This is a genomic window from Methanosarcina acetivorans C2A (assembly GCF_000007345.1).
Taxonomy (GTDB): domain Archaea; phylum Halobacteriota; class Methanosarcinia; order Methanosarcinales; family Methanosarcinaceae; genus Methanosarcina; species Methanosarcina acetivorans.
Genome location: NC_003552.1, coordinates 5420231 through 5477901, shown reverse-complemented (window position 1 = coordinate 5477901; position 57671 = coordinate 5420231). Strand labels below are relative to the sequence as shown.

Below are 57671 nucleotides of genomic sequence, written 5' to 3'. Positions count from 1 at the left end.
GAAAAGGAATACGTAGAACTCGCAAAGGAACGAGGGGGCGTGAAAAGATCCCGTTTTAATCTCAACCCATCGCATGTCCGGATGCTCGGGGAAACTCTGATCAAGTTTGCGGATGATAATGGGCTCTAATCGGACTTTTACTTTCTTTTTTTATTTTAGATCTTAGTTCGATATTTAAATCTAAGGTTATTTAATTTTCATGTCTAAGGTTATTTAGTTTTCACGTGCCGACAGTGTCTTATTCAATCCTCTGGACAAAGTCGAGAATTTTTTGGACGACTGCTTTTTCCACATCCTCAGGGGAACCGGAAGCGTCGACTATTACAAAACGTTCCGGCTCTTCTGCGGCAAGCCCGAGGAAAAGCTCTCGGACCCCCCGTAAGAATTCTATCTTTTCGAATTTAGTTTGTTCTCCCCGTTTCCCGCAGCGTTTAACTGCGATCTCAGGTTCGATGTCAAAGAGAAAAGTAAGGTCCGGAATCACGGTCCAGCCTCTGTGAAGGTCCCTTACCCATTCAAGTGGGTTATCGAGGCGGTTTTTAAGGGTTATTCCCTGATATGCATAGCGGCTGTCGGAATAACGGTCCGAAATTACGGTTTTCCCGTCTTCAAGGGCAGGCTTTACAAGCTTTGCCAAGTGTTCGGCATGGTCGGCTGTAAAAAGGAAGAGTTCGGCAAGCTGGTCAGTATCCGACTGAATGGCATTTTCGACAGCATTTCCGGTTAGGGTACCTCGTGTCGGCTCTCTGGTAAAGACCGGCTCAAAGACCCGAAGTTCAGAGTTTTCCTGAAGTTTTTTTGCAACCGTACTTTTGCCTGAACCGTCAATACCCTCAAGTGTGATCAATTTGCCTCGCATAAGGACCGCCTTTTTTATTTTTTTCTTTACAGTTTTTCATTCAAACGCATTATCTGTATTTATATTCTATAGAAAGCTCTGCTTGATAAGTCAGGGCAGATGTAGGGGTAGAGATCAAAATGAGCATCTATTTATGTAAACATTAAAAATAGCTTAAAGTAATGACCGTAATAGGAGTTATAACACGGGGCAAGTACGGGCACCGCCTTATTGATACTATAAAGGAACACAGCGATTTTTTAGTTGTAAGTGCCGACCTACCTGAGTTAGTGCCCGTCTTCATCGAGGAACCTGATGAGTTTCTGGATAGTATGAATTTCGACCTGAGTGTCTTTTCAGCCGAAATTGTGGTTACCTATTCCCTGCACCCTGACCTGACTTCGGCAATTGCAAAACTTGCCGCGGAAGCCGGAGTGCGCTCATTGATCATACCCGGGGGACCTTCAAGAGCCTCGGTTACCGAACTAAAAAAGATTTCCGAAGCTTCAGGAATGGACATAGAGGTGGATGAAATTTGCTGTACTCTCGAACCCAACTCTGCCAACCGTCCTTTTGCTGAGATTTTCGGGTCACCGGTTTTGAAAGTTAAGACCGAGAACGGGAAAATAGCTAAAGTTGATGTCATAAAAGGTGCCCCCTGCGGGAGTACGTGGTATATGGCAAAGGAGATTGTTGGAGTACCGGTAAAAGATGCCCCTCCGAAAGCCGGGTTGCTGATCCAGCACTACCCCTGCCGGGCTTCCAGGGGCGACATGGGAGGGATTCACGAGTCAGGAGAATTGCATAAGCAGGCGTTTATAAAAGCGCTTGAGAATGAGGAGTGATTATATATTCTTTGGAAAAATATATTCTAAATATGGCAGAAAAATGGGTTCAAATTTTTAATTTCTGATATTCCTGTTTTTTGCCTGTACCGGTTGCCAAGTACTTTTTGGGGGTGAAAACATTATTTCCCTATCTATATCAGAAGATTCAGGGCCTGAAGACCTTGAGCCAATAGCAGTTGCAGTACATTCGCTGACGGGACTCCCTACCACTATCAGAAGCCTCAAACGAAAGGGGCTTCGCCTGGAAAAGGGAAAAGTCCTTGACAGGGACTATACAGGCCCTGTACTCGAAGAGGTGTTAAAGACCAACGAAGTTGCCCATGAAGTTCCCGCAGAAGGCATGTACCGTGGAAAACATGTGGTAGTTGCTCCCATCCGTTCAAAGGACGGGAAAGTTATTGCGGCTCTGGGGATTGTGGACCTTCTGGCTACAATTGATCTTCCCTCCGTCTTTCAGGAATATACTTCCGTGCTGGAAGAAGTAGAACATGCAAAAAAGTGAATCTGAAGAAGATTACAAAAACATTCTATAAAGAAAAAGAAAAAGAAAAAAGAATTGCATTCTATAAAGAAAATGAAAAAAAGAATTGCTTTTTATTGGAGGATTTTGCCCCCCACATCTTTTTCAAGGTTTGAGAGGGACATTTTTCCATTTTCTCCAATCTTTGATAAAATCCAGGGCATTGATTTTAAAACCGGGAAGAGTTTTCCGGTATTTACTCTGGCTTTTCATATAATTTGACTTTTTTCAGCAGGGTTCCGTTCTTTGCATGGGGCTGTCTGAAGACTGTGTCGTTGGACTTTTCGATCTCCCTTGCTTGAGTTGCAAGTATTGCGGCAGCTCCCATTATCTCATGCCCGGCTGCGGCTGTGAGACAGACCTGTTCGACTTCCTTTAACATGAAGCAGGCAGGGAAGTTAACCTGTGCGACTTTCTCAGCCATGTGAAGGGCAGCAAGAGCTTTTGCCTTTGCATAAGGGTTTGCAAAACCTGCATGTTCAACGCATTTCTCTGGTTTTGCGAAGATGTGCGGAAGTTCAAGGTCTTCTCCTGACTTTCCGGATGCTACCTGTTCTGTTACTCTGTCGAGCTCTTCCTGGATAAGTCTTACAACACCGCAGGAGGAGAGCACTTTCATAGCATCGGAGTTAAAAGACGCCATCTCTACGGGGTCGAGGAATTCTCTCTTTGCTCCGATGAGGGGGTCTACCGGAAGGATGATGTATCCGAAACCTTCCTGCTCTAAAGCCTCACGAGCTTCCTTTTTGGTAGGACCGTCTGAAACTACGATGCAGGGTACGTCCTTCCAGATTTCACGGGCTGCGGTAGGACCTGGAGCTGCTGCGTTCGGACTGATCATTACCACGAAGTCAGCATTCCACTGCTTGAAGCTTTCAGTGTCCGCGGCATCGGCAGGACCCATTTTGGCCCCAGTGCCGAATACTCTTACGGTGATTCCCTCGCGCGCTGCAATTTCATCCTGGATCAGATTGATAACCTGGCTCATTCCCAGGTTGCCCATTTTTATAAAACCTATGTTGACCATTTTTCTCAAAACCTGTGTTGACCTTTTTCTTCAATACTGGAATTCCTAAAGGGTTTATAATCCTTTTGGCAATCTCTCTTTCATATCACCCTTATTTTATATATTTCTGCCCTATTTATAATCATTATTCGGTATCTTTTGCTGGTCCTCCGAAAAGCTTAAAAGGGATGTGATTTATTTCACTCAAAAACGTTGACATCAATGCTGTTGTTTTGTGGTTTTGTTTCGCGAAACCCGCATTATAATTTGAAGAACTTATCCGTTGGTGGGCTTTTAATGTTAGGGCGCATATATATCAGGCTGCGGAGGTACCGCTGAAAACGGTGCTTCGGGTGGCATGCCCTTTTTCGGGAAATTGTCCCGCTATGTCTATAGATATTCAGGTCCAGGTTTTGATTGCGTGAACTGTCCTATGCATAATTCTACTGAAAACAAACTTATTGTTTTTGATATGGATAGTACCCTTATAGACGCTGAGACCATCGATGAGCTCGCCAGGGCCGCAGGTGTTATTAGCAAGGTAGAGGAGATTACGAAGAGAGCGATGTATGGAGATCTCGATTTCGAGCAAGCGCTTGCAGAAAGGGCCCGACTTCTTAAGGGGCTTTCCCTTGAAACTGCCCTGGATGCCGTAGATCAGATCAATCTTATGCCGGGAGCAGCTGAACTTGTTCTGTACGTTAAACAACTAGGGTATAAGACTGCGATGATTTCCGGTGGATTTACCATTGCTGCCGAGAGGATAGGTAAAACGCTTGGTATTGATTTCGTTGTTTCTAACGAACTGCTTATGGAAGACGGCTGCCTCACGGGCGAAGTTGTCGGTCCTGTCACACAGAGTGACTCCAAAGCAAAGGTGTTCGAGGAATTGGCCTGGCTCTACAATATCAGGCCCGATCAGTGTGTGGTTGTCGGGGACGGCGCAAATGACGCCTGTATCTTTGAGATAGCAGGGTTTGCCATAGCTTTCAATCCAAAACCCATCCTTAGGGAATATGCGGATGTAGTCATAACAATAAAAGACCTTAGAGCAGTGATCCCTGTTCTTGAATCTCTTTCTTATCAATGTTGTAATCAGGCACAGCATGTCGACATCGAACACTACTAAAATGCCAGCTTTTTTGCTGGACCGGGAGGCACAATAAGAGATGCTAAAGGAATTGCAGAAAAAAAGATCAGATCTGAAGGACATTTCTGAAGAAGCCAAGGAAAAAAGGAACACTTTGAACGCTGAGGCCAGTGCTCTTGCCGCTAAGCGCAACGACCTTAACAAGAAGACGAAAGACCTTATCAACGAAGCCCAGGAACTGAAAGTTCTCAGGGACGAGATCAACGAGAAGGTTAGTGAATACAAGAACAAGCGCGATGAGACCAATGCCAGAGCAAATGAACTCTTTGCAAAGGCAGATTCCATCAGAAAGCAGAATAACCTTGGTGGCCCCTCAATCAAAGCCCTGAGGAAAGACATCGACCGTCTTGAATTCACCCAGCAGACCGAAGTCCTGAGCACCAGCAAGGAAAGAGAACTCGTTGGTAAGATCACCCAGCTTCAGAAACAGTACCATGTTAAAAAAGTCCAGCTTGAGAGTAACCTCGAACTGAAAAACATCTTGGACGAAGCCCAGAAGATCAGGGACGAAGCTTCGGAGTTCCACAACGAACTTGCCGAGTATGCCAGGCAGGCCCAGGAATACCACGAGAAGATGATTACCGCCTTCAAGGAAGCTGACAGAACCAGGGCAGAGTCGGACATCGCACACCGCGAATTTGTAAAAGCCCAGGAAGCAGCTGACGAACAGCACAAGATTTTCATTAACTCCCAGAAGGAAATCAGGGATCTCGATAAAGAAATTTTCAAGCTTAAGAAGAAAGACAAGGACGGAAAGTCTCGTGTCGTCAAGTCCGAACTCCAGAAGGATGCCAAGTCCATTTTCGAGAAGTTCAAGGGCGGAGCAAAGCTCACTACCGAAGACCTGATGACTCTTCAGCGTTCCGGTTTAGTCTAATCAGTCATAGAATAGATTTGTTCGCTGGATTTTTAATTTCCGAAGCAGGTTATCCAGCCTGCATCTCTTTTTTACCTTCCAATTAATAGATTTAGCCGGGAGTTTTTCTAACTTCAGTTCCTGTTTTTGCTTTCGATTTCATTTTCTCATTTCATTTTCTCATTTCATTTTCTCATTTTATTTTCTCATTTCATTTTCTCATTTCATTTTCTCATTTCATTTTCTAATCTCTTTTTCTATTACTGGCTTTTTTCTCGTACCCCACATTCCGCAGTATTTTTTCAAAAATCAATATTTTCCCTGATAGCATTTTTGAAACAAATCAAATTAATTTGGACTTTTAATGGAACTTGGTGAAAATTGAATGATATCGTTTTTTTGTCTCTATGATACACCATATAGCTGCTTTACCTCCTGCATAAAAGTCCAATAAATCACTTTTTATTGAAAATCGATAGCAGAAAAAAATGTGAATATGCGAAAATTTACTGCGGAAAGTGGGTCGTACTATTGGTCCTATTATTATATTATTTATCTTGTTTTCATGTCATTAATTCTATCTATAAACTTAAAATTCATATATAATTAGATTAACTTTATTTTTCTTGTGATGAATTAAAATAGCTAATTACTAATACCCTAACAATTGTTACTTATTTTTGATTATTTATGACTCAGGTCACACTAACTGTTACAGGTATCTTAATCGCAATTTTCATCTTTGGATTGAAAACAGGAGTTGGATGCGGCTTCTCCAATGTCGGGAAACGGGAAATTCTTGCAATAGCAGGTAGTTATCTCGTGCTCTCCTTATTTGTGGGGGGAGTTGTGGGAAACGTAAGCATGGAAAATTATGCAAAAATCTCAAACCTGGGGCTTGGGATCCATGTGTTGCTTTCCCTGTTCCTTGTGGGAGCCGGGATATATACCCAAAAAAAGTGGTCTAGTGGAAAGGATGTGTCAAAGCGGACCTTCCTTTTCATTTCTTTACCCTGCCCTGTCTGCCTTGCAGCCCTTGCATTCTGTTGCATGCTCCTTGCAGCAAGCCTTGACATCAGCGGAGTAAAGGTCGGACTGCTTGTAGGGACTGCCTTTTTTGCCTCGGTTCTGCTGTCTTCCTTCGGGTTCAAGAAGCTCGGGAAATCTCCTGATACCCTGGGGAGCGCAATGCTTCTCCTCGGGATCTACTATCTGCTTGCAGCGATGCTCATCCCGGCATACATTAAAACTAAACAGCTGAACCTTGTGCCCCTTTCGGGAGGAAACACGGGTTTCATTCCCCTTACGCTCTGCGCTATAGTTATCATGGGTGGGTTCCTGCTGGAACAGGTGAGGCATAAGCAATGAGCCTGGAAGGTCCGCTTTTCGGGATAATGTATACCTTTTCGGCTGCCCTGCTTTATCCCGTGGTAATAGTCCTCATGCTGTCGGTCCTGGCTTCCCTTATCCTTATAGGGGAGTTTTTGTCCGAGTATGCAAAAAGGCACAGGGACATACGGAAGCTGGAAGATGACTGCAAAGAACTTGGAAAAACCGTGAAGAACCTGGAGTTTCCTGAAGCTGCAAAAGCTCTCCGGGAAATCCGGCAGAACTTTATGGTCACTTCCTTTTCAAGGGATGCAGCCCCCTTCATTGAACAGAGGTATTTTTCTGCGATCGAAAAGCTTGCAGCTGAATATGAGATCGGAATGTCAAAGCAGCTTGAGAAAACAAAAATCCTGGCGACTATTTCTCCCATGCTCGGACTTATGGGCACTCTGATCCCGCTGGGTCCTGCTCTGATCGGGCTTTCCCAGGGAGATATTGCCACCCTTGCAAACAACCTGATGATCGCTTTTGCCACTACCGTTGTCGGGCTTTTCGCAGGAAGTGTAGGCTATGTCCTGACTCAGGTCCGGAGGCGCTGGTACTGGGAGGATCTGTCCGATATCGACTACATTCTGAATGTTCTGGAGGAGAATTTTAAGGTGGTTTCTGGAAACTCGACAGGAAACGGAAATTGGCAGATAAATGAACAGGTTCTGTTCAGGGTTGCAGATGAGAAAATGAAGGATGAAATGAAGGCGGAAATGATGGAGGAAACAAATGAGAAAAAGCAGACGTTACCGGCGGACCGGGCTCCGGGAGGACCCGGAAGATCTGAACCCGTTGACGGGAGTTGCTAACCTTTTCGATGTGGCAATGGTCTTTTCCGTGGCCCTGCTCGTGGCGCTCGTAATGTCCTACCATCTCCCCGAACTCCTGAGCTCGAATGAGGACATTACAATTGTAAAAAATCCCGGAGCTGAGGACATGAAGATAATCATCAAGGAAGAAGGGCAGCCCATAGAAGTCCTGAATATGACCGACAATATTGGAGGAGGCACCGGGGAAGCCCTCGGAACGGCCTACAGGTTGGCTGATGGCAGGGTGATTTATGTCCCGGAAGACTCCGAAGGGAATGAAACGGATACTTAATGGATTATATTTCAACTGATATGACAAATTTCAGCTCTAGATGTCTATATTTTATGATCATTGCGATTGATATTGAATTTTATTTCCGGGATTGGTGATTCCTTTTTTCTTCAATTTACCTGTAATTTCTAAATTTCAAGTTTAAGAATTCAGGTTGTTGAATCTTCAGTTTAAAAAATTCGTGTTTGAAAAGAGGAGATTTCGAATATGTTGTTCCAAAAGAAAAGTTTTGCATTTTTAACTCTATTAATAGTTCTTGCATTTTTTGTGGTGCCGGTTTCAGCTTCGGAAAACAAAAGTAATATGCTGTTTTTGCTTGGAGAAGACATGAACGAAGATGCTTTGCAAAACGTGAGCCTGGATGTCTCTATAGCATCCGAACTTAACCTGCAAATCCTTGGTTCCGGTGACAGTATACCTCCGGAAACCAATTTTTCAGACTACGAAGTCATTTTTATTGATTCCTGGAGTGAAATCCAGCTTAAAAATTTAGAAGATGAAATCAATGCCTCTGCGTCAAACGGAAGTACGGTAATCGGGTATAATCTCTCCCCTTCCTTTTCCCTTGCAAAACTTGACCTGAGGGATGAAGAGTTCAGAGATATCGAAAGATACTGGATTCAGGGAGGCAGTGATAATATGGAAAACCTCCTGATATTTATGGGGCAGAAGTTCTGCGGGAAATTCCGCGAATCCGAAATTGGGGATGTACAGGTAATAAAGCCAAAAGTCGACATTACTTTAATATTCAACAATGACCCTAATGTGTATTGCCTCAACAAAATCAAATCTGAAAGACCTGTTATTGCAGACTGTTTCAATATAACTGCGATGACAGGGAAAGATGCCGTAAATCTTCAGGACCCTGATTTTTCGGATCAGGAAGCCGTAATCCTCTATATTGTGAGTAATTACCAGCTCTCAGAGTTTGGACCGGAACTGCTCTCCGCACAGAATACGGGCACCCTCATAGGATTCATAGGCATGAGCTCGCAGGGTGGAATTACAAATGACATCAAAAATATCGATTTTATGGAGGAGTACCTCAAAAACGGCGGCATGGAAAACATGGAAAACCTGGTGAGGTATACAGGGAAAACCCTTTTCGACACCTATATTGATTATCAGGACCCAAATCCTCCCTCTATCCCGAAACAGGGAATCTACCACCCTGACGCTTTTCCATATATATTTGAAAACAGCGACGAGTACCTTGAATGGTATACAGGGCATGGATATGACCCGTCAGCCCCAACAATAGGCATCGTTTCTACAGGCGCGCTGAGAACTGATGAAATCGATTATCTGTGTGATGATGCAATAATAAGGGACCTGGAATCCAAAGGCTGCAATGTTATTGATACAACCTCTGAAGTCTGCAGCCAGGACGTGGACTATTTCACTAAAAACGGTACAGTGCTGGTCGACGTTATTATCAACTTAAAAATGTTCCGCCTCAATTATTATCAGCCTGAGATCGGGGTCGAATATCTTGAAAAATATAATGTGCCTGTTATCAAGGCAATAGCCGATTATTACAGTTCTCCTTCCGAATATAACAACAGTTCTTTTGGAATGAACCCCAACAGTGTACCTTCCCAGGTTAACATGCCGGAACTTGACGGCTGCATTGAGGGGATCTGGATTGGAGGAAGAGTTCAGGAACCTGAAACCGAGAGGTATTACTACGCGCCCCACCTCCTCCAGGTAGACTGGCTCGGGAACAGGGCAATAGAGTGGGCAGAACTTGGCAGAACCCGTAACCAGGACAAGAAGGTCGTTGTAATCTACTACAATCACGAAGGCGGGAAAAATAATATCGGCGCAAGCTACCTTGATATCGCGCCCAGTTTCACCCTCCTCCTTGAACAGATGAAAAGTGAGGGGTATGATCTTGGAAACGGTTCAATTCCGAATGGTAGTGAGTTCATAAAACTCTTCATAGATAGCAGAAACATTGGCAGCTGGACTCCCGGAGAACTTGAAAAGATGGTTAATTCCGTAAATGTTACTCTTGTCCCTGTTGAAGACTACCTCGTATGGTATAACACCCTGCCGGAAGAGGTGAGAAAAGACGTTGAAAACACATGGGGAGAGCCTCCCGGAGATATTATGGTGTACGAGGATTGTTTCGTTATTCCCGCAGTTAATTTCGGAAACATTGTATTCATGCCCCAACCAACAAGAGGCGGACTTTCTGATGAATCCAAAATCTATCACAATAAGACAATGCCTCCAACCCATCAGTACCTTGCAGCATACTTCTGGGTTAATAAGGTCTTTGATGCAGATGCCTTCATCCATTTCGGAACGCACAGCACCCAGGAGTGGCTGCCGGGAAAGCAAGTAGGGCTTTCAAGATATGACTATCCCTGCATCATGGTCGACGACACGCCTGTAATCTATCCCTATATAATGGATGACGTTGGGGAAGGCACCCAGGCAAAACGCAGGGGAAATGCTGTAATCATAGATCACCTCACGCCCCCAATCGTCACTTCCGGGCTTTATGACGAGCTTAGCACCCTTCATGAGAAGATCCATTCTTACATGGAAGCCGATAACCAGTCCTTAAAAGTCATGTACCGCAACACGACAATAGAACTTTACGGGTCCCTGGGGCTTGAGGATGACCTGAATATCACCTGCAGTCAGATGGAAAACATGACGGAAACCGAGTTCGAAAATTTTGTTGATACGGATGTTCACAATTACCTTCATGAACTCAAGTCAACCCTGATCCCCTACGGTCTGCATGTCTTTGGAGAAGCACCTGAAAACGAAGAACTTGTTTCCATGATCAAGTCCCTTCTCGGAAGCGAATTCATAGACCACATTGCAGATGTAATTTCATATGAAGTCCCGGACTCTGAAGCCCGGGAAGAAGTAGCAGATGCTTATGCAACAGACCTTTTAAATGCAGTTCTTCTGGAAGGCATGGACTATTCGGGGGCCCAGCTTCTGGTCCTGAATACTACAGACCCGAAGCTTACAGAGGACCTCGAAACTGCAGAAAATTACTCTGCCCTGCTGGCTCTTTCAACCAGAGAGATAGACCAGACCTTAAGGGCTCTTGATGCGGGATATATAGAAGCCGGACCTGGCAATGACCCTATCAGAAATCCCGAAGCTTTGCCTACGGGAAGGAACTTTTACAGTTTTGACCAGAGAATGATCCCCAGCGAAGAAACAGAGATTCTCGGGGGGATGCTTGCGGATCAGTTACTTAAAAATTATCAGGCATCTCATAACAACTTATACCCCAAAAAGGTAGGTTTCGTACTCTGGAGCACGGAAACCATGAGGCATGAAGGGCTTATGGAAGCTCAGATATATGCTTTGCTGGGGGTCAAACCGGTAAGAGATAGCAGTGGCAGAATCACTGATATTCAGGTCATTCCTGCAGAAAACCTGACCCATCCGAGGATTGACGTGCTTATCACCGCGTCCGGCCTTTACAGGGACACCTTTTCATACCAGATCGAAATGATCGACAGGGCAGTCCTGATGGTTTCGGAGCTTAACGAGACAAACCAGACAAATTATGTCCGACATAACTCCCTTGTGATGTATGACGCCCTGATAGATACCGGATATGATAACAGCAGCGCATTTGAACTTTCAAGGTCCAGGATATTCAGTGAAGCCCCCGGGGATTACGGGACAGGTCTGACTCTGGCCATACCTGCTAGCGGAACCTGGGATAATGAGTCGAAACTTGCAGAACTCTATATCTCAAGGCTCTCAAGTATATACGGCAGCGACGTCTGGGGTGAAAACAGTGAGGATACGTTCAGACTGAACCTGATGGATGTTGATGCTGCCCTGCACAGCGATAGTTCCAACCTTTACGGGCTCATGGACAATGATGACTTTTACCAGTACTTTGGTGGGCTTACTCTTGCGGTCCGCTCAGTGAAGGGAGAAAATCCTGAACTTTACGTGGCAAACCTTCAGGATACCGAAAATCCCGAAATTGCAAGCCTGAAAGAGGTTTTCAGAACCGAGCTGCGTTCAAGGTATCTGAATCCCATGTGGATAGAAGGCATGATGGATCATGAATACGGAGGAGCTCGAGAATTTGGAAAACTTACTGAGTATATGTGGGCCTGGGATGTGGTGACCCCGGATCTTGTTACGGATAGGGACTGGGAAAATCTGTACGATATATACATTAATGACAAATACGGAATCGGTGTGTCGGATTTCCTTAAAAACGAAAATGCCTATACATACCAGTCCATAACTGCCAGGATGCTTGAAAACGTGAGAAAGGGATACTGGGAAGCTTCGGATGAAATTACTCAACAGCTTGTAAAAGAATATGTGGAATCCGTTGTAGAAAATGGAGTCACCTGTTGTCATCATACCTGCGGAAACCCTCTACTTGACGACTACATTCGGGGAGTTATTTCTGCTCCGAATGCCAATGTAGTGGATACCGATGTTATGGAGGATTATGAACGGCTGATGGCCGAAGCCCGGGGCGAGACTTTGGACACCGACAGTCCCGAAGGCAGTAAACACAGCTCCAGCACCGGGGCAAAAGCCGAAGTAGTCTCCAAAGAGGAGTACTATTCGGAAAATGCAAACAGTACCCTTGAAACCGGTTCCGGGGTAGGGACAGACCTTACCCGGTCCCCAAAGGATAAAACGGATGCAAAGAACGAGTACATTGAAGGCTATGAGATGACAAAAGAAAAAATCAAAGACGATGTTGAGTCGGATAGCATGCCTTTTTCAGCTTCAGACCTGGTTGGAATGCTTCTCTTACTGCTCTTAATGGGAGCAGTCTTTGTTGGATATGGAAGAAAGAAGAATTAACATAGTTCAGGAGAAGGGAGAATTCTTCCCTGTCTTCATTTTTTCATTTTGGACTTTGGTTTCTTTCCGTTTTCTTAATTTTTTCAATCCTAAAGTTTCTTATTTCAATCCTAAAGTTTCAAGTATTTTTCTCTGAACTAGGGTTTTTCTCATAAGGCAACATTTTGCGTTATATGTAGGATCAAACTCTATTTTTTTCCATACTTCGGTTTCTACTTCTCCCTTCTGCTTCTCTCTTCAGTTTTAGCTTCTAACTCCGTTTTCTGCAATTGGCTTATTTCCGATATTCCTGTAGTTTTTCCTTTCTTTTATTGCTGTCCGCTTTTCCCCTACTTTTTTCTCATTTTCATTCTAAGAATATATTTATTTTTTTCAAACTCCGATTTTAATTGTATTAATCACTGTTTTCTTATGAATTAAGATACTTATCTATAAATATCATAATAATTGTTATTTATTTACGATTACTTGCGATCATTTCCATACTAACTGTTATCGTTATCTTAATCACAGTTCTCATCTTTGGTTTTAAAACCGGAGTCATATACGGCCTTTTCAGTGCTGGGAAACGGGAAATTCTTGCAATAACAGGGCAGTTATTCAGTTGTTCCTTTTCGTTTCTCTGCCCTGCCAGGTCTCCTGGCAGCCCTACTTTTGCTGCATGCTTATGGGCAGGTTCTTGCCGGGGATAGGTAAGGCATAAACAATTGAGTAGTGCAGGTTCGCAGCAGGTAGTACTGAGAAGAGATGTCGGACATTGACTACATTTTCATGCTGGAGAGGTTTTTTCTGCCCCCCATCGGTTGCAGGGAAGAGAAACAAAAAAGAACAGGCCCTGTTCCGAACCGTAGAGGAGGATAAAACTGAGAAAAAGTAGGTGTGACCGACGGAACGGACTCTGAAAGTATCCGTGAAACCAGAATCACAGTTTTTAAAATTTATGTAAATGTGAGGTCAAGGATCATGCCACCCGCTACCAGGCTGTGAGAAGGGATACTGCATATTACCGGAGAGACAAGGAGAGATAACATGGAGCATAAAAAAATCAGTTTCTTGATATTAAGTGCGCTGGTCATCATGCTTTGCACACCTACAGGATTGGCAGATGCGAATGAGAACGTCACCCTGAACGTCACAGCTATTTTTTCCGGAAGTACCCAGCAGCAGCTGTCAATGGAGGCTATCAAGGATTATCCCCACATCAAATATACTACATACCTGACGACTAAAATCCCAGACAGCCTTGACCTCAGTACACAGGATCTGATATTGCTGGATCTGTATCAGGACAGCCTGATCCCTTCTGTAGAACAGGCGGTTAACGATGCAAAGAACAGTAACAATGCAACTGTAGTGGTATTGTCACCACTGACAGAAGAGGGGCTGGTTCTTGGCAATGTCAACCATACCGAACATCCGTACATAATACAGTATTTCGACAACAGCGGACTTGAAAATCACAAGCGTCTCCTGACTTACCTGATGGTGAATTTCTTTGGTATGAATGGAACGGTCAGCGAGCCAATAGTGATCCCAAAGGTAGGTATATATCACCCTGACTCAAGCAAACCATTCGAAAACGTCACGGAATATCTGAAGTGGTACGGGGACACAGACGGTGATCATTATGTGTACGACCCCGATAGGCCCACTGTGGCAATTCTGTTCCATACCGACTTTTATGTGAAGAATACACCTGAGATAACGGATAGCCTTATAAGGGAATTTGAAGCCAGCGATATCAATTGTGTTGCGGAATACGGCCAGCTGGGCGATTCGCTTGCCCTGGTCATAAATACTTCCGACAATACTCCAAATCTATCCATAGATGCCATAATCAACACTAAGAGTTACAGGATAAAGTCCTACTCCACCGAACCAGTTGAAAAAGGGGTTGAATATCTGGAAGCCCTGGATGTGCCTCTCATAACAGCTGTCACAGGTTTATATCAGACCACTCCGGAACAATGGAAGGAAAGCAATGAAGGTATTCCCATTTCCCTCCTTGGAACCAGACTTGCACTGACGGAACTTGACGGGGCAATAGAACCGATTGTCGTGTCAGGTGAAGTAAAGGACCCTCTCACGGAAGTCTATCACAAGGCCCCCATCGATGAGCAGGTGGAATGGCTGGTAGACAGGACGCTCTCATGGATAAATCTGAGGCACGGGGGCAATACCAGCAAGAAGGTCGCATTGATCTACTACCACCATGCTTCAGGAAAGGATGAAGTTGGTGTGATGGACGAAGGCGGGCTTGACACACATGTGAGTCTGATTAATGTCCTGGAAGCCCTGAAGGAAGAAGGATATGACACCGGAGATCACCTGCCTGATGTTGAGGAATTAGTAAACCTGATGCAGTCCCAGGGCAAAAACATCGGAACATGGGCTCCAGGCGAACTTAATGCGATGGTAGAGAACGGGAACGTGACTCTTATTCCTGAAACTGTCTACCTGGAATGGTTCAATGAACTTCCCGAAGATAAAAGGAATGAAGTCATTGAAAGGTGGGGAAATCCTCCCGGAGAGATCATGGTCTATGAGAACGTGACTGGAAAGTACATCGTGATTCCTAACATAAGGTTTGGAAACATATTACTTGCCCCGCAGCCAATGAGAGGCAAGGGACAGAACGACTCCGTGATGTTCTATGACGAGGCGGTGGTGCCTCACCATCAATACATAGCCTTCTATCTCTGGCTTAACAAACAGTATGAAGCAGATGTCATCGTACACTTTGGAACCTATGGAAGCTTTGAATATCTCCCGGGAAAACAGACCGGGCTGGATGTAACGAGTTGCTGGCCGGCTATCCTTATCCAGGACATGCCTCACCTGTACCTTTACACTGTTGATGGGACTGCCGGTGCCACACAGGCAAAGAGAAGAAGCAATGCCGTAATCATTGACTATCTGACTCCTCCTCTGGTTGCTGCCGGCCTTTACGGGAACCTCTCTGTTCTGGACAATGAACTGCTGATGTACGACCTTGTCGGCGAGGAACTGGTGAAGCAGCAATATAGGGAGAGTATCATCAGACAATGTGAAGAACTTAACCTCGATTACGACCTGAACGCGAATCTGACTGGTGTAGCTGCCAATACCACGGAATTCGAGCTATTTAAAGACGAATTGAGTAACTACCTTTACACACTGAAGAATGAATACATGCCCTATGGCCTGCATACTCTGGGCGAGCCGCCGGAGGGGGATGGTCTGGTGTCCATGGTAATCTCAATGCTTGGAACTGATTTCAGGCAATATGCTGAAGACAGCGGCATCTCAGAAAACGATACGAGGCTTTTGATATCCGAAGTGATCATCAATGGGACTTCACCGGAAGATGCACAAAGCATGACCCTGGGTGTTATTTCGGACAACATGACAGAGTTCCTGAATATTTCCCTGGCATATTCGGATGATCTGAAGGCGTCCACTGTCGAGGTCCCAAGATTGCTTGCGGGACTTGAAGGCGAGTTCATTCCACCAGGGTTGGGCGGGGACCCTGTAAGGACACCTGATGTCATTCCTACAGGAAGGAACCTCTACTCATTTGATTCCAGGGAGATACCTACCAGAGCGGCATGGAGTGTCGGGGTCGAGATGGCGGACCAGCTGCTTGAGCAGTGCCTTGCGGAGAACGGAACTTACCCTCAGAAGGTAGCAGTGTTTCTCTGGGCTACTGAGACCATGAAACATCAGGGAGTTATGGAGTCAGAGATAATGTATCTCATGGGAGTAAAACCTGTGTGGGATGCATGGGGCAGGCCTACAAATGTTGAACTGATACCTGAAGCAGAACTCGGCAGGCCCAGGATAGACGTTGTTATCGTGCCGTCCGGAGTATACAGGGACACTTTCCCGGAGTAACTAACTCTCCTTGACAAAGCCGTCAAGCTGGCAGCTAAAGCGAATGATACAGGCCTCTATCCGAATTATGTCAACCAGAGTTCTATGGCAACCTATGAATGGCTGGTCAAGAACGGGTATAATGAATCGGCTGCATCGGAGTACTCACTGATAAGGATATTCTCCGCATCTGAGGGTTCGTATGGTCCATCGATATCAGTACCTATCGGTGCAAGCGGCAGCTGGGAAGATGACAGTGTGATCGGGAACTATTTCATCGACGGGTGGGGGTATGCCTATGGAGAAAATCTGTGGGGAGAACAGCTGCAGGATATCTTCAGGCAGAACCTCAACGGGGTTGAGGTAGTCACACACAGTATCAGCTCGAACAACTATGGTGTCCTGTATGGGGATGGCTACTTCTCAGATCTCGGCGGGCTGGCGCTGGCTGTCAGGACCGTATCCGGGCAAACGCCCGAGATATACCTGAGTAACCTTCGGGACCCGAATAACGCAGTCGTGGAAACCCTTAGCCAGTTCCTGGTCAGGGAGATACGTACCAGAAACCTGAATCCAGAATGGATAAAAGGCATGATGGAACACGAGTATTACGGGGCTTCCATCCTGAGTTCTGGACTTGAGAACCTGTGGGGGTGGGAAGTTACGACTCCGGACCTGATCACAGATGAAACGTGGACTGAAATGTATGATGTCTACATCCAGGATAAATATGACCTGGGGATGGAAGAGTTCTTCGACGCGAACAATCCCTGGGCAAGGCAGTCCATGGAAGCCCGTATGCTTGAAGCCATTCGCAAGGGTTACTGGGATGCAGACTAGGAGACCATCGACGCCCTGACGCGGGAATATGTGGAATCCGTGGTGGAAAGTGGGGTTACCTGTTGCCACCATACCTGCGGAAACCCCCTGCTTGACGACTACATAACGGGAGTTGTTTCTGCTCCGAATGCCAATGTAGTGGATACCGATGTTATGGAGGACTATGAACGGCTGATGGCCGAAGCCCGGGGTGAGACTTTGGACACTGACAGTCCCGAAGGCAGTAAACACAGCTCCAGCACCGGGGCAAAAGCCGAAGTAGTCTCCAAAGAGGAGTACTATTCGGAAAATGCAAACAGTACCCTTGAAATCGATTCCGGAGTGGGGACAGACCCTGCTCGATCCCCAACGGGTGAAGCGGATGTAAAGAACGAATATATTGAAGGCTATGAGCTGACAAAAGAAAAAATCAAAGACGATGTTGAGTCGGATAGCATGCCTTTTTCAGCTTCAGACCTGGTCGGAATGCTTTTTTTATTACTCTTTATGGGAGCGGTTTTTGTGGGATATAGAAGAAAGAAGAATTGAATATCAGAGCACTTGAAAATAAGAACTGAAAACTTTTGATTGTGAAGGAAGGAGAACGGCTTAAAAAAGTTGGAAGCGGGAGAAGGTTTTTTCTCATCTTCTTTTTCCCTCTTCTCTTCTTCTTCTTTTTTACTCCAGAAGCTTCAGGTATTTTTCTCTGAACTCAGGGTTTCTCATAAGGCAGCATTTTGCATTGTATGCGGGGTCTTCCCTTATCTTTTTCCAGACTTCCCTTATCCTGTCCCTGTGGACATTTCCGTAGGGAATAGGGACGCAGGCGCAGGGGAGAATATTTCCTTCGGGCGTGATGTGCAGCCACTTTCTGCCTGCCATACAGCCTGTAGTCCTCATAATCTGGGGAATCGGAAAAATTCTGGGTCCTTCTTTTTCCCTTGCGCCGGACACAAAATTGTCAAATTTCCTGAGATCTTTTGGGGTCATGATCTCGGAAGCATGGTCTATCCACCTGCCTGTCGGCACTATCTCATAGAAGGAGAGTTCGTGGACTCCAAGCTTCGTTGCAAGGGCGTAGAGTTCATCAAGCTCGTTGACATTATCCCTTGAAAGCACTACGTATATGTTTACTAGCAGCCCAGCCGTAAGTCCGTTTCTGACTGCTTCAACCGCGCTTTTGAAAACCCCTTTCCTGCCCCTCACATAATCGTGCTTTTCCTCATACGCGCTGTCAAAACTGACCGTAAGGGAATACAGTCCCGCGGCTTTCAGGCTCCTTGCGCGTTCTTCTGTCATCCCGACTCCTGAGGTGAACATCCCAGTGATGGCTTTATCAGGATCAACGTAGCTTATCAGGGCTTCCAGACCCGGATAGGTCAGGGGTTCCCCTCCATCAAAAATCACAAAGGTTGTACCCATCTCAAGAACCTGATCGATTACAGCTTTAACTGTTTCGGGTGCAAGCTTCGCTCTATTCTTTGTGTCGGGGAGGGCACAGTGGATGCAGTTGTTGGGGCAGTCCTCGGTAATCGAGATTGTTACCTGGTCAGGCATATTTTTCCCGAACATTGATGACATCTGGCTCCTTACAAGCCGGTCAAAGCCCTGACTCGGAATTGGAGGCATCCAGGTAGAATAGATAAGGCGGTCAGCTTCTACATTTGCAGGCTTTTCGCCGTCAAAAATCGAGATATTTGTAGTAAGGAATTTTTTCATGAGAGGTGAGGCTACTCCTCCGGTTTTCATCTTCAGGCATCCATCTTCGATTTCAGCATAAACCCTGAAAAGGGGATTTTTATAAAACTCGTACTGCATACTTTCCCTGCATCTGGTTTTCTGGCGGTATTTTTCCTTTCTGTAGTTTCTGATCTATTAGTTCGGATTTTGCCTTATTTCAGTTCTATTTTCCCTTTTTGTCATTTCCGCTTCGTTTCCCGCTTTATTTTTTTCCATTTTATTCCAGTTCTATCATTCCCAGCTTGCCCTGGTTTGGTTCCCGGTTTACTTATTCCTCAGAAACGTTCTGTAGTTCAGCATGGCTGTGGGCTTCTTCCTTAGCATGAATGTAAAAACCTGCAGAGCCTGTTCAAATGCACTGCCGTGGATGAAGGAGAGGTCTTCTTTTTCAAATACCTTTGTCATCTCATCGATTTCCCTGTCCGTCATCTTCCTCAGGGTCTCAAGCCCCATACGTCCGATGTAATGTTCGACCTTAAACTCTTTTTCCCAGGTTCTCTGATATTCCGAAAGGGCACTTTTTGAGATGTCTCCCTTTTTTACAGCATCTGCCGCCACATCCCCGCAGATCTGGCCTGCCCTCATCGCATAGCCTATCCCGGACTGGCCTGCCGCTCCTCCGACTACCATTATCCCGTCCGTTATGTATTCTCCCGGGATGGTTACGATAGGGTCTCCCCCTGAAAGTTTTCTTACAACCTCAAGTTCCTCGAGCCCTTTAAGCTTTTTGAAGCGCTCTACCCAGGCATTCAGGTATGGAGTTGCGTCCATCCCGCACCTGCGCACATATGCTCCGATTGCGGCATTATCGCCTCCTCTGGGTGCGTAGGTGGTCTTCCAGCCGGGGGCATGGTTTCCCACATAATACTCAAAAAACTCAGGCTTGCCCAGGCCGGGTGCCCTGATATCCAGTTCGGTTCCCCAGGCGATATCCTCGGGGTGCTTCATCGTCTTCAGACCCAGAAGAGAAGCCATTTTCGAATTTACGCCGTCGGATATGATTACAAGTTTCGATCTGAATCTCCCCGCCGAAGTGCTGACAGCAAATTCCCCTCCTTCTCTCCAGATATCCTTTGCCTCTACCCCTGTCCTGATGTCAACTCCGGTTTTCATTACTTTTTCAGCATAAAACCGGTCAAACTTTGCTTTGTCAATAGAATAGCCTGGAGTCTCTACTATTACCTCGCGTCCTACCGGAGAGATGATCTTCATTCCTTTGAGGTAGTGTACAACATAAGACGGGTCTGCCTTTTCTCCGCACCTGTCAAGCATCCCCTTAAAAAAAGAGTTTGCAGGGTGGGGAGGGTATCCTATCTCATCCTTTTTTTCCAGTAAAAGGACATCTGTACCCTTTTCACAGGCGTTTCTGGCAGCCATGAGCCCCGCAGGGGACGCCCCGATTACAATAATTTCCGCATCCATTTTTTTCCGATCCTTTTTTACCAGAGAATGGAGGTATAAGATCCAAGATATATGCAGAGCACCACGTCCAGGATCATTGACCCGAACATTATTGCCCTGTAGTTTGAGCCGTTAAGGAAAAGCGCGCCTCCTCTCTCAGGCGTCGGGTGTTTTATAAAGTCAAAGCACTGGGCAAGCATCCAGAGCCCCGAGGCAAGAGCCCCTGCAAAAAAGACCGGGCCGAGTCTGGCTGACCAGCCTATTATGACTGAAGCAATAACCCCAACAATCCACCAGAAGGTCACAAACTTTGCGGTAAAGGGAATTCCAAAAGTTACGGGCATTGTCGGTGCTCCTTTCAGCCGGTCTCCTTCAACATCTCTGGCAACGCCTCCAAGGGTAAAAGCCCAGTCCGTAACGCACATCATAAGTCCGAAACAGATTGCAGGAAGAGGAAGGATTACTCCGTCGCCGCCCTTCAAAATCCCGGCAGGATCAAAGGCGAGCCAGACGCCTACAGGAACAAGCCCGTAGGATATCCCCACGGGAAGAAAGCTCAGGAAGGTGCTGCGCTTTGCAAAGATTGAGTATATGGTAATGGTTGCAGCTGCGATAAAGAGGACTACAAGGGATTCCGGGTTCAGGTATGCGGCTGCGGCACCTGCGATAAGCAAAAGCAAGAACGCGTACATCATCGCCGAATTCTTCGAGACTCTCGAGGAGGGAAGTGGTCTGTCCGGGATATTGATTGTATCGATATCGACATCACAGCAGTCATTGAAAACATATGAACTGGTTATTGCCGCAAAACCTCCTATCACGGCAATCAGGAAGGGGACAAGTAAGGGCAGCCCTCCGGTTGCCAGGTAGGAAGCAAGGATAGCGCTTGCGGCAGGGAGGGTCAGGTCCATGTAGTAGAGTTCGGGTCTCAGCAGCCGGAGGTAAGGGCTGAGCTCCCCGATTCTTGCTGTAAGGGACAATAGTTTCACCTGTAATTTTTCTGGTTTGTATTGAGGGTTGGTTTATTGAGGGTTGGTTATATTTAGGGGATTGTCAGGTTTTTAGTGTTATCAGGGGTTTTACAGTTAGTCCTATAAACGTTAGCATCTCAAAAAAGTTTCCTTTTTCTCTTTTCAGAAGAATTCCTCATGGGAAGGTAACTGAGAAATTTATGAGGAACATGAGAACCCCTGGAATCATTAGAATCTGTAAAAAATCCAGGCTCGGAGGCTTCCTAAAGGGCTATGAGATGCTTATTCTTTTTTCCAGGCTGCCCTGTATACAAGCTTTGCTTTCTTCCCTATTTCTTCAATTAACGGGTGTTCAAACTCCTTTTCGCAGATAAAGGTAAATTCTGCTCCGGGATTCAGTTCCATCAATTTAAGGGTATTTGAGAGAGCTGTACTGAGGGTTTCATAGTCCGGGAACTTCGGGACCTCGGCATTGAAGGGGTATACCTCTTCCATTTCTGCAGGGAACGACCCGAAGGGAGCTTTGAATGTCAGAACCCGGTCATAATCCTTTTCTCCCTTAACAGGAGCTGTGCGGATAATTGCCGAACCTTCAAGGCTGAATCTGTCCAGCCGCTTTTCGAAACGCAGGACTTCCGGTCTAAAGGAGGATTCCGGCCCGCAGTAAAAGTATGTGCCCTTGGTTGCAGGATCAAACTGTTCCAGCCATGCAGAGTGAGTGTAGAGCCTTTTCAGTCCGTCAAGAAGTTTCGGATGGGCACGGCAGCGCTGTTCGACAAGCTCGAGCAGTTTTCCGTCCTTGATGGACTGCTTGATCAGCCGGATTTCGGCAAAAGTTGCATAAAGATTGTGCTTTCCGAGAAGCTCTTCTTTATTTTTGGCTTTTCTCAACTCGTCGGCAGTATATTTGGAACAGACAGGGCAGGAGCAGGGCAGATAATTCAGTTTTTCCAGGTGATACGTCCCGTTTGCAGTAATATAACGCCCGTCCTTTGCATATAGGGCATAAGCTGCCGAGTCAAAAAGGTCGCAGCCAAGAGAGACTGCAAGGGCAAACATCATGGGATGCCCTGCCCCGAAGAGGTGTACAGGTGAGGTTGGAGAAAGTCCTTTTTTGGATGCGGCAATTACATCCACAAGTTCTGCGTAGCGATAGGCCTCCATTAGCGGGACAACTGCTCCCAGGGGATAAACCTCAAAGTTCAGGTCTCTTAAGCGAGATGCCGCCTTTTCCCTGAGTTCGGGATAAGTCGAGCCCTGGACCGGGCCTGCCAGGAGCTGTTCACCCTGGATGAATTTGCGGGCAGCTTCAAGGCGTTCGGCAGTGACTGCAAGTTCTTCTTCCGCTCTCCTGAAGTGGACATCCGGAGGAGTCGGGATATCAAGGGGAACTATGATGTCGCTCCCGATTTTCTGCTGGAACCCGAGGATCTCTTCGTTCGTAACTTCCACTGACCCGTATACTGAAAGCTGGAAAGAGCCCGAGTCTGTCATTATCGGCCCGTCAAAGCCAAGGAGCCCGTGCAGTCCTTTTTCCAGGGCGACAGTTCGCAGTTCTTCTTTCCGGTAGATGATATAGGAATTGGTGATAAGAATTTCAGCCCCGAAGCTTTTCATTTCTTTCGGGGAGATAAGCTGGATGTTCGGATTGATAACAGGCATGACTGTGGGGGTCTCAACTATTCCGTGGGGGGTCCTGAGTTTCCCTATCCTGCCGCCTGCATCTTTGTCGAGAATTTCAAATATCGCTGACATGCCGGGGGTATAGATGCCTCTCAGATATATTTATCTTTGGGGGCTGGCAGGAGATTAGGGTAAGGTGGAAAGAAACACCTTTTCTGCACAAATTATAAACAGTGGTAAGCATAAAGTCATAGGTGATTGATGATATGTCGCCTGCTATGCCACAATTAAATCTCAAACAGCTTGAACAGGAGCTAAGGGAATTTTTCTCCGGAGTCGAGTATGTTACATTAGCCTATCTTTTCGGCTCAACCGTCCGGGGAGAAGCTAACAGCCTGAGCGACATAGATATTGCTGTTCTTTTTGATGATACTATTTTACAAAAGGACACTTTTGACCTTCAGCTGGAATTAATAAGTGAACTTACAGGTCTCCTTAAAACTAACAATGTAGACCTTGTGCTGCTCAATGATTCACCTCTTCTTTTGACTTATAACATCATACGTAACGGAATCATTTTAAAGGCTGATGAACCTTTAAGGGTAAAGTTTGAGACTAAAATCATGTCCAGGTACCTGGATGAGCGATACCACATTGAAAGGCATGCAAAAGAGAGCTTGAAAAGGATAGCAGAGAGTGGATTTCGATGATTGAAGAAATTAACTTCAAGCTGGAACAGTCGAGTTGCGTCTCGACGATGCGCTGTCCGTTTCACTCGTTACACTCGCTCAAGCGGACTAAGTTTGGGACAGGATAAGTGGATTTTGATGATTGAAGAGATTAACTTCAAGCTGGAACAGTCGAGTTGCGTCTCGACGATGCGCTGTCCGTTTCACTCGTTACACTCGCTCAAGCGGACTAAGTTTGGGACAGGATAAGTGGATTTTGATGATTGAAGAGATTAACTTCAAGCTGGAACAGTCGAGTTGCGTCTCGACGATGCGCTGTCCGTTTCACTCGTTACACTCGCTCAAGCGGACTAAGTTTGGGACAGGATAAGTGGATTTTGATGATTGAAGAGATTAACTTCAAGCTGGAACAACTTGGAGAGTATGTCAGCACTCTCAGAGAATACCAGCCATGTGATATTGAGGAATTATAAGGAATAACCGTACTTTGAGGGGAGCGGTTGAAAGGTATATGGAGATCTCCCTTGCCTGCATGATTGATATCTGCGAGATGATCATTTCTAGCGAGAAACTGAGGCGTCCGGATACTTACAGAGAAGTTATACTTATACTTGGGCAGCACGACATCCTCCCAAAGGAATTTGCCAAAAAACTATCACATGCGGCCGGTTTTCGAAATGTGCTTTTCCATATGTATGCAGATATTGACCTGGAAAAGCTTTACTCCCATCTTCAAAACGACATTGATGACCTGGAACTTTTTGCTGAATACGTTGCTAAGTACCTGGTTTCTAAATACGAATAATTATGGTAGTCTCAGAAGAGTTTCATGTCCCGAGTTATGCCATCTGAATAGAGCCTCGGGTCACATGAAATCGGAGATTTCATGGGAGTTGCGATATCACGCAACAGTATGCTGCCCTTTTCGCTTCGATCAAGAGGGTTGAGTTACAAATATTGTAAATCCTTTCCGTATTTTTAGTGGTTATAAAGTCTCGGGCGAATCCCATGTATATCTCCATTGTAATGTAGTCTCCTCTCTCCCCATTTTTTTCCTTTGATCTCTTTTTCTGGATCAGTCTTCTTTTGCCCGCGGCATTGCAATAATTTCCCTTACCTGCAGGGAGAAGAAGTCATTGCTATGAGCCGGCCTCAGCACGAGAGCTACGTCTGCACCCTGCCTCGTGCCTCCTATGGCTATGATTTCCGTGTTGTCCGAGACAGGGATATGGCCTGAGTCCGCCGCCATGATGGCAACTTCTATGGCTACCTTGAAGCCCTTGCCGAATAGGGAACGCAGGGTATCGGCTATTACTTCAAGCCTTGAATAGCCTCCGAACTTCTTTGTGATCGAGCGCTCGATTCCGGAAAACATGTGGGACTGGGTGGTGATTACTGCGCCAAGCTCTTCGAGCTTCTTTTTGTATTCTGCTTCGACTTCCCACTCGCCTTTTTCCTTCTGGCCGTACTGGTGGCTTACTCCGATTACTTTGATATTGCTGCCCTTTACTGCTTCTGCCATTTTGAGGGCGGTTTTTCCGCTGGTACTGGCAACTACGATATGGGCTATTCCAAGTTCTGCAGCTCTTTTTGCTGCAGCTTCGACAACTGCGTCTGTATTCTCTTCTCCTACGCTGTCCAGATAGAGAATTGATTTTTTCATGAATTAATTCCTCCTGTATTTGGTTTGTTACCTTTCTACGAACTGCTTTTGTAGACTGTTTTTCCGGTTTCTGTTCTGCCGTTCTTGCATTTCTTTTCTGTTATCTTCCTTTTTTTCTATGAAACTCTTTTCCTTCCCCTTTTCTTCCCCGGCATCAATGCAGTTTGCATTTAGAAGTTATTGAGCGGAGAAGGTATTTTTATTAGAATAAACGCTCCTGATCTGAATTATTTTTTCTCTGTCATGAGAAAAGATATATATTAAAAGGATTCTCTTTTAATAAAAAAGAGGGCTAGGGCTTTTGGAATCCCGGATTCGTCGATATTTTTTTATCGATGTCTGTGCTGATGACAACGCAGACCCGGGCTGGCGAGAAACTTGTTTATTTAGGATTAGGTCAGATATTATCATAGGGGTTTCATTTCATTGAGGTGGTTTTTCTGTCAACTACTACAGACTATGACAACAACGACGTGAAGATTATTACCAAACCTGTGCAGTCAAAAAACCCTATTTTGATTGAAGGTTTTCCCGGAATCGGGCTTGTGGGGAATATAGCAAGTCAGCACATGATAGAAGAGATGAATATGGAGTATATCGGCTCCATTGAGTCCAGGTATTTCCCTTCAATTGCAGTGCTTTATGAAGGGCTCATAAACATGCCTGTAAGGATCTACGAAAACGTGGAGCATAACATCATTATAGTTATCTCCGATATTCCGATCAGCCATTCGGTTTCCTATGATGTGAGCAATGCCCTTGTGGACTGGGCTGAGTCTATCAATGTCAGGGAGATTGCTTCTATTGCAGGAATTGCAATTATGGACGGGGGGCACAAGGTCTTTGGGGCAGCTACCACACCGGAAATGCTGGATAAAATCAAGGATAAGGTGGAAATTTTCCAGATGGGAACAATTTCCGGGATTTCAGGGAGCGTAATGGCCGAATGCCTGCTGCGCGGGATTCCTGCAATCAGTCTGCTTGGAGCTACAAAAACCCAGAACCCTGACCCAAGAGCCGCTTCCGCCGTTATTGGGGTCCTTAATGAACTGTACGGACTTTCGGTCAGCACCGACAGGCTTATTGAGCAGGCCGAGCGCATAGAAACCGAGCTCCAGAAGCTTGCTGAAGATGTTCAGGCTACCGAGCGGAAGGGAGAAGTCAAAAAGGAGTTCCCAATGTACGGGTGATCCTATGGAGTACATTGCGTTAACAGGGATTGCCGATTCCGTAATTGAGATCCTGAAAAAACACGAGCTGAGGACTCTTGAGATCCGAAATCCGCAGAACTTTTTCGGAGTACTGGGGCTCAATGCAGGAGATAGTGTTCTCCTGACTTCTACGAGCCTTCAGGATCTTACTGACGGAACTTCGGGACTCATAGCAAAGGTTATTCAAAAGGAAATTTCTGTTCACTCATTTGTCAGCTCAAATGATCTCTACATTGAAGAACGAGAGACTCTTTCAGCTCGCATTCAACTTGAGTGCCGGCATATGGCAAGGGTGAGAAGTGTTATTTCAAATGAAATCGGGAAACCGGTACGGGTAGATGCAAGGGATATCTCCTGCTACGAAGCCAGATAAAGATTTCATTAAATAGTTAAATTCCTGTGCCGGACTTCGATCTTAAATATATTTTCCGGAACCTGTAATTCACTTTAATAAGTATCCGGTTTTAATATGGCTTCCGCTTTCTAAAAAACGTTTTTTACTTTCCCTTTAATCGATTTCTCAAAAAAGTTTTCCAGAAACAAAAAAATCTATTCCAGGAATTATTCCTATTTCCGGAAGTTACTCTGAAAACAGATTCCTATTTCTCACCGTAAAAACACGTTTTTAAAAGAAATCTCCAAAAATAGGTTCCAAAAATAGGTTCCAAAAATAGATTTCTAAAAGAGGGAAGGTTCCGGAAAATTTGGGATTTTCCGGGAGCCCCCAGTTTAGTTTAGTATCTTCACATCATGTCTTCAGGCATTTCGCCGCCTGGCATTCCGCCTGGGCCAGCTCTTGCGCCGCCGGATGAAGCGATTACATCATCGATCCTGAGGATCATGATTGCGGCTTCGGTAGCTGCGTTGATTGCCTGGGTCTTGATCCTGAGGGGTTCGACAACATTGTTTTCGAACATGTCCTCGATCTTGCCTGTGTAGACGTTGAGTCCTGCCCTCTTGTTGCCTTTTTCATGCTGGGAGCGCATTTCCACGAGCATGTCGATCGGGTCAAGTCCTGCGTTTTCAGCGAGGGTCTGGGGGATTACTTCGAGGGACTCGGCGAACTTCATAACTGCAAGCTGTTCCCTGCCTTTGAGGGTTGCTGCATATTCCTTGAGCCTGAGAGCGAGTTCTACTTCAGGGGAGCCGCCACCAACTACGATTTTCTGGTCTTCGAGAGCAACGCCGACAACTCTGAGAGCATCTTCAAGGGCTCTCTCAAGGCCGTCCACTACGTGCTCCGTTCCGCCGCGGAGAAGAATAGAGGTTGTCTTGCTGTCCTTGCAGCCTGTGACAAAGGTCATTCTGGAACCGGTGACATCCTTTTCTTCCACAAGGCCTGCATAGCCGATGTCTGCCTCCTCGATTTCATCCAGGTTGGTAATAACCCTTGCACCTGTGGCTCTGGAGAGCTTGTCCATGTCGCTCTTCTTTACCCTCCGCATGGCGAAAATGCCTGCCTTTGTCAGGTAGTACTGGGCAAGGTCATCAATGCCCTTCTGGCAGAATACCACGTTTGCGCCTGTCCTGATCACTTTGTCCACAATTTCCTTGAGCATGGCTTCTTCCTGGTCGAGGAAAAGCTGCATCTGGTCAGGGGTGGTGATCTTTATTTCGGCTTTGGTTTCTGTCTTTTTGAGTTCGATTGGTACGCTTAAGAGGAGGACCTTTGCATCCTTCACAACTTCCGGCATGGCGGTGTGGACCCGTTCCTTGTCGACAATTACACCCTCGATAATCTCGGAATCTTTAATGCTGCCACCGGGTCTCTTTTCAGTCTTTACGTCCTCGATGTCTACAGTGATCTTTCCATCTTCGCTTTTCTCGACAACGGACTTAACCGCATGGACTGCGAGCCTTGAAAGGTGGGCTTTGTGCGCCTCTGCACCCTTTCCGGTGATGGCTGTACCTGCTATTTTCTCAAGAGTCTCGGTATCTTCGGGAGATGCACTGATGGTAACCGTGTCAAGAATCTTTGCAGCCTGGGTTGCTGCAAGCCTGTAACCGCTTGCGATCAAAGTGGGGTGTACGCCGCTTTCCAGCAGTTCTTCTGCCTTTGTCAGGAATTCTCCTGCAAGCACGGCTGCTGTGGTGGTTCCGTCCCCGACCTCGGCGTCCTGGGTCTTGGCGACTTCTACGATCATCTTTGCACCTGGGTGCTCGATGTCCATTTCTTTAAGGATGGTTGCTCCGTCATTGGTAATGACGACGTCTCCCATCGAGTCTACAAGCATCTTGTCCATACCCTTGGGCCCAAGAGTGGTTCTTACTGCCTCAGCCACTGCCTTTGCGGCCATGATGTTGTTGTGCTGAGCGTCGGAACCGTGAGTTCTCTTGCTTCCTTCCCGTAATATAAAGATCGGTTGTGCTGCCAAGCTTTAATCTCCTTTCAATGATGTGAACTAGTATGAATTTTTTATTAATTGTATTCCAGAGCACTTTCCTTTGTGCGTAATTTTCCTATTCTTAATGCAAGCACTTCTATATAAGAATTCCTCTGGAGGGCAGGGCCTGAACCCGGAAAAAAAAGGGCTGCGGGTACTTTTAATACACCCGAGTTTCGCTTCGGGAGCACGAGGTTCTTTTCACTCGCTTCGCTCGCTCAAGAGGACTAATTGATAAATCTCTTTGATCTATGTAATGTAACTAACCTTATCGTGTTACTCTTGCCCCGCTCGACGAAGGAGAGCGGTCTTCTCCAAGAAGAGAATAGAGAGATCCGAATGAATAAAGAGATAAAAACCTAAAGTGAAAACTGCTGGAAACACTCGTAAGTAAGAACGAGAACCAAATAGACAAAAGAGGAAGGAATTCCGGTCTTATCTCTTTTTTAAATTTTTTTTTCTTCTTTTTTGCGGGGCCGCCGGACAAGCTGGCGGAGGCGCTTATATTTATCTGTGAATTTAACTAAGTCTCTCCAGTCAATGAAAGCATTCTTCGGACAGGAAAGACAGTTCTGAACTCCGTTTCTCTTGGTGACAGTGTGAGTTTACCTGTTACTTTTTTGCGTTGCAGATTAGGCAACTTTAGTCCTGCAAGGAGCAGAACAGAAAAACAGAAGACTTCCGCTTTGGATATTCTGAATAATATCTATTGATTAACCCCGTAGCCACTAAAGATTCAAATATCAGAGAATGTTTTTAGGTTATGAGAAGTAAAAAGTATGACGTGAAACAGCTTTCAAGTGAGAAGAATTTCAGAGGAAATTGATGCATATTCTTGAATTGAAAGTGAGATTTGCAAACCTTTTTGAAGTTCTGGAACTGTGGAAAACTGATCTGGGGAAAGACTATGACAGGTATAAACAGAGAAAGTGCAGCGCTGATTGTTGTGGACGCACAAAATTTCATACTTAATGAGAAAGGGCTCAATGCGGAATGGGGTGTACTGAAGCACGCTAAAGATACAGATATGATTGAGAATACGAAGGAAGCCATAGCAAAGGCCAGAGAATACAGTATTCCTATTATTTACTTGAAAGTGATCCTGAGACCTCAGACTCTGCATGCGATCGGATTCTGGAAACCGCTCCTAGAAATCGATTTTTCAAAAATCAGCCCGGAAGAGGAGGAGTTTCAGACTGGATTCGTGGAAGAACTTGCCCCCCGGTCCGAGGACTTTATAGTTGTAAAATACAACGCCATGAACGGTTTTTTCAATACCGATTTGGAGCAGATATTGAAGGGTCTTAAACGGGATACGCTGGTCTTTACAGGAGCTATAACGAACCTCTGCCTTGAAACCACGGTTAGAGGAGCTTTTGATAGGGGATACAATATTATAGTGCTTAGCAACTGCACAGCTTCCATCAATGCAGAGCTTCAAAAGTTTTCTATCGAAGTAGTCTTTCCAATGCTGGGGGAAGTCTGCACCCTTGGAGAGCTTGAAATTGTTTCCTGAGGTTCCTTGGGTGTTTTATAGAAAGTTTCTAGTGTCGCGTCAGTCCTCAAGGATTTAATAATTCTGAACAGTTGCGATCGATTATATACGACATTTTACTGATGACTCGATACTAGTACATCGATTCCAAATTATGGGAAGAATTGGACTTTGAAATCAGCACTGGTTAATGTTTTTTCTATGAGAAAACCACAAGCGGACAAGAATAAACACGAATTGAAAATATTTGTGTTCACTTGTTTTTATTCATGGTTTATTGAGGATATATGGAATCGATGTACTAGTATGGAGGATGAAAAAAGGAAAGAGCTAGCAAAGAAAGCCTGAAAAATTGAAGAGTACCATACAGGAATAATATATTTTTTGTGGAGTAGAACGATGTCGGGCAAGGAGCAATAGTGTACAGAGAGCACATATTGTGATGGCAACAAAGGCGTTTCTTAGATTTGAAATTCAAAGAATAAAAGAGTATTAAAATGGTTTGATACAAAATGGAATATTACAAGAGTGCTGTTAATCAATTTATGAGAAATCCAATCTATGCCTTAGCCTAAAAATTAAGGAAATTAAAAAGTTGCCTGCGAAGCAGGCAAATGCGTAAGTTCTATTTAGTTTTTTTCTGTTTTTTCCTGCTTGGTTTTCAGCGAGTTCTCAGTGTGTTTTTATATACTCAATCATCCGTGGGGTTAGCAGCGGGATGATCAGGGGCAGCATGTTTGGCATCAAGTTATCCATGGCTTTTGGCATGAGGTCAGGGAGCTGATCTTTCATGTAGTCAGGCATCGGAACCCGCCTTTCCACGGCTTTGAGCATGTCCGGCATCACTTTGGGCATGACCGAAGGCATGAGCATTGGCATCATAACCGGCATCATGGGCTTCATCATGGCGTCCATCCCCGGCACGTATTTGACCATTTTCATCATTGCCTGGAGTGGGGACGGCATTGCCGCCATCATTTCGGGCAGGAGTTCTACCATCAGGTCGGTCATGTTTTCGGGTTGCATGAGGTCAATCATCTTCTCAAAGGGTACCCATGACTGCAACGCGAAGTTTGTCGAGTCGGGGATGTCATGGCCAAGGCTTCTGGCTACAAGGGCACCGAGGTCCTGCGATTCTATTTTCATGTTGTTTTTCTCGGCTGCGACCCGGAACTGGACAGTACAGCAGGGACACAGAGCCGCAAGGATATCTGCGTTCACATCTGCAGCTTCCTGAAGCCTCATGCCTCCGAGTTTATATGCAACCGGAGGCTCGGCAATCAGGCTCACCACCGAGCCGCAGCAATGCGCCTGTTCCCTGTTGTATTCAAGTTCCCTGAACTGGAGGCCGGGGATGGCTTTCAACAACTCTCTCGGAGGTTCGTACACCTTCCCGCCGGCTCTCCCCAGGTGGCACGAGTCATGCCAGGCAACCACTTTATTAAGTGGTTTTTTGAATTTGGGTTTCAGCACGTCCAGGCGCTCAGCCAGCACTTCGGAATAGTGCTTTGTCTCAAGTCCGTACTCAATTCCGAGTTTTTCCGCCCACTGGGGATAGACCGTATGCCACATGAGCCAGCAGGCAGGGCAGGATGTGATCACGGTTTTTACGCCCCGCTTTTTCATGTTGGCGACGTTCATTCTCATGATCTTCTCAAAGACATCCCACTTTCCGGCCACGAGCATGGGGATTCCGCAGCAGGCTTCCTTATCCCCGAGGCCTGTAAACTCGATCTCCGCATCATCGAGCATACGCACAGCCCCGACAGCCACATCTTTTTCCACAAAGGACGCCGTACAGCCTGCAAAATAGGCATAATCGGCTTTGTCTTTCATCTTTGCCCTGATGTCGTCAGGAATCCATTTGTCCCTGTCTTTGCTGAAGTTTGCCCAGATGTTCCTCTCTTTCAGGAGGCTTGCAGCCATGATCTCAAAGGGCGGGAAAGTCATCTTTTTCTCTTCTTCGACCAGCTTTCCGCGCATTGTCATCCAGGCATGTTCGATTGGCATGTCCAGCTCACAGCGGGCGTCGCACATCTGGCAGGTAGTACAGGCAAGGAAGGTGTTGGTCTGCCTCTGGTCAAGTTTTTCCCGGCCAGCCAGGTATTCTTTGATGAAGAACCATTTCCCTCTGGGTGACTGGGACTCCCAGCCCCTGCCATAGTACTGATCGCACTCACTCACACAGTATCCGCACTGGGAACAGGAGTAGGCAAGTTCGGCAACTTCTGCGGGGATCTCCTTTTCGTCTTTGAAGGAAACTTCCCCGATCCCGGACATATTCCCGACAAGCCTTCCCATGGGTTCGAAGGAAGAGCCGAGGGAAACAGCGGTATTCAGGAGCCCTTTTCCTTCCAGGGTCTCCGGGTTCATGATCCCGTTGGGGTCGAATTCTTTCCTGAGGGCTTCTATTTCCGAAAGCCGGTTTCCAAAGACGCTCTGTTTTTTCGAGGCAAAGAAGAGGCCTGAAGAATACGCCCTGCCTCCGTTTTCTTCTGCAATTTTCAGGATGCTCAGGGAAAGGGCAAAGGCTGTATTGAAGAGCAAGGAGCGTTCGGAGTGGCGCATAAAGCAGAGGAGTACGACATTTCCGTCGCTGATAACCATCCCTTCGGTAAGCACAGGGAGTTTAATCCGCTTTTTAATTTCTTCAAAAGCAGTGTCCATCTTCTCTAGCGGCACGAGGATCTCGGCTGGGATAAAGGAGGGACCGAGCCTTTTAACCTTCATGGACTTGAACCATTCCTCAGTTTCGTGCTTTGCAATTTCTTCCGGAAGGATTGTGCCTCCTGCACTCTCGACTGCTTCTGTCAAGCCTGAGACGTCTCTTGAGGCAGGATACATGAAAGTACAGACGTAAGCAACAGGCAGCACAGGTCTGTGTTTGTCCACAATCTCCCCATAGTGGAGCTTCAGGGGCGATTTGTTTTTCATGTCCGCCCATTCGGGGTTCAGGAAGGAGATGGACCAGAGCGGGATGTTCTTTTCCCTTATGGTTTCGACCGCCTTTTTCATGGCTGAAGCATCAGGGAAACTGACTGAAACGGCTTTTCTCTCTTCGAGCTTCTGGACCTTCAGGGTTATTTCGGTGATTATGCCAGTGGTTCCCATCGTCCCTATCAGTTTCTTGAGCTCGGGGCCTGAAAATTCCTTTATTTTTCCGTTGGGGAGGACAACCCGGACTTTTTCCATGCTCTCGTAGCCCCAGCCGAACTCATAACTCCCATATCCGGCTCCGCTCTGGGCCAGCCAGCCTCCGACGGTTGAGGACGGAGCGCTTGAGGGGATTGCCCTGACAGAAAGTCCCTGTTCTTTCAGCTTCCTCTCTAATTTTTCCCAGATCATCCCGCTCTGCACCACCACTTTCTGTCCTTCGGGGTCGATACTTATGATCCTATCCAGTAATGTGACATCGGCAACTATGCCTCCCTTTGTAGGGATTACCCCGCCGTACCCTGAGGATGCCCCTGCGCGGGGGACAACAGGAATCTTGTGCCTGTTTGCAAATTCCAGAAGTTTTGCTGCGTCTTCTTCCGTCTTGATCTTTACAACAGCCGCAGGGTCGGTGTTCCCAATTACTTTCTTGACAAGTGGGGGTAAGGCTCCTATATCGTGATTATAATAGTGGCGGTCGCGTTTGTCAAGATTGACGCGTTCCCCGAAGAGTTCGGAGAGTTCTGTTTTCTGGACTTCTGAAAGTTCCGGTACTTTTTTTGCTGTCATATTTTTCTCCTCCTGGTTTGGGGCCGATTTGTTGACACTTTACAGTGTGCGAAGATGATCGTGCTAAGTCAGGTTCTGGAAATGTTTTTTAGCTCCCTTATAATTTACGTTATATATTTTTCAATTAAAAATATTATATATTCGGATGTGAGTCCGAATTCTTTTTCGGATTAAACTCTTCTTTTCAGCTCTTTTTTCTGTTATTCAGTTTTTTTAAACTCTTTTTATAGTATTCTTCTATTTCCGGTGTTTTTCTAAAAAGAATAAAATTAAAAGTGAAGGGCATCTTTGGGGCAGGCACTCACACAGCGTCCGCATTTGATACAGTCAGGTTTTGTCTCGGTCTGGCAGACCTTGAGCTGCATGGGACAGACTTTTTCACATTTCTTGCAGCTGATGCATTTGTCTTTTTCAAGCTTCAGCTGGTATCTCTTTCCTCCGAGCAGGTTCTGGGCGGTTCCCATCGGACAGAAGGAACACCAGGTCCTCGGGCTCAGGTAGCTGCCGAGAAGGACTGCAATTGTGGTCGTCACAAGGCATATGGTGACAAAGATCATCCCTATTTTTTCAAAGGTATTCAGGGTCCCGATGACGCTTGAAATCCTGTAACCCATAATACCCATCATCAGGAAAAAGATGGGAAGGCGCACCCACAGGCTCCGGAGTATAGCTGGGATCTTTCTTTTCTTTGAAATTTTGCCAATCCAGAAATCAGCCAGGCTTCCCCTCGGGCAGAGGTTTCCGCAGAACCATCTGCCTCTGAAGGGGCTGATAAGGAAGATTGCGGCAAAGACCAGAAGCATGAAATACCCGAGGACAGGATACCAGAGCCCTCCGATAGAGACTATCAAGACAAGGATTCCCAGGTAAGGAGTGATTTTGAGCATTTTAATTAACCTCCGTTTTCCCATTGTTCGAGTTCCTGTCCGAGTCTGTCAGCCCAGGAGTTAACAATTTTTAGAATGACATTTTTAATCTGGTTTCTCGAATGAATCTTATAAATGAAGACATAGCCCCCTCCGTCAAGGTTCTGCTGCGACCTCTGAAGAATTCCTTTTTCGTGCAGCTTTTTCACGGAGCGCTGGACTGTAGAAATATCCAGGTTCAGAGATTTTGAAAGGGTGTCGGTATCAACCCATTTTTCGGGTTCATTCAGAAAGTGCTTCATTACATTCAGGTCGGCTTTTGTAAGATTGAGAGCGCATTTGATTACATCTTCTATTCTGAATTCTTTGCAGGCGAAATCTATCATTCCAATCCCTCCTCTCTTCTACAGTACTGTAATATTATGTCAGGAGTATATATACACTGGGAAGTACAGCACAATGCAGGTGAAAATCAGCAGTACTGAAATTTATTCTTTCTGTTTCCGCTCTTTTTCAGCGGTTTCCCTTCCCTTAGCTCATGTTCCCAGCATAAGCCAGATTCCTTAACTAAAACAAATTTACTTGATAAAATATAACCTCATCTCTACTCCATCCCCATTGCATGTTTCGAGAACATTTTTTCTTTATAATTTTCGGCTATCCCGGATATTTGTAATATTTCCTGTTTGTAGAAATTTCCTTGATTTTCATCGGACTTTTCTCCTATCTGTCCAGGGAAATGCCCATTACCTGGAAAATTGAGATACATATTTATACCCCCTCTCCAATCCTCAAATTAAGGTTTAATGAGCTTGTTTGTTTCTGGGTTCTTCCACAAAGGGTTCTTCCACAAAAAAACCCTCGATCCTGAAACTATTCTCGGCTCATTAAAATCCACATATACTCCACAAAAACCGGCAGGTTTCTCCTTTTTTCCTGCCGGATCCACACACTTTTTTCAATTAAACTATACTTGATCTCCTGATCCGGAAAAATATACTTGATCCGGAAAAAACTGTCTTTTTCTCAGGCTTCTTCCAGATGTACCCGTCTTTTCCTTCTGAAGATACAGTTTTTTCCGGATCTTATTTTTATGCTTCAGATTTGCCCGGTGCCGGGACTTACATCCCGAGAGCGGTTTGTGTAATCGTTTCTTCTATCTCTTTCTTCAACTCTTCCGGGATCCCCCTTATTCCAACATCCAGGAAGCCCCTTATGATCATTCCGACGGCTTCGTCTTCGGTAAGCCCTCTTGCCATCAGGTACTCAACCTGGTCTTTAGCAATTTTCCCTACGGCAGCTTCGTGGGTGAGCTCAATGTCGTCCACATTTGCCTCGAGGATAGGGATTGCCAACTGGCTGCCTTTGTCGGTCAGGACAAGCCCTTTGCATTCCAGGTGCCCCTTTGCGCCCTTTGCATTGCCTATCATTTCTCCTCTTGCAACAAGCCTCCCCCCGATAGTGATCGTCCTCGATATCAGCTCTGCTCGTGTATCCGGGGCATTGAAGACAGCCCTGCTCCCGAGGTCAAGTTCGGAGCCTGGGTGGCCAATTGCTATGGTATTGAGCCTTGTCACCGCTCCTTTTCCTTCGAGCCTGACGGTCGGGTAGGTCTGTACCGAATGCACGGGTTTCAGGCAAATGTAATTGCTTATGTAAGTCCCGCCCTCTTCGACGTGCACAACAGTTCTCGGGCGTACTCCTATCTGTTCTGCCCAGTTGTGGATCATTGTAAAGTTAAGGGTTGCTCCTTTTTTGACGTACATCTCGGATATTCCAAGGTGCAGACCTTCTTCAACCCCCTTTTTGGTGGTGCAGCCCGTAATTATGTCAAGGCTTGCTTCTTCTTCTACGACTATAATATTATGTACTGTTTGAGCTGCTTTTTTGCTGCCCAGCATAAGGCAGGTCTGGACAGGCATGGAAGATTTCTTTCCCGGAGGAGCCCGGATAAAGTAACCGTCCGCATCTTCAAGGTATGTCTTTGCCGTGTACTTATCAGCATCCACCTGCACGAGTTTCCAGGAGTAATCTTTGAGCCATTCATACTTTTCAAGGGCTTTATGTGTGGACATCAGTTCCACATTTTCGTCCTTCAGTGAAGAGTGGGAGACTGCATTATCCAGAACAATAAAACTGCCGGATCTGCCTTCTTCACTTGGAATTATTCCTACCTGAAGCAGGGTTTTTTTGCTTTCCTCGTCAAGAGTCTGAAGGTCTTCAATAGGCTTGCTGACCTTGGAGCCTTCTTCAAACTTTTCCAGTTCAAAATCCTCTCCGTAAGCTGCCTTTTTCTCAGCTGCGCTTTCGGCTCTTTTTTTCAGGCTCATTTCATCAGTTTGCATGTTATGCACTCCTGGTACCCTTTGTTTTTTATTTCTTCCAGCATTTTCATAGGATTTCCCGAACACATGACCGTTCCGTTACAGAGAATATACCCTCTGTCTGCCTGTACATAGTCCAGAACCTGGCCTGTATGGGTAATGATAAGGGCCGATTTCCCTTTTTTGCACCTCTCTCCGGGGCATTCCAGGCCTTCTTCAAGCAGTTCTTTTATTGTCATTCCGACCTGTTCGATGCTTACGAGGTCTACTCCGGACTCAGGTTCGTCCAGAAGGTAGAGGCTCGGGTTCTGGGCTGATAGTTGGAGAAGTTCGGATCTCTTGATTTCTCCACCTGAAAAACCCACATTTACATCCCTGTCCAGAAAGCGCTTCATGTCAAGATTTTCGGCAAGGGTTTCAGGGTCCTTTTTTCCTTTCGATGCTACTTTTACAAGGTCCTTCAGTTTAATTCCTGCCATATCAGGCGGGCGCTGCATCATGATGCCCAGCCCGAGGCGGGCTCTTTCATCAATCGGAAGATGGGTAATATCTTCTCCTTTGAAGAGTATCCTGCCTTTTACAACCCTGTACTCGCTAAAGCCCATGATTGTCCTCATGAGGGCTGACTTTCCGGCTCCATTCGGGCCGAAAAGCACATTTGTATACCCTTTTTCAACTTCGAGGTTCACGTCATGGAGTAATGTTTTTCCGTCAACCTCTACAGTCAGATCTTCTATTTTCAGCATCGGTTTTTCTCCCTTAATCTCATTTCAGATACGGTTTCCCCTCTTCCTTTCTCCGTATCTTAAGAAGTAGCCATTCAAAATACATTTATCTGAACTCTATTCGGCAGAAATAACTCTAAAATCAGATTGTTCCGGCAGTCCGGTCTACCCGGTCTGATTTCCAGTTATCTGCACAAAATCCTTATTCTTGTTGGAAGCCATTGTATTTCTAATCATCCGTCCCCAAAGGGTCTCCTCCTCCTCTTTTTAAATTTAAGTATGAAGTTGAGGGGCCCGAATATTGGGATTACCATAGAGATTACAACTACATTAATTCCTTTGTCAAAAATGGTTTTTTTAAAAAATCATTTTTGAAAGGGAAATATTGTTGGGAAGAAATTATTGTCGGAAAAATTTGTTTGAAAACAGGATATTTTTGAAAAAAAGCATCTTCCTTTTAATTTTCACTCAGTGGAGTTCAAAGCGCATGCCAGCTCGCGTTTCCGTATATTTAGACGGAAAAGCATTCCTTATTTTTTCCTTGTGTACTGTGCAGTGTCCGGCTGCTATCAGTTCCATTTCTTTAAGCCGCTCAAATCTCTCGCTATCATGCAGTCCTCCAAGAATCCCTTTAATCTTCCCGCAGGAAAGGGCAGCATCCATAATTGCCTCAATTCCCGGATGAGCGCAGCCTGTAAGCACATAGGATCCGTTTTCCGTATTCAGGACAAGGGACTGCTCTTTTATTTTATCTCCAAGTTCTCCCGTGCTCCAGATCCCTTCGGATATCTCCGTGGCTTCCTTTATTTCTACAAGGTCAGCCCTCTTCCGAATTTCCCTTTTGAGATTCTTTGAAAAAGATGAAGGGACATATACGGTAAGTCCGGGATTTGCGTAAAGAAGTTCAGGCAAACCTCCTATGTGGTCCCAGTGCTGGTGGGAAAGGACAAGCTTACTTATACAGGTGGGGTTGATACCAATTTTCTCCATATGCTTTAGAAGCAGAGTTCCATCCCATCCTGTGTCGAAAAGGAGGATTTCTTTGCCGGTTTCAAGAAGAGCCGAAAATCCCCAGCTTCCTGTAAAACCAGGGCAAGCTTCGTTATCGTACAGCACTGTCAGTCTGAGCATCTGCCGGCCTCACATTCTAAGTATTTTGCTGCTCATATCTCTGACATTGTCCGGTAGTCAAGCATCATGGAAATCGGGTTTGTTTCGATCTCGATCCCTGTTTCCTCAAGAGCGCAGATCCCGTTAATTCCTCCGACTACGGCAACCCCGAACTTTCCAGTTTCAACCGGAGCCCCAAGTAAGAACTCATCGATTTCTCCTATGGTGATGCAGCCCGCCAGATCCACTTTTTCTGCCTTTTTCATAATTCCTTTTGCCGTATCATAAGCGGAGGCATTTATTTGCCGCATATTGGCAAGGATTTTTCCATCTCCTTTTTCAAGGACCTCAAGGACGGAGGTAGGAGTCCGATTCATGAAAATCTTTATCGGGTCAATGGAGGTCCCGCTGTAGGAGATCAGGTCAAGGAAACGTGATGGTTTCTTGTTTTCTATCTGGAGGATCCCTCCGTAGGCGGGTTCTACGGGAATGCCTGCTTTCAGGAGAAGTCCGTCAAAAGTGACGCTGCATACGGTAGCTATTCCTATTTTTCCGGGGGGAAGGTGAATTTCGGATTCCGAGTCCTCTTCGAAGATTCTTACCCTCGGGCTTATCATATACCCTGCGTGGGCCGTATACGAAACTAAATCAACAACAGTTTCGAAATCGTCTTTGTCAAAATAAGAGATATTTACCACGACATCTCCTTTATCTGTTTCAGGGTCATAAGTGGTTCGGAATGCCATTTCTTCTATCCTGGATATTACAAAACCAAAACGGTCCCCTATGAGGGCATCATTCATCTCGCTTTCTCCAAGATCCGTAAGCGTACGCCCGGCATACCCGTGTTTGTTTGTAAACCCTCTCTCATCCAGGATCCTCAGGTGGTAGCGGACAGCCCTCTCTCCTATATCATAGCCCCGGTTGTTTAATTCGTCAGCTATTGCCCGGGCACCTATAGGTTTGTCACTTTCGTGAATCACCCTCATGATTTCAATAAGTTTTCGCTCGATTTGCGGATCCATCATGTCTATAACACCGTTATACCCTGTATCAATTCCGTGAACTTTACGGATAATCGTGATGAAACCATAAAGACCGCATATTAAAGCATTCTGTACCGGTCTCAATGAGTATTAAGTGGTTTCAATAGGTTTCGGTAAGCAGTTTCCCTAGCTCATGTTGGGATTCCCCATGAGTACGGGTTCATATAATTATCCCTGAATATAATTAGCTATTTCTCGATTGATCAAAAAGGATTAAATCCTTCTTTTAAATAGTCAATTAATAGTAAATCTTTTAGTACTTAATATAAGTTTGTCTCGCTCAACTTCATAATAACTGCTGCTGAAAATCCCGGAAAAGAGAATTTTTTCCGACAGCAAAAGTCTTTTAACCCTCTCATTATTAACTTTTTCTTTTATGGTTCTCCCACTTATTTAATGTGACAGTGTAAGGCAGTATAAATTCTCAATAAAGGTTTCAGCAGTATAATCAGTCAGCTTGTACTAAATTCGGATATCGTATTGTGCCAGCTTTACAGCTCCGGTACTCATAAATTATACAAGCTTTACAGCTCTGGTACTCATAAGTTATACAAGTTTTACAGCTCCGGTACTCATAAGTTATACAAGCTTTACAATTCCAGGTTCGGGAAAATAAAGCTCCCCTGTTTCCAGAAGTTTTTCCAGGATTGTATCAAATTTCTCATGACTGATCCCTTTTTCCACAGCCTTCTCACGAAACTCTTCAATTCCTATTTTCCCATCCGACGCCGTAAGGATCTCTTTGAGGATTGATTTCGGGTCTTTTCTGGCAGCTGTTTTTCCAGAAGAAGCTCTGGTTCCGGAATGGACTGTTTTTTTCCCGGACTGATCTCCGGAGCCTGGGCTTTCAGCTTCTTCAGGAGAGGATTCCAGGAAAAAAGTCCCTTTTCCTTTTCCGGAAAGCTCAGCCTGCAGGCACGTCCTGAAGTTTACAGCTTCGGATAATTCTTCGAAAGAGCCGAATATTCTGAGTTTTCGTGCCTTCAGGAGCGCTCCGCAGTGCTGGCACCTGAGAGTTTTCTTCCCAGTTTCGGTTATCTGGACATGCTGCCGGCATTTAGGGCAGACCACCACAACATAATGGGAGGGTTTATCTCCGAACTCCATCTCCTCTCACTTTCCGTACCTTCTCTGCCTCTTCTGGAAATCCCTTATTACTCTCAAAAGGTCTATTCTTCGTACATCTTTCCAGTTGACGTCCGTAAAATAAAGTTCCGAATATACGGACTGCCAGACAAGGAAGTCCGAAAGCTTCTGCCCGCCCGAACGGATCATTATGTCGGGTTCGTGCTTGACAAGGAGATGGGATTCAAGCATTTTTTCGTCAACTTCTTCCGGGCTGACGCTTCCCGTCTTAACTTCTTCAAGAATTGAGAGTACAGCCCTTGTGATTTCCCCTCGTCCTCCGAAACCGAGTGATACATATACAAAAAAATCTTTACCCTGTCGGCTGCTCTTTACTTCCCCTTCAAGGCCGTGTATTTTATATCCTGTTTCGGAAGAGAGGCATGTGAAGATTTCTTCAATGCTAGTTCCAAGCGTTGACGCAAGCTCGGTTTTAAGTGGCTGTTCAGCCTTAAGGATATCTACATAAATGCTCACGAGTTCTACATTATACCTTTTGAATATGAGGAGTGCAGAAAGGAGTTTTTCCATCCCTTTCGGTTCAAGTAGATCGGTTTCCTTAAGTATAATAGCTACATGCGCCGGGGTCTTTGTAGTTGACCTCGTTATTTGCCAGGCCAGGAACCTCTCGTAGAGAGGATGACCAAAAGAAAGCAGGTCCATTGAGTATTCCTTCTAAAAGTGCCTTAAGTGGCCCGGTACTCCTTATTTACTGGTTCGGTCTTTTTATTTTGTTCATCCTGTGTTCTCGGGCTTTCAAACTTTTTTAAGCCCGTTTTCCAGCAAGTTATTTTGCAGTAGATACGATCTTGATTACGTCTCCATTTTTCAGTTCATGCTTTTCCCCGAGCCTGAGTCTTGTCCTTGCATCTACCGCATACAGGAAACGGTCTCCTATTTCGGTATGGATCTGGTATGCAAGGTCGTGGCAGGTAGAACCTCTTTTCATCAGATAAGCGTCCGGAAGCATATTCCCTACTTTGTCGGACCATTTTCCTTCGTCTTCTACGGGATATACTACAATGAGATCCAGAAGTTCAAAGACCGTCCTGTTTATGCATCCCTGAACCCCGGTGGTGCCAAGCCGTTCAATCACTTTATGGATGGCCTCAAGCCCTTTCTTCTGGGCTTTTGTAAGGTCTTCTGTAAGCAGCTCAAAGTCTCTGTCTCCGGGTGCATACCTGATTATCCCGCTTTTTGCCGCGGATTTCAAAGCCAGTTCGGCAGCTGCACTCGTAGGGACTACTATCCTGTCAAGTTCTTTGAGTTTGTCCAGGTTTTCTCGCGGGGCAATGTCTGCCTTATTTGCAGCAATAAGCAGGGGTTTGCTGATCTCCCTCATCGCGTCGCAGAGCCGGATCATGTCTTCTTCAGTCCATTTAACATGATCCACCCTTGCAAGCCCGGTGTCGATCAAGGCTGCGTTTACGTGAGATTCTTTTATCCCTGCTCCTGCGAGCTGTTCCGAAATCACGATCTCAAGCTTTAACCCTTCAGCCTGTATTTTTCTGGAAAGCTTTACCCAGTTCCTTTCCAGAATTCCATAAAGCCACATGGTAATTTCCCTGTTCAGGAAAGCCACATCATCAAGCGGGTTGTGGTCTCCTATTTCTACAGGGTTGCCCTCGGCGTCCGTCCCGCCTGAGGCATCTACGACATGAATTATTGCCTGGGCCTGTCGGAGCTCGTCCAGAAAAGTGTTTCCGAGTCCCTTCCCTTTGCAGGCGTCCGGCACAAGCCCTGCCACGTCAATGATATCTATAGGAACAAGCCTGACGCCGTCCACACACTTCCCGCATGTTTTTTCTTTCTCTTTACAGGGACATTCCGCCCTGACATATGTGACGCCGTGGTTTGCGTTGATAGTTGTGAATGGATAATTTGCAATTTCAACATCTGCGAGGGTAGCAGCTTTGAAGAAAGTGGATTTGCCCGCATTGGGCTTTCCTGCAAGGCCTATGGTCATCGACATAAATTATAAAAAAGAGCTTGTTGCATTTAATCTTTATTGATATTGAAGCCGTGGAAATAGGTTTTTTTCCCTGTATTTTCTGAGAAAAATCGCCGGATGCGTTGCAGGTCCAGTTGTCTTTTGAGTAACAAAGTTTATATTCTAGAATGTGCTTATCAGTGGTGCTCGCTTGCGTCCCGATAGGGTAGTGGATATCCTTGAGGCCTGCGGAGCCTTAGACCTGAGTTCAAGTCTCAGTCGGGACGTAAATTCTTATTTTTTATCCATTTTCTGGTTATTCTTCATCTCTTTTTATTTATTCTTTAATTCTTTCCGGATACTCTTTGTTTACTCTTTGTCTATTCTTCGTTTTTCTCCCTCACGACTATCTGCATCTCCTCTTTTTCCTTCCTATCTTCTTTCTGTTTTTTTCTCACTAATCTCTTAAATCTATCAAAAAGATAATGAATATAAATTATCTTATAAATACAGACTAAAAGATGGTGAGATTCATGAAAGGGAAAATTCTGGTTTTACTTCTGGTATTTGTGTTTTTGTTTGCTTCCGGCTGTGCCGAGGAGGATGCGGGGTCCGGGACAGATGACTCTGCTGCTTCAGAAGCCGCAGTAACGGAATCACAGGAAAACGTACCGCAGGAAAATGTTGTTTCTGATGGAAAGGAGCATATTGTCCGCCTTGAGTATTATAATGTAACAAGACCTTCCGAACTGGATATTCTGACAGGGGATACGGTCTCCTGGTGGAGTGGCAAAAGGCAGGGAACCTATGTCCTGGTAAGTGAAGATGGACTCTTCCCTGATCAGGAAATGGCTTACAGTGTTCCTTATAGTTATACCTTTAATAATCCGGGAACTTACGTTTTCACTGTAAAAGACGTTCCGGAAATGAACGTTACAATAAGGGTGAGCTGAGAACTTCTGTTCTCCCTTTTTTAAAGACCACTTCTTTTTTGGTTCTGTAAAAATCTTCTCAATCGAGTTTTTGCCCGATATTTTTTGTGAAAACAGTATTGGACGCTTCTTCGTTCTTCGCTAATAAATAATGAAAATTTTATAACATAAATTATATATATCCACAAATTTAATATATAAAGTGCATAACTTACGCAGATTAACAGAGTGGTCAATGGTATGGAACTTTCATCAACATAAAAATAAACTTAAACCACAACGCCAGAGTATTTGATTTTTACCTTCAACTGCGTAAGCTTTGATTTAAACGGTTGCAACTTTAAAGCAGACGGCAAAATATATAATGTATAATCATTAAGGATCTGCCACATCTCAGAATTGCAACCACCATGGCGAAGTCGACTTTAAACAAATTTAGGAGGTAAAGCTCAAATGAGCAAACTAACTACCGGGAGTTTTTCTATAGAAGATCTGGAATCCGTTCAGATCACTATTAATAATATTGTAGGGGCAGCAAAGGAGGCTGCTGAAGAAAAAGCAAAAGAGTTAGGTCCGATGGGCCCCACTGCTATGGCAGGTCTGGCATCCTACAGAAGCTGGAACTTGCTTCTTCTTGACCGCTACGAACCTGTCCTGACCCCTATGTGTGACCAGTGCTGTTACTGTACCTATGGACCATGTGACCTCTCCGGAAACAAAAGAGGGGCATGTGGTATTGACATGGCCGGACAAACCGGGAGAGAATTTTTCCTTCGTGTAATTACAGGTACAGCCTGCCACGCTGCCCACGGTCGCCACCTGCTTGACCATGTAATTGAAGTCTTTGGTGAAGATCTCCCCCTTAACCTTGGGGAATCAAACGTCCTGACCCCGAACGTCACAATCTGCACAGGACTGAGCCCAAAGACCCTCGGAGAATGCAGAGCCCCGATGGAGTATGTCGAAGAACAGCTCACCCAGCTCCTTGCAACCATCCACGCAGGCCAGGAAAGCGCAGAAATTGACTATGATTCAAAAGCCCTTTTCAGCGGCAGCCTTGACCACGTTGGGATGGAAGTCTCCGATATCGCTCAGGTCTCAGCATATGACTTCCCGAAAGCTGATCCCGAAGCCCCGCTTATTGAAATCGGCATGGGATCTATTGATAAGTCCAAGCCCCTAATTGTTGCAATCGGGCACAACGTAGCCGGTGTAACATACATCATGGACTACATGGAAGAAAATAATCTGACCGACAAGATGGAAATCGCTGGACTTTGCTGTACCGCATTCGACATGACCAGGTACAAGGAAGCCGACAGGAGAGCTCCGTACGCAAAGATCGTAGGGTCTCTGGCAAAAGAACTGAAGGTTATCCGCTCCGGAATGCCCGACGTCATTGTTGTGGACGAGCAGTGCGTCCGCGGCGATGTCTTATCAGAATCTATGAAACTCAAGATCCCTGTGATCGCATCAAACGAAAAGATCATGATGGGCCTGCCGGACCGTACGGATGCTGACGTGGACTCAATAGTTGAGGAGATCAAGTCAGGAGCAATTCCGGGTTGTGTGATGCTGGATTATGATAAACTCGGAGAACTCATCCCGAAGATTGCCGAAGTAATGGCTCCAATCCGTGATGCGGAAGGTATTACAGCAATCCCGACTGACGAGGAATTCAAGGTATACATCGACAAGTGTGTCAAGTGTGGAGAATGCATGCTGGCATGTCCGGAAGAACTCGATATCCCGGAAGCCCTGGAATATGCAGCTAAGGGAAGCTACGAGTATCTTGAAGCCCTTCACGATGTATGTATCGGCTGCCGCCGCTGCGAGCAGGTCTGTAAGAAGGAAATTCCAATCCTGAATGTGCTTGAGAAGGCTGCACAGAAATCCATCAGCGAAGAGAAAGGATGGGTCAGATCAGGCAGAGGACAGGCAAGTGACGCAGAAATCAGGGCAGAAGGTCTGAACCTCGTTATGGGAACTACTCCAGGTATCATCGCAATCATCGGATGTCCGAACTATCCGGCAGGTACCAAGGATGTCTACAACATTGCCGAAGAATTCCTGAAGAGGAACTATCTCGTGGTGGTGAGCGGATGTTCCGCAATGGACATTGGTATGTACAAGGACGATGACGGCAAGACCCTTTATGAAAGGTACCCGGGTACATTCTCAGGCGGTGGACTGCTTAACACCGGTTCCTGTGTGTCCAATGCACACATTACTGGAGCCGCTGAAAAAGTTGCCGGAATCTTTGCCCAGAGGACCCTGGCAGGAAACCTTGCAGAAGTTGCAGACTACACTCTCAATCGTGTGGGTGCATGCGGACTTGCCTGGGGTGCATACTCACAGAAGGCTGCTTCAATCGGTACCGGATGCAACATATACGGAATTCCGGCAGTGCTCGGCCCGCACAGTTCCAAGTACAGGAGAGCCCTGATTGCCAAGACCTATGAAGAAGACAAGTGGAAAGTCTTTGATGCCAGAGACGGTTCAGAGATGAACATCCCACCAGCACCTGAATTCCTCCTGACCACCGCAGAAACCTGGCAGGAAGCACTCCCGATGATGGCAAAAGCCTGCATACGCCCGTCAGACAACAACATGGGCAGGTCCATAAAGCTGACTCACTGGATGGAGCTTTCCAAGAAATACCTTGGTGTAGAGCCCGAAGACTGGTGGAAGTTCGTCAGGAATGAGGCTGACCTCCCGCTCGCCAAGCGTGAAGAGCTCCTCAAGAGGCTCGAGGCAGAACAGGGCTGGGAAATTGACTGGAAGAGAAAGAAGATCATCTCCGGTCCGAAGATCAAATTCGATGTCTCTGCACAGCCAACTAACCTCAAGAGACTTTGCAAGGAGGCCTGAAAAAAGGTTGACACAAGGAAACTTGCGTATTTGAGGTGCAAAATCAAGCACAATCATGCTATTTTTCTAATTTATATTTTTAAACACTTAAAGGTTCAATGCTCGGTTCAATGCTCTATTGATATCTCATCTCAACTGCGTAAGTTTTATAACAAATCTGTGACAAACTTATTTGATTTCAATATTAACTGCTCCTTCTTTTGTGAGAACAAAAGATAAGGAGCAGTTTTACACTACTACTTCTATAATAGATTGAGCAAAAATCAATCAAGAGACTTCTACAGAGCCGCTTTTTTCTTCTGATATCAGCAGACTTCTGCGTGGTCGGACAGGGTTTGAGGATTAACCGTTACATGAGGTGACAGATATTTGTTAAGCGATTGCATGGACAGCAACCGAATGACAGCCTCACTACCTGTTTACAGGCAAAGCCTCAGGCTCTTTATGAACCCTTAAGGAAAAAATATACGGATTGTTGCAAAAATGCTCTTTTCGGAAAAATAGCCTTCAACTGCTTGAAAGGGTATTACCTTTTAAGAGCTAGTTGTTTAAAAGTTATTTCAAATTCGGAACTTTAACGGAAAGAGTTTTAATAGAAGAAATTTTACAGAGAATGGTTTTCTTTCAGACCTTTGTAATCGGCCTTGCCATACTTTTATAGTGGTCAAAAAGTTCTTTTCCCCATTTAAGTGCGCTTTCGTCAAAACTCACGAGGTTATGGTTGTAATAGATCCCGCTATTGCAAAAGAGGGACAGGGCCATAAATTTCTCTGTGACAATACTTGATGCGATCTTCATATTATTGTTGTTGCATACATAGAGTTTGGTGTATTTTAAGTTCAGGAAATGTTCAAGCTCTTTTTTGTAGTCGTTGAGCATCCTGTCATAAACATACTCCGTGAATACGAGGGTGATGTCCGTACCCTTTGCTGCAAGCTCTATACAGAGCGAAGGATAGATCGGAAGAAAGAAAGAAGACGAGATCATTACCTTCTCGGATTCGGAAAGGTGTTTTACGACTTCTTTCGGGTATTCGAACACGTGGTTTCGGTCAGGGTTTACTTCAATATAATCTCCAAGCTTTCCTATCTCATCCAGAAATTCAGGGGGAATTGAAGTCATATCCTGGTTTATCCAGTAATCGTGGTTTTTATCGAAGACATTGAAGGTTTCAAGGATTGCTCTCATTTTGGGGACAAGAATCTCTCCGATACTGGAAAGTTTGTAGAGCCTGTTGTTTTCTACAATCAGGTCCTGCTTCATCAGGATCTTTATCTGAGTCATTATCGGGCTTGAACGTACATCCAGTGTATTCTTAATCTCCTCGATAGTCTTGGGCCCGCCCAGAAGTAGCAGAAGGAGGTTTTTCCTTTTTTCTGAAAGAAAGAGAACATCCAGTAATGATGATTCCATCTGATTCCCTCTCTTATGTTTTTATCCTGTTATATCTAACATTGTATATATCTCTATACCAGAAGTATATGCACTTCTCTTTCTTTTCTTCCTCGCCATTATCACTTTTAATGGAAAAAGTACCTTCAGGTTAGTAACTATGGGGACATTCCGAAAATTGCCATTTTAACGTAACAAACTACCACTATAAGATATATAATTATTTTTCATGATTTTTTGTTATGATGGCCCCATGTCTGAGCCTCATCCGGCAAAACTTTTCTTTATCTTTTTTTCACATGTCTGGGGATCGCTACAGTATATATATTTAAAATAAGTTGGGGAATTCATCTGTGCCTTTCCTTTTATATGGTCTTTTTCAAGTTATATCTTATTTACCTGCTTGGAAAGTTTCTTGAAATAGTCAAATAATTCCTGGCCCCAGCGCAGGGCAGCAGGCTCAAAACTCATAATAAACTGCTGGTCGAACTTTCCATTTTTGTCAAAGAGCCCAAGGAGCATTATTCTATCAGTAACAGTAATTTCGGTTAGCTTTATTCCCTCTTTAGAGATGTAAAGGCTCACGTTATCCATGCTCATTAACTCTTCTATCATATTTGAGTGCTCGTTTGAGAGATGGTCCCAGACAGACTGCGTAAAATTAAGAGACAGTTCGGCATCCTTTCTGCCAAGTTCAACGTACAGAGGCAGATAGGCAGGATTGAAATATGAAGCAAAGGTTGAAACCATTTTTGCATTGGCCATGCTATCAATGATCTTCTGGGAGGGCTCATAAATGTGGTTCAGGTCCGGCTCTATAAGAGCGCAGTCTCCAAGCTCTGCGATTCTTTCGAGCAGGTGACGGGGGATCGAATTCAGGTCATGTCCTGTCCAGTAAGAGTTATTTTTTTCCACAACCTCAAGGGCGCTGATCAGAGGCTTCACCTTCTTGATTATGAACTCTCCGAGTACCGTGAGCTTGTACATCCGGTCTTCCTGAACGATAAGGTCGCTATCTATCAATTTCTTTATCTGGGGGAGAATTGAAGTGGCAGTAACATCCAGTTCATCCCTGATTTCATCAATGTTTTTTGAGCCGCTATCCAGCAATATAAGGAGGTTTTTTCTTTTATCGGAGCGGAAAACAAGATCAATAAGTGAAGATTCCATATCTCCCTACTTCCTGCAGTATTATGTGCTGCGATATGCTGCCGAGCCTTCTTTCCGGCAGGCTGGTTCCTTGGCTGTTCTTTTTCAATTTCACCGGCATTTTTCAAACTACCTGTTTCTGGGGACACAACTGTAAAGATTAGTCCGTTGAAAAACCTGGAGTACAGACTCCCACAAACGTCATCTTTGTCTCCATCGGGGTCTGCTTCCATCCCGGAGGCACTAGATACTCTATGCTGGTATCTATCTTTATTGAACTTTCCGGAAGCCCGAAATCCTTCAGGGAATCCAGGATCAATTCTTCCCCGGCTTTTTGAGAGTATTCAAGGGCAGCCCTGTACTGCTCGAACTTTTTTCTTCCTACCGGAGTAAATACAAGGAAATTCTGGTCCGGGTTTTCCATCGAGTAAGGTCTGATAGTTATCTCAATTCTTTTAATCCCTTTTCCTACAAGAGCTCCGACAGCGTTGCCCACTCTAGCCTGTTCGGGAACAATAATATCCGCATCAATAAGACCTTTCAGTTCTCCATAGTAGGCTTTTACAGGTCCGCCCAGCAGAACTATGGGGATATTTACTTTGTACTGGACAGGGACTTCTTCTTCCAGCATCATCTTTATTCCATCTTTTCCCCTGCCTTCCATTATAAAGGACATAAGACTGTAAGCCATATTTCTGGCAACCTGCTGCTTTACTTTCTTACAGAAGGCGTGCACCCCCAGCTGAGTGAAGCGGGCAAGTTTTTTGGCTCCTATCAGGGAAGCTTCTACATCCCATTCCGTATATTCCCCGAGGACGTGCAGGGCATCGGTGGGTGTAAAGCCTATTGCATGGATAACCCGCTGGTTGAGCAGGGAATCCAGGACTGCAGGAGAAGGAAAACGCTTCATTTTATTTAATATTTCGTGGATAGAAAGAGGTTCCTCGCCTATAACTTCCAGCAGCTTCTTCTCGCTCTCTGTGGGGTTGACAGGTATTACTCCGGTTCTGACAAAAAACTTGGTGGGCTGGATATGCTCGTTGAGCATGGTTCTCAACGGTATGGGATTTTTCTCAAGCTTTTCTTTGAAGTTAGGGTAATTTACCGCAGCAAAACAGAGTGGCATGACTCTTCTCGGGCCTATCCTTATGCATTTTTTGAACCACACGTGGCTATCTCCCCCGTTTGCGGAGCTTTCCATTTTTATAGCTTTTACGCGTGTCTGCCAGCCGCCAACAACTGCCCCTTTTTCGCAGAGCTCGGGTACACCGCGTTTAATTATGGAGACATCCGTGCTTGTTCCTCCAACATCGATTACCGCACAGGTGTCAAGTCCTGAAAGGTGTGAAGCTCCCATAATACTTGCAGCGGGGCCTGAAAAAATAGTCTCAATCGGGCGCAGTTTCGCACCTTTTATATCTATGACCGAGCCGTCGCATTTCAACATCAGAACCTTCGCATCAAGGTTTCTTTCCCTCACTTCATTCATGATGGAATGGATAAACTGGTATGTTATGGGAATTAGCTGGGCATTTAAGACTGCGGTTGCTGCCCTTTCGTAGGCTCCGAGTTCCTGGGAAAGCTCATGCCCGCAGACCACCGGATGCCCCGTAAGTTTGAGGATTACATCCTTAATCTTTAACTCGTGTTCAGGGTTTCGGGTGCTAAAATAGGAAGAAACGGCAAATGCGGATACTTTCTTTTTGAGACTCACTGCAAACTGTTCTACAGCTGTAAGGTCAAGGGGATGGAGTTCGTCTCCATTGCTGTCGTGTCCCCCTCTCACTTTAATACAGTAGTCGGCTGGCAGCTCTCTTGGTATGGTATAGTCCCCTACGAGGATCAGGCCAACAGGGTATCCGGTTCTTTCAAGGATTGTATTTGTCGAGAGAGTTGTTGAAACCGACACGAGTTTTACTTGCTTGAGATATTCCGGGTTTAACTTGTCAATTGCGTTCCGTATTCCGGTCATCAGGTTTGGATAGGTGGTAATCGCCTTGCTTGTATCCAGGATCCGGCTGTCCGAATCCCTTAAGATAACTGCATCAGTGTATGTCCCACCTGCGTCAATACCCAGACTATATTGCATTGTCAAAACAGCCCCATTTTTTACTCTATTTTAGGTGATCTATCTTTTTTTTAGCTGTATTAATTCCCTTTTTAGCCGGATTTGTAAAGTTATGTTTCAAGATATATATTTCTACTTATAATGTGCAGCAATTCACATTTCTTCCTATCTTTTTCCTTTAGACTGTCAGGGAATTCTTCGGAACACCTACCCCTACATACACAAATTTTGTTTCCAGAGGCACGCCGGTCCAGCCGGGGGGTGCCAGGTGTTTCCTGCTTACCTCTATCCTTATTTCCTCTTTTCCAAGCCCTGCCCCGATCATGTAGTCCATAACAAACTGTTTCCCAAGCTTTTCTGCATATTCCAGAGCTTCATTGTAGACCTCAAATTTCTTTCTCTCCGTCGGAGAAAACACAATGTACTCGTTTTTCTTTTCCTGTTGAAGGGCACTTTCTATAACTTCACTCTCCGGAGCTACGCCGTATTCCTCATCTTCTTCAGATTTTTCTTCCCTGGATTTGGGGACGAGTCTTGTTTTTATGAGGATCTCTACCCTTTTAATTCCTTTTCCTACAAGGGCCCCAACAGCATTGCCGACATCAGCGTGTTCGGGAACTATGAACTCGGCATTAATCAGTTTTCTCAGGTCTTCTACGTATGCCCCTACAGGGCCTCCGAGAAGAACAACGGGAATTTCTACCCTGAAGCGCGCGAAGTTCTTTCCAAGAAGTACCCTATCAATTTCATTTCTGGGCATTCCCTCGATCAGGTATGTGATAAGGTCTTCGGCAATGTTGTGCGCAACCCTGCGCTTTACTTCAGCACTGAGATCCTCGGGGCTTAGCTTCAGGGGTCTCCCGAGCATGTGGGCTCCTATTCTTGCAGCTTCCGTATCCCACTCGTTATACTCTCCAAGGACATGCAGGGCATCGGTGGGCGTAAAACCTATGGCCTGAATCAGCCTTTTCTGTATGAGCGAATCGAGCATTGAAGGGGAAGGGCGTTTTTTCAGCGCAATGAGCAGGTCTCCGAAGGAAACGGGTTCTTTTCCGATATGTTTGTATATCTCCCGTTCTCCTGCTTTCAGCTCGATAGGCCTGAAACCCGTGCGGACAAAAAATTTCGTTACCTGGATGTTTTCGCAGAGATACCCTTTTGCTACCCTATTGTGCTTGAGTTTCTCTCTGAATTCGGGGTAGATGACAGAAGCCCTGCAGAGAGGAATAACCCGGCGGGGTCCTACATTGATCCTGTCCCCTTTAAGCCAGACGTGGCTGTCTCCTCCGGTTGCCGAAGTCTCCATACGAATAGCTTTTACGCGGGTCTGCCAGCCTCCTACTACCGCCCCTGCACTGCTGAGTTCCGGGAGCCCGTTCTGCATCATGGCTACGTCCGTACTCGTGCCCCCAACGTCAATCATGGCACATGTGTTAAGCCGGCTTAGGTGGGAGGCGCCCACAAGGCTTGCTGCAGGCCCTGAAAAGATAGTTTCGATGGGTTTTTCCAGGGCTTCCTCGATTCCGACCACCGACCCGTCGCATTTTAACATCAACATGTTTGCGTTGATTCCGCGGCTTTCGAATTCTCTTATTATTGCCTGGATGAACTTATGGGTAATCGGGATTAATTGGGCGTTTAGAAAAGCAGTTATAGCCCTTTCATAGGCTCCGAGGTCCTGGGAGAGTTCATGCCCGCATACTACAGGGTGTCCGGTAATGTCCTTTACCGCTTTTTTGACCGCAAGCTCATGCTCGGGGTTTCGGTTGCTGAAGTAGGAGGAAACTGCAAAAGCCGAAACCTTACTCTTTACTTTGAGGGCGAATTCTTCCACAGAATCAAGATCCAGAACTTTTAGTTCTTCTCCGTCGCTGTCGTGCCCGCCTGAGACTGCTACCCAGTAGTCTGTAGGAAGTTTCTCGGGGATCACATAGTCCCCTATCATGATCAGCCCGACCGGAAATCCGGTGCTTTCCAGAATCGTATTTGTGGACAGGGTAGTAGATACGGATACGAGCTTTATATCCTTAAGATAGCCAGTGTCCAGTCTATCGATCGCGTTTTTCATCCCCGGCAGAGGGTCGGGATAAGTCGTCAGGGCTTTGCTCGACTCAACTACTGCTCCGTCAGAATCTCTTATGATAACGGCATCAGTATAGGTGCCCCCTGCATCTATTCCAAGACTGAAGTGCATTTTCTTACTTACCTCTTTTGTGAATTGGATTGTAGCTTCCTCAGGTTTTCCGGAAAGTTATCCGTTTCTGGGTGGTGTATTTAGTATAATATTAAACCAGTAATCTTCAACCCGGTAAGGTTTCAAGCTATGGTTTACAGCTAGGTTCGGTACTTGTTGAAGTCTGCTATTATAATTAAAGTCTGAATAGTTGTTAAACATGTAGTAGCTAAATGGATATCTGATTCTGATGAAACCTGTGTAGTTGAATGTTGAGTAATAATTGGATGTTGAGTAGTTGAATATGAGTAGTTGAATATGAGTAACAATTGGATGTTGAGTAGTTGAATGTGAGTAGTTGAATGTTGAGTTATAACCGGATGTGAATAATTGAATGTTGAGTAGTTGAATAATATCTTTTTAACCCTGTAAAATCCAGAAGGATTTTCTCTTGTCCTGGCAGCAGTTTAATTTAATGGATAAAAGTTAGAAGTTGAAGGGATCAAAACGCTAATTTCAGAATGCGATTTTTTCTCGTTTACGCATTCGGATTTATTTTTTTCTCCATCTTATTATTTTTTCTATTATTTTATTTTTTTGTGTTTATATTTCTTTTGGCTGGTTGTTTTGTCCTCCTCGTTTATACTATTATCTTATTTCCCCCTTCCTTGGAAATCTTGGGCTTTTTCTGGAAAGAACAATTCCTCTCGAGGGCAGGTTCTGCTTTTATAAGGGTATATATGCCCTCCCCATAGGCTTTTTTAAGTCTCTCCTCCGCCAGGTCTGCAATCTCTGCAACTTCCTGAATGTTAAGAGAGCTATTTACAGTAATACAGGCATTGATTGCAATCCCGTTTCCTATTCTCCGGGTTTTAAGTTCTCCCGAACCCAATACTCCTTCTGTCCGGTTTATTATCTCCCTGATTTTCCGATTATTTTCTTCATCGAGGGAAGCTTCTATGAGTTCGTTGGCAGTACCGTAGAGGAGCCTGCCCGATGATCCGAGGAGGTAAAGGCTTAAAAGAACCGCAATAAGAGAATCCGTCACAGCCCAGTTCTTTCCGGGGAGAAATGTACATCCTATGCCCAGAGTAACAAAACAGGAAAGCCCTAAACTTTTGAGCCGAGAGTTTCCTGTATAAATATCAGTTTCTGATAAACTTTTATCTGTTTGTTTCCAGGCTAGCCTGCTGAAAAGAGGGATAATTTCTTTTGATACAAGGGCGAAAGCAGCTGCTGAGAGTGCAAACAGTTCAGGTGCTTCTGTCTCTTTTCCCTGAATAAACATAAGCAGCTCTCCTGAGGCCAGACTTGCTGATTGGATGCCTGCAAACAGGAGCACACATGCTCCCGCTCCCGTAACGAGAGTCGCGACTTTGCCATGCCCGTAATTATGGCTCCAATCTTCGGGTTTGCCGGCAATAGAAAGGTCAAGAAGTTTTACGAGCTCATTAATTAGCTCTGAAAAGGAACGGACCGCATCCGCAAGAAGTGCTGTACTGTGTCCCAGCAGTCCTGCAAATAATTTGAAAATAGTTAGTGCAAGGCTGAAAAAGAGTCCTGCATACGAGATGTTCCGGGTTTTATTCAAATTTTTTTCCGCTTTCATCCGAAACTCACCGTTGATGAATTTTTTGAATCCTCCTTCATAAGCGGGACCGTTCAAAAAGGTCTAAAAGAGTAATTATACGGTAATTGAAAATGGTAAGACGATAATCGAAAATGTTAAGGAAGCCTCGAACGCCTACATTTTCCATAACGCGGTACATGAAGCAGCATTCTTGGCCACTAAGATCAGTAGATTTCGGAGAGGGTATGTATTTTGAAAACACAGATTAGATTAATCTGTGTTTTCAAGGGTTGGAAATTTTTTAGGGCTTTCTGTCCTGTTTTTGCCCTGCTGTTTTTACGGGTTTTGTAGGTCGTCGAGGTTGGTGTGTGTTTTTCCTCAGGTTCCGTTTTTCCAATCGTTTTTCCAATCGTTTTTCTAATACTGAGGGGTGTAATGTTGTCATTACTTTATCTTCAGAGTGGAGCAACTGTCTTCCCATGGACTTCATTCATTACCATGGCAAGAGCCGTATACATAGATGCAAGGCCCATAATAAGTCCAACGTATCCAGCCACTACAAGCAGCCCGGCACTTCCGGTTGCGTTTACAACGGCCAGCAGCATAAACAGTATAAATAATGTTACAAATACAAACTGGAGGGCTTTGACTCCTATTTTTATTGTAATGATCAACATAACAAAGGTGTACACACCCCAGATGAAGAGATATGCGGCCATAGCGATTCCAGATGAGGCTTCAATCCAGCCCATTGCTGGCATTACGATCAGTCCTGCCAGTGAGAACCAGAAAAGCCCGAATGCTGAAAATGCCGTTCCTGCAAAAATATCTCCTTTCTTCCAGGACATGATTCCTGCAAATACCTGGGCAAATCCTCCCAGGAATATTGCCATGGAGACAATCATTGACCCCACAGGGTACACACCAATGTAGCTCAGACTTAACAGAACTGCAGCGAGGCCCAGCCCGGTAAAGCCGAGAGGTGCGGCGTTTGCGGTTTTATCAATTATTATTGTAGAAGCTGCGTTTTCGCTCATGATTATTCCCCTGAAGCCATTTTTTGAAAAAAATTAAAAAAAAGAAGTTTAGGGCTTAGAGCCCGTAGTTTTCTGTCTTGAAAACTGCAACTTCCTGTTTGAATTTGGTCAGGTTGTCACTCATGAACTTGTCAGCATCATCGGTAAGGGCTTCAAGGTCAGCTTTAACCTTTGCAAGAGCATTGGTTTCGAACCTTGTAAGTTTGAGCTTGCCGGAGTTGATGCCTTCTTCTACAATGTTACAGCACTCGATTGCAGCTGCCTTTGTACGGAGGTAGTTGTTGTCTCCGTTCTTTGCAATTGCCTCTCCAACTTTGTAGGCGTTGTCATAGGCTAGGACATATCCCTGTGGGTCTCTGTACTTGTCAGAGAGGGTGAGGATGTCTCTGAGATCTTTTGCCTTTCCGAGTTTAAGAGAAGTGTTCATCATTGCACAGTCGTATGCAAGGGTCTCGGACCAGCACTGAACGGTTGTACCGCCGAATTCACCGTGGTATTCAACGGACTCGTTGGACCAGAGGTCACAGCACTGCATAGTCAGGTTACCCATCAGGTCAGAGTGGGCGCAGGTTGATGTCTTACCTTCCTGAGCGATTGGCACACCAGCGATGGATTTTATGATGGTGTTTTCGTATCCGCAGTCCTTTCCGGGGCCGGTTGCACCTGCTTCATATGCACAGAGGGACCTTCCTGCAGAGATTGCCCTTGCAACGATTGCGATGGTGTGGGCAAGGTTCTTGTCAAGGAGACCGCCTGCGATGAACATTGCAGTGTTTGCCTGGGCACAGTCGGTGTCACCGGCTGCAACTACGCCGTTCTTCTTTGCGATGTCGGCAATGTCGGACCAGACCATTTCCATGTCCATACTGCCGAGCACACCGATACCGAAGAGGATGCCTGCAGTGTCGTTCCTGAGGATGGAGTAGTCGAATACTTCCTTACCACCCATTGACTCAACAGAAAGCAGGTCTGCACCGTTCTGGGCGCACTGCTCAAAGGCTTCCATAAAGGTGCTGTACTTGTCTCCTCTGAGCTGGAGGTAGTCACGGTCTTCACGGATGTCACCGATGGTGTGGCGGAGGGCGCACTTTATGCCGTATTCATCGTGGTATTCTTCCATGATGGTCTTCTGGGCGTGTGCAACAGCGCCTCCCCAGTCGGGGTTGTTGGACATCTGTTCGACGTGTTCGGTTTCGAGTACGATGGAGGGTGCACCGATCTGGACCATTCTTGCCATTGCGTCGGTGGTAATCCTTTCGTAT

The 57671-nt window shown here is 45.5% G+C and carries 46 protein-coding genes, 1 tRNA gene and 1 pseudogene (2 of these 48 running past the window's edge); 21 read left to right on the top strand and 27 right to left on the bottom strand.

All coding sequences use genetic code 11. The annotated features are described in order from the left end of the window. Positions 1-129, top strand: partial view of a hypothetical protein gene (locus MA_RS23170; RefSeq protein WP_011024312.1) — the 3' end only. 144 nt of this gene lie to the left of the window's left edge; only the last 129 of its 273 coding nucleotides appear in the window; the start codon falls outside the window, past its left edge; its stop codon occupies positions 127-129. Between the two features lie 109 nt (positions 130-238). Here the strand turns inward: MA_RS23170 and tmk are convergent, their stop codons facing one another. Beyond that, positions 239-859 carry a dTMP kinase gene (gene tmk, locus MA_RS23165; RefSeq protein ID WP_011024311.1) on the bottom strand — a complete coding sequence of 207 codons (621 nt, stop codon included), beginning with the start codon at positions 857-859 and terminating at the stop codon, positions 239-241. A 161-nt stretch (positions 860-1020) separates the two neighbouring features. Between tmk and MA_RS23160 the strand changes: the two genes are divergently transcribed. The 3 genes from MA_RS23160 (at position 1021) to MA_RS27765 (ending at position 2428) form a co-directional block, all read left to right on the top strand. Continuing rightward, positions 1021-1683, top strand: a complete 663-nt coding sequence (locus MA_RS23160; protein WP_011024310.1) for a DUF166 domain-containing protein — start codon at positions 1021-1023, stop codon at positions 1681-1683. A 64-nt stretch (positions 1684-1747) separates the two neighbouring features. Beyond that, positions 1748-2188, top strand: coding sequence for a DUF2111 domain-containing protein (locus tag MA_RS23155; protein WP_011024309.1), 441 nt, complete (start codon positions 1748-1750; stop codon positions 2186-2188). A gap of 72 nt (positions 2189-2260) precedes the next feature. Continuing rightward, positions 2261-2428, top strand: coding sequence for a hypothetical protein (locus MA_RS27765; RefSeq protein WP_157860399.1), 168 nt, complete (start codon positions 2261-2263; stop codon positions 2426-2428). Here the strand turns inward: MA_RS27765 and MA_RS23150 are convergent. Beyond that, entirely contained in the window at positions 2403-3233 is an 831-nt protein-coding gene (locus MA_RS23150; RefSeq protein ID WP_048065986.1) for a F420-dependent methylenetetrahydromethanopterin dehydrogenase, read from the bottom strand. The genes MA_RS27765 and MA_RS23150 overlap by 26 nt on opposite strands. A gap of 412 nt (positions 3234-3645) precedes the next feature. Here MA_RS23150 and serB point away from each other — a divergent pair, with 412 nt between their 5' ends. The 8 genes and pseudogenes from serB to MA_RS24850 all read left to right on the top strand — a co-directional run bounded on the left by serB (position 3646) and on the right by MA_RS24850 (position 17740). Next, on the top strand, positions 3646-4341 hold the full coding sequence (gene serB, locus MA_RS23145; protein ID WP_011024307.1) for a phosphoserine phosphatase SerB: 696 nt from the start codon (positions 3646-3648) through the stop codon (positions 4339-4341). Between the two features lie 40 nt (positions 4342-4381). Then, positions 4382-5239, top strand: coding sequence for a coiled-coil protein (locus MA_RS23140; RefSeq protein ID WP_011024306.1), 858 nt, complete (start codon positions 4382-4384; stop codon positions 5237-5239). Positions 5240-5908: 669 nt separating this feature from the next. Continuing rightward, on the top strand, positions 5909-6586 hold the full coding sequence (locus MA_RS23135) for a DUF2162 domain-containing protein (RefSeq protein WP_011024305.1): 678 nt from the start codon (positions 5909-5911) through the stop codon (positions 6584-6586). After that, the gene (locus MA_RS23130; protein ID WP_011024304.1) at positions 6583-7404 is read left to right on the top strand and encodes a MotA/TolQ/ExbB proton channel family protein; all 822 of its coding nucleotides are present in this window, start codon (positions 6583-6585) and stop codon (positions 7402-7404) included. The genes MA_RS23135 and MA_RS23130 overlap by 4 nt, the downstream gene beginning before the upstream one ends. Next, positions 7325-7696: a DUF2149 domain-containing protein gene (locus MA_RS23125; RefSeq protein WP_011024303.1), complete on the top strand. Its 372-nt coding sequence runs from the start codon at positions 7325-7327 to the stop codon at positions 7694-7696. The genes MA_RS23130 and MA_RS23125 overlap by 80 nt, the downstream gene beginning before the upstream one ends. Positions 7697-7903: 207 nt before the next feature. Next, positions 7904-12520, top strand: a complete 4617-nt coding sequence (locus MA_RS23120) for a cobaltochelatase subunit CobN (RefSeq protein WP_052279221.1) — start codon at positions 7904-7906, stop codon at positions 12518-12520. A 1029-nt stretch (positions 12521-13549) separates the two neighbouring features. Next, a pseudogene (locus MA_RS23115) lies at positions 13550-17212 on the top strand (cobaltochelatase subunit CobN). A gap of 30 nt (positions 17213-17242) precedes the next feature. Then, entirely contained in the window at positions 17243-17740 is a 498-nt protein-coding gene (locus tag MA_RS24850; RefSeq protein ID WP_052279218.1) for a hypothetical protein, read from the top strand. A gap of 129 nt (positions 17741-17869) precedes the next feature. Here MA_RS24850 and MA_RS23110 read toward each other — a convergent pair whose 3' ends face one another. The 4 genes from MA_RS23110 to tgtA all read right to left on the bottom strand — a co-directional run bounded on the left by MA_RS23110 (position 17870) and on the right by tgtA (position 23058). Continuing rightward, positions 17870-19009: a radical SAM protein gene (locus tag MA_RS23110; protein WP_011024301.1), complete on the bottom strand. Its 1140-nt coding sequence runs from the start codon at positions 19007-19009 to the stop codon at positions 17870-17872. Between the two features lie 186 nt (positions 19010-19195). Continuing rightward, positions 19196-20353: an NAD(P)/FAD-dependent oxidoreductase gene (locus MA_RS23105; RefSeq protein ID WP_011024300.1), complete on the bottom strand. Its 1158-nt coding sequence runs from the start codon at positions 20351-20353 to the stop codon at positions 19196-19198. Between the two features lie 17 nt (positions 20354-20370). Continuing rightward, positions 20371-21312, bottom strand: coding sequence for a UbiA family prenyltransferase (locus MA_RS23100; protein ID WP_048065984.1), 942 nt, complete (start codon positions 21310-21312; stop codon positions 20371-20373). Positions 21313-21585: 273 nt separating this feature from the next. Continuing rightward, positions 21586-23058: a tRNA guanosine(15) transglycosylase TgtA gene (gene tgtA, locus MA_RS23095; RefSeq protein ID WP_011024298.1), complete on the bottom strand. Its 1473-nt coding sequence runs from the start codon at positions 23056-23058 to the stop codon at positions 21586-21588. Positions 23059-23192: 134 nt separating this feature from the next. Between tgtA and MA_RS23090 the strand changes: the two genes are divergently transcribed. From MA_RS23090 to MA_RS23085, 3 genes are all read left to right on the top strand, one after another. Continuing rightward, positions 23193-23636, top strand: coding sequence for a type VII toxin-antitoxin system MntA family adenylyltransferase antitoxin (locus tag MA_RS23090; RefSeq protein ID WP_048065983.1), 444 nt, complete (start codon positions 23193-23195; stop codon positions 23634-23636). 242 nt (positions 23637-23878) lie between these two features. Next, positions 23879-24088: a hypothetical protein gene (locus MA_RS29110; RefSeq protein WP_226990700.1), complete on the top strand. Its 210-nt coding sequence runs from the start codon at positions 23879-23881 to the stop codon at positions 24086-24088. A gap of 38 nt (positions 24089-24126) precedes the next feature. Continuing rightward, entirely contained in the window at positions 24127-24420 is a 294-nt protein-coding gene (locus MA_RS23085; protein ID WP_248698065.1) for a type VII toxin-antitoxin system HepT family RNase toxin, read from the top strand. Positions 24421-24690: 270 nt separating this feature from the next. On the opposite strand, the gene MA_RS23080 is transcribed toward MA_RS23085, so the two are convergent. Next, a complete protein-coding gene (locus MA_RS23080; RefSeq protein ID WP_011024295.1) occupies positions 24691-25278 on the bottom strand; it encodes a pyruvate kinase alpha/beta domain-containing protein in 588 nt (195 codons plus the stop codon). 431 nt (positions 25279-25709) lie between these two features. On the opposite strand from MA_RS23080, the gene MA_RS23075 reads away from it, so the two are divergent. Both MA_RS23075 and MA_RS23070 read left to right on the top strand, forming a co-directional pair. After that, positions 25710-26468, top strand: a complete 759-nt coding sequence (locus MA_RS23075) for a proteasome assembly chaperone family protein (protein WP_011024294.1) — start codon at positions 25710-25712, stop codon at positions 26466-26468. A gap of 4 nt (positions 26469-26472) precedes the next feature. Next, a complete protein-coding gene (locus MA_RS23070; RefSeq protein WP_011024293.1) occupies positions 26473-26862 on the top strand; it encodes a DUF473 domain-containing protein in 390 nt (129 codons plus the stop codon). 370 nt (positions 26863-27232) lie between these two features. On the opposite strand, the gene thsB is transcribed toward MA_RS23070, so the two are convergent. Then, positions 27233-28864: a thermosome subunit beta gene (gene thsB / locus MA_RS23065; RefSeq protein WP_011024292.1), complete on the bottom strand. Its 1632-nt coding sequence runs from the start codon at positions 28862-28864 to the stop codon at positions 27233-27235. 916 nt (positions 28865-29780) lie between these two features. Between thsB and MA_RS23060 the strand changes: the two genes are divergently transcribed. Then, positions 29781-30389 (top strand): cysteine hydrolase, encoded by a 609-nt coding sequence (locus MA_RS23060; protein WP_048065982.1) that lies wholly within the window; start codon positions 29781-29783, stop codon positions 30387-30389. Positions 30390-31040: 651 nt separating this feature from the next. Here MA_RS23060 and MA_RS23055 read toward each other — a convergent pair. The 12 genes from MA_RS23055 to MA_RS23010 all read right to left on the bottom strand — a co-directional run bounded on the left by MA_RS23055 (position 31041) and on the right by MA_RS23010 (position 43259). Next, positions 31041-34091 carry an FAD-binding and (Fe-S)-binding domain-containing protein gene (locus MA_RS23055; protein ID WP_011024289.1) on the bottom strand — a complete coding sequence of 1017 codons (3051 nt, stop codon included), beginning with the start codon at positions 34089-34091 and terminating at the stop codon, positions 31041-31043. 269 nt (positions 34092-34360) lie between these two features. Beyond that, a complete protein-coding gene (locus tag MA_RS23050; RefSeq protein ID WP_193589510.1) occupies positions 34361-34978 on the bottom strand; it encodes a 4Fe-4S binding protein in 618 nt (205 codons plus the stop codon). A gap of 5 nt (positions 34979-34983) precedes the next feature. Then, the gene (locus MA_RS23045) at positions 34984-35343 is read right to left on the bottom strand and encodes a helix-turn-helix domain-containing protein (RefSeq protein ID WP_048065981.1); all 360 of its coding nucleotides are present in this window, start codon (positions 35341-35343) and stop codon (positions 34984-34986) included. A 218-nt stretch (positions 35344-35561) separates the two neighbouring features. Then, positions 35562-35726, bottom strand: coding sequence for a hypothetical protein (locus tag MA_RS27760; RefSeq protein WP_157860398.1), 165 nt, complete (start codon positions 35724-35726; stop codon positions 35562-35564). A 27-nt stretch (positions 35727-35753) separates the two neighbouring features. After that, the gene (locus tag MA_RS29105) at positions 35754-35906 is read right to left on the bottom strand and encodes a hypothetical protein (protein ID WP_157860397.1); all 153 of its coding nucleotides are present in this window, start codon (positions 35904-35906) and stop codon (positions 35754-35756) included. 172 nt (positions 35907-36078) lie between these two features. Then, positions 36079-37302, bottom strand: coding sequence for a SufB/SufD family protein (locus tag MA_RS23040; protein ID WP_011024286.1), 1224 nt, complete (start codon positions 37300-37302; stop codon positions 36079-36081). Further along, positions 37284-38027: an ABC transporter ATP-binding protein gene (locus tag MA_RS23035; protein ID WP_011024285.1), complete on the bottom strand. Its 744-nt coding sequence runs from the start codon at positions 38025-38027 to the stop codon at positions 37284-37286. The genes MA_RS23040 and MA_RS23035 overlap by 19 nt, the downstream gene beginning before the upstream one ends. 447 nt (positions 38028-38474) lie before the next feature. Further along, complete coding sequence (locus tag MA_RS23030) at positions 38475-39137, bottom strand: MBL fold metallo-hydrolase (RefSeq protein ID WP_011024284.1); 663 nt, start codon at positions 39135-39137, stop codon at positions 38475-38477. Positions 39138-39169: 32 nt separating this feature from the next. Continuing rightward, entirely contained in the window at positions 39170-40144 is a 975-nt protein-coding gene (locus MA_RS23025; RefSeq protein WP_048065980.1) for a DUF128 domain-containing protein, read from the bottom strand. A gap of 597 nt (positions 40145-40741) precedes the next feature. Further along, the gene (locus tag MA_RS23020; RefSeq protein ID WP_011024282.1) at positions 40742-41269 is read right to left on the bottom strand and encodes a DUF5817 domain-containing protein; all 528 of its coding nucleotides are present in this window, start codon (positions 41267-41269) and stop codon (positions 40742-40744) included. A 6-nt stretch (positions 41270-41275) separates the two neighbouring features. Next, the gene (locus MA_RS23015) at positions 41276-41950 is read right to left on the bottom strand and encodes an undecaprenyl diphosphate synthase family protein (RefSeq protein WP_011024281.1); all 675 of its coding nucleotides are present in this window, start codon (positions 41948-41950) and stop codon (positions 41276-41278) included. Positions 41951-42074: 124 nt separating this feature from the next. Beyond that, positions 42075-43259, bottom strand: a complete 1185-nt coding sequence (locus MA_RS23010; RefSeq protein ID WP_011024280.1) for a redox-regulated ATPase YchF — start codon at positions 43257-43259, stop codon at positions 42075-42077. 173 nt (positions 43260-43432) lie between these two features. Here MA_RS23010 and MA_RS23005 point away from each other — a divergent pair. The 3 genes from MA_RS23005 (at position 43433) to cdhA (ending at position 47020) form a co-directional block, all read left to right on the top strand. Continuing rightward, positions 43433-43504 (top strand) — tRNA-Arg (locus MA_RS23005). 246 nt (positions 43505-43750) lie between these two features. Then, positions 43751-44170 carry a cell surface lipoprotein gene (locus MA_RS23000; RefSeq protein WP_048065979.1) on the top strand — a complete coding sequence of 140 codons (420 nt, stop codon included), beginning with the start codon at positions 43751-43753 and terminating at the stop codon, positions 44168-44170. Between the two features lie 432 nt (positions 44171-44602). After that, complete coding sequence (gene cdhA, locus MA_RS22995) at positions 44603-47020, top strand: CO dehydrogenase/acetyl-CoA synthase complex subunit alpha (protein ID WP_011024278.1); 2418 nt, start codon at positions 44603-44605, stop codon at positions 47018-47020. 624 nt (positions 47021-47644) lie between these two features. On the opposite strand, the gene MA_RS22990 is transcribed toward cdhA, so the two are convergent. The 7 genes from MA_RS22990 to mtaB all read right to left on the bottom strand — a co-directional run. Continuing rightward, positions 47645-48433, bottom strand: coding sequence for a helix-turn-helix transcriptional regulator (locus tag MA_RS22990; protein WP_011024277.1), 789 nt, complete (start codon positions 48431-48433; stop codon positions 47645-47647). 363 nt (positions 48434-48796) lie between these two features. After that, positions 48797-49582: a helix-turn-helix transcriptional regulator gene (locus MA_RS22985; protein WP_011024276.1), complete on the bottom strand. Its 786-nt coding sequence runs from the start codon at positions 49580-49582 to the stop codon at positions 48797-48799. A 139-nt stretch (positions 49583-49721) separates the two neighbouring features. Continuing rightward, on the bottom strand, positions 49722-51650 hold the full coding sequence (locus MA_RS22980) for a hydantoinase/oxoprolinase N-terminal domain-containing protein (RefSeq protein WP_048065978.1): 1929 nt from the start codon (positions 51648-51650) through the stop codon (positions 49722-49724). 157 nt (positions 51651-51807) lie between these two features. After that, entirely contained in the window at positions 51808-53823 is a 2016-nt protein-coding gene (locus MA_RS22975; protein WP_011024274.1) for a hydantoinase/oxoprolinase N-terminal domain-containing protein, read from the bottom strand. A 619-nt stretch (positions 53824-54442) separates the two neighbouring features. After that, entirely contained in the window at positions 54443-55411 is a 969-nt protein-coding gene (locus tag MA_RS22970) for a cation diffusion facilitator family transporter (protein ID WP_048065977.1), read from the bottom strand. Between the two features lie 416 nt (positions 55412-55827). Continuing rightward, a complete protein-coding gene (locus MA_RS22965; RefSeq protein WP_011024272.1) occupies positions 55828-56409 on the bottom strand; it encodes an acetate uptake transporter in 582 nt (193 codons plus the stop codon). 55 nt (positions 56410-56464) lie between these two features. Next, a protein-coding gene (mtaB, locus tag MA_RS22960; RefSeq protein ID WP_011024271.1) for a methanol--corrinoid protein co-methyltransferase MtaB crosses the window boundary here: on the bottom strand, positions 56465-57671 show its 3' portion. It continues 179 nt past the right edge of the window; the window shows 1207 of its 1386 coding nt (coding positions 180-1386); its start codon lies beyond the right edge, outside the window; it ends in the stop codon at positions 56465-56467.

Excerpts from the sequence above, each read along its gene's own strand:
- tmk (WP_011024311.1), bottom strand. The coding sequence starts at position 859 with ATGCGAGGCAAATTGATCACACTTGAGGGTATTGACGGTTCAGGCAAA.
- MA_RS23160 (WP_011024310.1), top strand. The coding sequence starts at position 1,021 with ATGACCGTAATAGGAGTTATAACACGGGGCAAGTACGGGCACCGCCTT.
- MA_RS27765 (WP_157860399.1), top strand. The coding sequence starts at position 2,261 with ATGAAAAAAAGAATTGCTTTTTATTGGAGGATTTTGCCCCCCACATCT.
- MA_RS23150 (WP_048065986.1), bottom strand. The coding sequence starts at position 3,233 with ATGGTCAACATAGGTTTTATAAAAATGGGCAACCTGGGAATGAGCCAG.
- serB (WP_011024307.1), top strand. The coding sequence starts at position 3,646 with ATGCATAATTCTACTGAAAACAAACTTATTGTTTTTGATATGGATAGT.
- MA_RS23140 (WP_011024306.1), top strand. The coding sequence starts at position 4,382 with ATGCTAAAGGAATTGCAGAAAAAAAGATCAGATCTGAAGGACATTTCT.
- MA_RS23135 (WP_011024305.1), top strand. The coding sequence starts at position 5,909 with ATGACTCAGGTCACACTAACTGTTACAGGTATCTTAATCGCAATTTTC.
- MA_RS23130 (WP_011024304.1), top strand. The coding sequence starts at position 6,583 with ATGAGCCTGGAAGGTCCGCTTTTCGGGATAATGTATACCTTTTCGGCT.
- MA_RS23125 (WP_011024303.1), top strand. The coding sequence starts at position 7,325 with ATGAGAAAAAGCAGACGTTACCGGCGGACCGGGCTCCGGGAGGACCCG.
- MA_RS23120 (WP_052279221.1), top strand. The coding sequence starts at position 7,904 with ATGTTGTTCCAAAAGAAAAGTTTTGCATTTTTAACTCTATTAATAGTT.
- MA_RS23110 (WP_011024301.1), bottom strand. The coding sequence starts at position 19,009 with ATGCAGTACGAGTTTTATAAAAATCCCCTTTTCAGGGTTTATGCTGAA.
- MA_RS23105 (WP_011024300.1), bottom strand. The coding sequence starts at position 20,353 with ATGGATGCGGAAATTATTGTAATCGGGGCGTCCCCTGCGGGGCTCATG.
- tgtA (WP_011024298.1), bottom strand. The coding sequence starts at position 23,058 with ATGTCAGCGATATTTGAAATTCTCGACAAAGATGCAGGCGGCAGGATA.
- MA_RS23090 (WP_048065983.1), top strand. The coding sequence starts at position 23,193 with ATGTCGCCTGCTATGCCACAATTAAATCTCAAACAGCTTGAACAGGAG.
- MA_RS23085 (WP_248698065.1), top strand. The coding sequence starts at position 24,127 with ATGGAGATCTCCCTTGCCTGCATGATTGATATCTGCGAGATGATCATT.
- MA_RS23080 (WP_011024295.1), bottom strand. The coding sequence starts at position 25,278 with ATGAAAAAATCAATTCTCTATCTGGACAGCGTAGGAGAAGAGAATACA.
- MA_RS23070 (WP_011024293.1), top strand. The coding sequence starts at position 26,473 with ATGGAGTACATTGCGTTAACAGGGATTGCCGATTCCGTAATTGAGATC.
- MA_RS23060 (WP_048065982.1), top strand. The coding sequence starts at position 29,781 with ATGACAGGTATAAACAGAGAAAGTGCAGCGCTGATTGTTGTGGACGCA.
- MA_RS23055 (WP_011024289.1), bottom strand. The coding sequence starts at position 34,091 with ATGACAGCAAAAAAAGTACCGGAACTTTCAGAAGTCCAGAAAACAGAA.
- MA_RS23050 (WP_193589510.1), bottom strand. The coding sequence starts at position 34,978 with ATGCTCAAAATCACTCCTTACCTGGGAATCCTTGTCTTGATAGTCTCT.
- MA_RS23045 (WP_048065981.1), bottom strand. The coding sequence starts at position 35,343 with ATGATAGATTTCGCCTGCAAAGAATTCAGAATAGAAGATGTAATCAAA.
- MA_RS27760 (WP_157860398.1), bottom strand. The coding sequence starts at position 35,726 with ATGTATCTCAATTTTCCAGGTAATGGGCATTTCCCTGGACAGATAGGA.
- MA_RS23040 (WP_011024286.1), bottom strand. The coding sequence starts at position 37,302 with ATGCAAACTGATGAAATGAGCCTGAAAAAAAGAGCCGAAAGCGCAGCT.
- MA_RS23035 (WP_011024285.1), bottom strand. The coding sequence starts at position 38,027 with ATGCTGAAAATAGAAGATCTGACTGTAGAGGTTGACGGAAAAACATTA.
- MA_RS23030 (WP_011024284.1), bottom strand. The coding sequence starts at position 39,137 with ATGCTCAGACTGACAGTGCTGTACGATAACGAAGCTTGCCCTGGTTTT.
- MA_RS23025 (WP_048065980.1), bottom strand. The coding sequence starts at position 40,144 with ATGATGGATCCGCAAATCGAGCGAAAACTTATTGAAATCATGAGGGTG.
- MA_RS23020 (WP_011024282.1), bottom strand. The coding sequence starts at position 41,269 with ATGGAGTTCGGAGATAAACCCTCCCATTATGTTGTGGTGGTCTGCCCT.
- MA_RS23015 (WP_011024281.1), bottom strand. The coding sequence starts at position 41,950 with ATGGACCTGCTTTCTTTTGGTCATCCTCTCTACGAGAGGTTCCTGGCC.
- MA_RS23010 (WP_011024280.1), bottom strand. The coding sequence starts at position 43,259 with ATGTCGATGACCATAGGCCTTGCAGGAAAGCCCAATGCGGGCAAATCC.
- MA_RS23000 (WP_048065979.1), top strand. The coding sequence starts at position 43,751 with ATGAAAGGGAAAATTCTGGTTTTACTTCTGGTATTTGTGTTTTTGTTT.
- cdhA (WP_011024278.1), top strand. The coding sequence starts at position 44,603 with ATGAGCAAACTAACTACCGGGAGTTTTTCTATAGAAGATCTGGAATCC.
- MA_RS22990 (WP_011024277.1), bottom strand. The coding sequence starts at position 48,433 with ATGGAATCATCATTACTGGATGTTCTCTTTCTTTCAGAAAAAAGGAAA.
- MA_RS22985 (WP_011024276.1), bottom strand. The coding sequence starts at position 49,582 with ATGGAATCTTCACTTATTGATCTTGTTTTCCGCTCCGATAAAAGAAAA.
- MA_RS22980 (WP_048065978.1), bottom strand. The coding sequence starts at position 51,650 with ATGCAATATAGTCTGGGTATTGACGCAGGTGGGACATACACTGATGCA.
- MA_RS22975 (WP_011024274.1), bottom strand. The coding sequence starts at position 53,823 with ATGCACTTCAGTCTTGGAATAGATGCAGGGGGCACCTATACTGATGCC.
- MA_RS22970 (WP_048065977.1), bottom strand. The coding sequence starts at position 55,411 with ATGAAAGCGGAAAAAAATTTGAATAAAACCCGGAACATCTCGTATGCA.
- MA_RS22965 (WP_011024272.1), bottom strand. The coding sequence starts at position 56,409 with ATGAGCGAAAACGCAGCTTCTACAATAATAATTGATAAAACCGCAAAC.